The sequence below is a fragment of the Bordetella genomosp. 8 genome, from assembly GCF_002119685.1.
Classification (GTDB): domain Bacteria; phylum Pseudomonadota; class Gammaproteobacteria; order Burkholderiales; family Burkholderiaceae_B; genus Bordetella_C.
On sequence record NZ_CP021108.1, the window covers coordinates 3,984,342 to 4,040,546 of the forward strand.

At 66.7% G+C, this 56,205-nt stretch carries 55 protein-coding genes (2 of these 55 running past the window's edge); 28 read left to right on the forward strand and 27 right to left on the reverse strand.

Translation table 11 applies throughout. The features are described from left to right. Positions 1–483: the 3' portion of an amidohydrolase family protein gene (locus CAL12_RS18140; protein WP_086065906.1), read on the forward strand. The gene continues 465 nt to the left of window position 1, outside the view; 483 of the gene's 948 nt are visible here — the last part of the coding sequence; the start codon falls outside the window, past its left edge; the stop codon is at positions 481–483. 99 nt (positions 484–582) lie between these two features. On the opposite strand, the gene CAL12_RS18145 is transcribed toward CAL12_RS18140, so the two are convergent. Genes CAL12_RS18145 through CAL12_RS18170 form a run of 6 tightly spaced genes read right to left on the reverse strand, consistent with a single transcriptional unit; the run spans position 583 to position 8,302 of the window. After that, on the reverse strand, positions 583–1,545 hold the full coding sequence (locus tag CAL12_RS18145) for a LysR family transcriptional regulator (RefSeq protein WP_086065907.1): 963 nt from the start codon (positions 1,543–1,545) through the stop codon (positions 583–585). A 39-nt stretch (positions 1,546–1,584) separates the two neighbouring features. Beyond that, positions 1,585–2,556: a tripartite tricarboxylate transporter substrate binding protein gene (locus CAL12_RS18150; RefSeq protein WP_086065908.1), complete on the reverse strand. Its 972-nt coding sequence runs from the start codon at positions 2,554–2,556 to the stop codon at positions 1,585–1,587. A 53-nt stretch (positions 2,557–2,609) separates the two neighbouring features. Beyond that, positions 2,610–4,994 (reverse strand): acyl-CoA dehydrogenase, encoded by a 2,385-nt coding sequence (locus CAL12_RS18155; protein WP_086065909.1) that lies wholly within the window; start codon positions 4,992–4,994, stop codon positions 2,610–2,612. Beyond that, on the reverse strand, positions 4,991–6,223 hold the full coding sequence (locus CAL12_RS18160) for a CaiB/BaiF CoA transferase family protein (RefSeq protein ID WP_086065910.1): 1,233 nt from the start codon (positions 6,221–6,223) through the stop codon (positions 4,991–4,993). Before CAL12_RS18160 ends, CAL12_RS18155 begins: the two co-directional genes overlap by 4 nt. 18 nt (positions 6,224–6,241) lie before the next feature. Continuing rightward, positions 6,242–7,039: an enoyl-CoA hydratase/isomerase family protein gene (locus CAL12_RS18165; protein WP_420042728.1), complete on the reverse strand. Its 798-nt coding sequence runs from the start codon at positions 7,037–7,039 to the stop codon at positions 6,242–6,244. Between the two features lie 42 nt (positions 7,040–7,081). Then, complete coding sequence (locus CAL12_RS18170; protein ID WP_086065911.1) at positions 7,082–8,302, reverse strand: CaiB/BaiF CoA transferase family protein; 1,221 nt, start codon at positions 8,300–8,302, stop codon at positions 7,082–7,084. A 162-nt stretch (positions 8,303–8,464) separates the two neighbouring features. Here CAL12_RS18170 and CAL12_RS18175 point away from each other — a divergent pair, with 162 nt between their 5' ends. Beyond that, positions 8,465–9,442 carry a Bug family tripartite tricarboxylate transporter substrate binding protein gene (locus CAL12_RS18175; protein WP_157793027.1) on the forward strand — a complete coding sequence of 326 codons (978 nt, stop codon included), beginning with the start codon at positions 8,465–8,467 and terminating at the stop codon, positions 9,440–9,442. A 12-nt stretch (positions 9,443–9,454) separates the two neighbouring features. Here the strand turns inward: CAL12_RS18175 and alr are convergent, their stop codons facing one another. Continuing rightward, complete coding sequence (gene alr / locus CAL12_RS18180) at positions 9,455–10,600, reverse strand: alanine racemase (RefSeq protein WP_086065913.1); 1,146 nt, start codon at positions 10,598–10,600, stop codon at positions 9,455–9,457. A 154-nt stretch (positions 10,601–10,754) separates the two neighbouring features. On the opposite strand from alr, the gene hpnC reads away from it, so the two are divergent. Genes hpnC through hpnE form a run of 3 tightly spaced genes read left to right on the forward strand, consistent with a single transcriptional unit; the run spans position 10,755 to position 13,843 of the window. Further along, entirely contained in the window at positions 10,755–11,585 is an 831-nt protein-coding gene (gene hpnC / locus CAL12_RS18185; protein ID WP_086065914.1) for a squalene synthase HpnC, read from the forward strand. Between the two features lies 1 nt (position 11,586). Further along, a complete protein-coding gene (gene hpnD, locus CAL12_RS18190; protein ID WP_086065915.1) occupies positions 11,587–12,450 on the forward strand; it encodes a presqualene diphosphate synthase HpnD in 864 nt (287 codons plus the stop codon). A gap of 19 nt (positions 12,451–12,469) precedes the next feature. Continuing rightward, on the forward strand, positions 12,470–13,843 hold the full coding sequence (gene hpnE, locus CAL12_RS18195; protein WP_086065916.1) for a hydroxysqualene dehydroxylase HpnE: 1,374 nt from the start codon (positions 12,470–12,472) through the stop codon (positions 13,841–13,843). A gap of 48 nt (positions 13,844–13,891) precedes the next feature. On the opposite strand, the gene crcB is transcribed toward hpnE, so the two are convergent. Beyond that, positions 13,892–14,269, reverse strand: coding sequence for a fluoride efflux transporter CrcB (crcB, locus tag CAL12_RS18200; RefSeq protein ID WP_086067970.1), 378 nt, complete (start codon positions 14,267–14,269; stop codon positions 13,892–13,894). Between the two features lie 284 nt (positions 14,270–14,553). Between crcB and CAL12_RS18205 the strand changes: the two genes are divergently transcribed. Beyond that, the gene (locus CAL12_RS18205) at positions 14,554–15,528 is read left to right on the forward strand and encodes a D-2-hydroxyacid dehydrogenase family protein (protein ID WP_086065917.1); all 975 of its coding nucleotides are present in this window, start codon (positions 14,554–14,556) and stop codon (positions 15,526–15,528) included. 50 nt (positions 15,529–15,578) lie between these two features. Beyond that, entirely contained in the window at positions 15,579–16,481 is a 903-nt protein-coding gene (locus CAL12_RS18210; RefSeq protein WP_157793028.1) for a LysR family transcriptional regulator, read from the forward strand. A gap of 81 nt (positions 16,482–16,562) precedes the next feature. On the opposite strand, the gene CAL12_RS18215 is transcribed toward CAL12_RS18210, so the two are convergent. The 4 genes from CAL12_RS18215 to alaC form a co-directional block, all read right to left on the reverse strand. Then, a complete protein-coding gene (locus CAL12_RS18215; RefSeq protein ID WP_086065919.1) occupies positions 16,563–17,036 on the reverse strand; it encodes an NUDIX domain-containing protein in 474 nt (157 codons plus the stop codon). A gap of 87 nt (positions 17,037–17,123) precedes the next feature. Then, entirely contained in the window at positions 17,124–18,533 is a 1,410-nt protein-coding gene (thrC, locus tag CAL12_RS18220) for a threonine synthase (RefSeq protein ID WP_086065920.1), read from the reverse strand. After that, positions 18,530–19,834 (reverse strand): homoserine dehydrogenase, encoded by a 1,305-nt coding sequence (locus CAL12_RS18225; RefSeq protein ID WP_086065921.1) that lies wholly within the window; start codon positions 19,832–19,834, stop codon positions 18,530–18,532. The genes thrC and CAL12_RS18225 overlap by 4 nt, the downstream gene beginning before the upstream one ends. Positions 19,835–19,970: 136 nt before the next feature. Beyond that, complete coding sequence (gene alaC, locus CAL12_RS18230; RefSeq protein ID WP_086065922.1) at positions 19,971–21,158, reverse strand: alanine transaminase; 1,188 nt, start codon at positions 21,156–21,158, stop codon at positions 19,971–19,973. Positions 21,159–21,325: 167 nt separating this feature from the next. Here alaC and CAL12_RS18235 point away from each other — a divergent pair, with 167 nt between their 5' ends. The 6 genes from CAL12_RS18235 (at position 21,326) to CAL12_RS18260 (ending at position 27,773) form a co-directional block, all read left to right on the forward strand. Beyond that, a complete protein-coding gene (locus CAL12_RS18235; protein ID WP_086067971.1) occupies positions 21,326–21,781 on the forward strand; it encodes an Mth938-like domain-containing protein in 456 nt (151 codons plus the stop codon). Next, positions 21,778–22,242, forward strand: a complete 465-nt coding sequence (locus CAL12_RS18240) for a peroxiredoxin (RefSeq protein ID WP_086065923.1) — start codon at positions 21,778–21,780, stop codon at positions 22,240–22,242. The genes CAL12_RS18235 and CAL12_RS18240 overlap by 4 nt, the downstream gene beginning before the upstream one ends. Positions 22,243–22,323: 81 nt before the next feature. Then, entirely contained in the window at positions 22,324–24,030 is a 1,707-nt protein-coding gene (locus tag CAL12_RS18245; RefSeq protein WP_086065924.1) for a PhoH family protein, read from the forward strand. A 9-nt stretch (positions 24,031–24,039) separates the two neighbouring features. Next, positions 24,040–25,104, forward strand: coding sequence for a 4-hydroxythreonine-4-phosphate dehydrogenase PdxA (gene pdxA / locus CAL12_RS18250; RefSeq protein WP_086065925.1), 1,065 nt, complete (start codon positions 24,040–24,042; stop codon positions 25,102–25,104). Positions 25,105–25,208: 104 nt separating this feature from the next. Continuing rightward, positions 25,209–26,207 (forward strand): bile acid:sodium symporter family protein, encoded by a 999-nt coding sequence (locus CAL12_RS18255; RefSeq protein WP_086065926.1) that lies wholly within the window; start codon positions 25,209–25,211, stop codon positions 26,205–26,207. 132 nt (positions 26,208–26,339) lie between these two features. Next, positions 26,340–27,773 carry a 3-deoxy-D-manno-octulosonic acid transferase gene (locus CAL12_RS18260; protein ID WP_086065927.1) on the forward strand — a complete coding sequence of 478 codons (1,434 nt, stop codon included), beginning with the start codon at positions 26,340–26,342 and terminating at the stop codon, positions 27,771–27,773. A gap of 6 nt (positions 27,774–27,779) precedes the next feature. Here CAL12_RS18260 and CAL12_RS18265 read toward each other — a convergent pair whose 3' ends face one another. From CAL12_RS18265 to CAL12_RS28765, 10 genes are all read right to left on the reverse strand, one after another. Beyond that, entirely contained in the window at positions 27,780–29,168 is a 1,389-nt protein-coding gene (locus tag CAL12_RS18265; protein ID WP_086065928.1) for a replicative DNA helicase, read from the reverse strand. After that, complete coding sequence (locus tag CAL12_RS18270) at positions 29,165–29,986, reverse strand: hypothetical protein (RefSeq protein WP_086065929.1); 822 nt, start codon at positions 29,984–29,986, stop codon at positions 29,165–29,167. Before CAL12_RS18270 ends, CAL12_RS18265 begins: the two co-directional genes overlap by 4 nt. 187 nt (positions 29,987–30,173) lie before the next feature. After that, on the reverse strand, positions 30,174–30,629 hold the full coding sequence (gene rplI, locus CAL12_RS18275) for a 50S ribosomal protein L9 (protein WP_086065930.1): 456 nt from the start codon (positions 30,627–30,629) through the stop codon (positions 30,174–30,176). A 13-nt stretch (positions 30,630–30,642) separates the two neighbouring features. After that, a complete protein-coding gene (rpsR, locus tag CAL12_RS18280) occupies positions 30,643–30,915 on the reverse strand; it encodes a 30S ribosomal protein S18 (RefSeq protein WP_066352664.1) in 273 nt (90 codons plus the stop codon). A 104-nt stretch (positions 30,916–31,019) separates the two neighbouring features. After that, positions 31,020–31,337, reverse strand: coding sequence for a primosomal replication protein N (gene priB, locus CAL12_RS18285; protein ID WP_086065931.1), 318 nt, complete (start codon positions 31,335–31,337; stop codon positions 31,020–31,022). A 66-nt stretch (positions 31,338–31,403) separates the two neighbouring features. Further along, on the reverse strand, positions 31,404–31,778 hold the full coding sequence (gene rpsF, locus CAL12_RS18290; protein ID WP_086065932.1) for a 30S ribosomal protein S6: 375 nt from the start codon (positions 31,776–31,778) through the stop codon (positions 31,404–31,406). A gap of 272 nt (positions 31,779–32,050) precedes the next feature. Then, on the reverse strand, positions 32,051–32,866 hold the full coding sequence (gene folE2, locus CAL12_RS18295; protein WP_086065933.1) for a GTP cyclohydrolase FolE2: 816 nt from the start codon (positions 32,864–32,866) through the stop codon (positions 32,051–32,053). A gap of 155 nt (positions 32,867–33,021) precedes the next feature. Then, positions 33,022–34,911, reverse strand: a complete 1,890-nt coding sequence (dxs, locus tag CAL12_RS18300; RefSeq protein WP_086065934.1) for a 1-deoxy-D-xylulose-5-phosphate synthase — start codon at positions 34,909–34,911, stop codon at positions 33,022–33,024. 45 nt (positions 34,912–34,956) lie between these two features. After that, entirely contained in the window at positions 34,957–35,868 is a 912-nt protein-coding gene (locus CAL12_RS18305; protein WP_086065935.1) for a polyprenyl synthetase family protein, read from the reverse strand. After that, positions 35,865–36,146 (reverse strand): exodeoxyribonuclease VII small subunit, encoded by a 282-nt coding sequence (locus CAL12_RS28765; protein ID WP_086067972.1) that lies wholly within the window; start codon positions 36,144–36,146, stop codon positions 35,865–35,867. The genes CAL12_RS18305 and CAL12_RS28765 overlap by 4 nt, the downstream gene beginning before the upstream one ends. A gap of 382 nt (positions 36,147–36,528) precedes the next feature. Here CAL12_RS28765 and CAL12_RS18315 point away from each other — a divergent pair, with 382 nt between their 5' ends. The 3 genes from CAL12_RS18315 (at position 36,529) to CAL12_RS18325 (ending at position 39,188) form a co-directional block, all read left to right on the forward strand. Next, positions 36,529–37,683 (forward strand): aromatic ring-hydroxylating oxygenase subunit alpha, encoded by a 1,155-nt coding sequence (locus tag CAL12_RS18315; RefSeq protein WP_086065936.1) that lies wholly within the window; start codon positions 36,529–36,531, stop codon positions 37,681–37,683. A gap of 125 nt (positions 37,684–37,808) precedes the next feature. Beyond that, the gene (locus CAL12_RS18320; RefSeq protein WP_086065937.1) at positions 37,809–38,111 is read left to right on the forward strand and encodes an ArsR/SmtB family transcription factor; all 303 of its coding nucleotides are present in this window, start codon (positions 37,809–37,811) and stop codon (positions 38,109–38,111) included. Between the two features lie 102 nt (positions 38,112–38,213). Next, a complete protein-coding gene (locus CAL12_RS18325) occupies positions 38,214–39,188 on the forward strand; it encodes a zinc-dependent alcohol dehydrogenase family protein (protein ID WP_086065938.1) in 975 nt (324 codons plus the stop codon). A 9-nt stretch (positions 39,189–39,197) separates the two neighbouring features. Here the strand turns inward: CAL12_RS18325 and CAL12_RS18330 are convergent, their stop codons facing one another. Further along, a complete protein-coding gene (locus CAL12_RS18330; protein ID WP_086065939.1) occupies positions 39,198–40,049 on the reverse strand; it encodes a sulfurtransferase in 852 nt (283 codons plus the stop codon). After that, positions 40,046–40,927: a DMT family transporter gene (locus CAL12_RS18335; protein WP_086065940.1), complete on the reverse strand. Its 882-nt coding sequence runs from the start codon at positions 40,925–40,927 to the stop codon at positions 40,046–40,048. The genes CAL12_RS18330 and CAL12_RS18335 overlap by 4 nt, the downstream gene beginning before the upstream one ends. Before the next feature lie 191 nt (positions 40,928–41,118). On the opposite strand from CAL12_RS18335, the gene htpX reads away from it, so the two are divergent. Continuing rightward, positions 41,119–41,997, forward strand: a complete 879-nt coding sequence (gene htpX / locus CAL12_RS18340) for a protease HtpX (protein ID WP_086065941.1) — start codon at positions 41,119–41,121, stop codon at positions 41,995–41,997. A 230-nt stretch (positions 41,998–42,227) separates the two neighbouring features. After that, positions 42,228–43,889 (forward strand): Na/Pi cotransporter family protein, encoded by a 1,662-nt coding sequence (locus CAL12_RS18345; RefSeq protein ID WP_086065942.1) that lies wholly within the window; start codon positions 42,228–42,230, stop codon positions 43,887–43,889. 29 nt (positions 43,890–43,918) lie between these two features. On the opposite strand, the gene CAL12_RS18350 is transcribed toward CAL12_RS18345, so the two are convergent. Together CAL12_RS18350 and polA are read right to left on the reverse strand one after the other, a co-directional pair. Continuing rightward, a complete protein-coding gene (locus CAL12_RS18350; RefSeq protein ID WP_086065943.1) occupies positions 43,919–44,710 on the reverse strand; it encodes a dienelactone hydrolase family protein in 792 nt (263 codons plus the stop codon). A 195-nt stretch (positions 44,711–44,905) separates the two neighbouring features. Next, positions 44,906–47,623, reverse strand: coding sequence for a DNA polymerase I (gene polA / locus CAL12_RS18355; protein ID WP_086065944.1), 2,718 nt, complete (start codon positions 47,621–47,623; stop codon positions 44,906–44,908). Positions 47,624–47,678: 55 nt separating this feature from the next. Here polA and CAL12_RS18360 point away from each other — a divergent pair, with 55 nt between their 5' ends. The 10 genes from CAL12_RS18360 (at position 47,679) to CAL12_RS18405 (ending at position 55,338) form a co-directional block, all read left to right on the forward strand. Next, positions 47,679–48,305 (forward strand): TIGR00730 family Rossman fold protein, encoded by a 627-nt coding sequence (locus CAL12_RS18360; protein ID WP_086065945.1) that lies wholly within the window; start codon positions 47,679–47,681, stop codon positions 48,303–48,305. A gap of 248 nt (positions 48,306–48,553) precedes the next feature. Continuing rightward, positions 48,554–49,426, forward strand: coding sequence for an urease accessory protein UreD (locus CAL12_RS18365; protein WP_086065946.1), 873 nt, complete (start codon positions 48,554–48,556; stop codon positions 49,424–49,426). Between the two features lie 19 nt (positions 49,427–49,445). Continuing rightward, positions 49,446–49,748, forward strand: a complete 303-nt coding sequence (ureA, locus tag CAL12_RS18370; RefSeq protein ID WP_086065947.1) for an urease subunit gamma — start codon at positions 49,446–49,448, stop codon at positions 49,746–49,748. Between the two features lie 55 nt (positions 49,749–49,803). Next, the gene (locus CAL12_RS18375; protein ID WP_086065948.1) at positions 49,804–50,406 is read left to right on the forward strand and encodes a HupE/UreJ family protein; all 603 of its coding nucleotides are present in this window, start codon (positions 49,804–49,806) and stop codon (positions 50,404–50,406) included. Between the two features lie 37 nt (positions 50,407–50,443). Next, positions 50,444–50,749 carry an urease subunit beta gene (locus tag CAL12_RS18380; protein ID WP_086065949.1) on the forward strand — a complete coding sequence of 102 codons (306 nt, stop codon included), beginning with the start codon at positions 50,444–50,446 and terminating at the stop codon, positions 50,747–50,749. Between the two features lie 16 nt (positions 50,750–50,765). Next, positions 50,766–52,469: an urease subunit alpha gene (ureC, locus tag CAL12_RS18385; protein ID WP_086065950.1), complete on the forward strand. Its 1,704-nt coding sequence runs from the start codon at positions 50,766–50,768 to the stop codon at positions 52,467–52,469. Between the two features lie 30 nt (positions 52,470–52,499). Then, positions 52,500–53,252, forward strand: coding sequence for an urease accessory protein UreE (gene ureE / locus CAL12_RS18390; RefSeq protein ID WP_086065951.1), 753 nt, complete (start codon positions 52,500–52,502; stop codon positions 53,250–53,252). After that, positions 53,224–53,916: an urease accessory protein UreF gene (locus CAL12_RS18395; protein ID WP_086067973.1), complete on the forward strand. Its 693-nt coding sequence runs from the start codon at positions 53,224–53,226 to the stop codon at positions 53,914–53,916. Before ureE ends, CAL12_RS18395 begins: the two co-directional genes overlap by 29 nt. Before the next feature lie 48 nt (positions 53,917–53,964). Beyond that, complete coding sequence (gene ureG / locus CAL12_RS18400; protein WP_086065952.1) at positions 53,965–54,591, forward strand: urease accessory protein UreG; 627 nt, start codon at positions 53,965–53,967, stop codon at positions 54,589–54,591. A gap of 147 nt (positions 54,592–54,738) precedes the next feature. Beyond that, positions 54,739–55,338 (forward strand): nitroreductase family protein, encoded by a 600-nt coding sequence (locus tag CAL12_RS18405; protein ID WP_086065953.1) that lies wholly within the window; start codon positions 54,739–54,741, stop codon positions 55,336–55,338. 69 nt (positions 55,339–55,407) lie between these two features. Here the strand turns inward: CAL12_RS18405 and CAL12_RS18410 are convergent, their stop codons facing one another. Then, positions 55,408–56,205 carry the 3' portion of a Bug family tripartite tricarboxylate transporter substrate binding protein gene (locus CAL12_RS18410; protein ID WP_086065954.1) on the reverse strand. 192 nt of this gene lie beyond the right edge of the window, so the window shows 798 of its 990 coding nt (coding positions 193–990); its start codon lies beyond the right edge, outside the window; it ends in the stop codon at positions 55,408–55,410.

A 56,205-nucleotide genomic window follows, 5' to 3' on the forward strand; every position in this document is an offset into this window, starting at 1 on the left:
AGCGTCGGCTTCGACCAGATCGCCGCGCTGGCGCCGCGCATGAAGCAACACGGCCTGCACGCGCAGTTATGGGCACCATGCGACGTCTATACGCGGCATCTGCCGGCGCTGGCGGGATTGGGGCTGACGCTGGTGATCGACCATCTCGGCAGCCTGGTGCCGGGACGTGGCCCCCAGGATGCGGTGTTTCAATTGCTGCGCGGCCTGCTCGCCGACGGCGCCATCTGGATGAAGCTGACGCTGTGCCGCGTGGGCACGGCGCCGGATTATGCCGACGCCCGCTATCTGCACGACGCCTTCACCGCCGCCAATCCGGATCAGGTGCTGTGGGGGTCCGATTGGCCCTATGTGCGGATGGGCGACAAGGCGCCCGCGGCCGATGCCTTGCTGGACGTGGCATGGGATTGGCTGGGCAGCGATGCGCTGCGCCAGAAGGTGTGGGTGGATAACCCGGCGCGGTTGTACGGGTTTCCGAAGGGCTGAGGGCCTGAGGCGATGAGGACGCCGCAGCGGTTTGAAGGCCAAAGCGGTTCAAGGGCTGCGGTGGTTCAAGCGCTGCAGCGGCTGAGGGCTGCAGCGGTCTCACTCGCTGACGTGCCAGACCCCTTCCCCACCGATCTCGCGCGCCAGCGCCTCGATCTGCGCGGCGACTTCCATGACCGTGCGGCCCGGCCCCTTGCTGCGCGAATATGCCATTGAAATGATGCGCCCCAGCGCCGGGTCGCGCAGCGCGGCCACGCTCAGGCGGCCTTCGTGCACCTCCTGCCAGACAGCGTGCAGCGGCAGCACTGTATACATGTTTTCGTGTTCGACGATGGACTTCATCAGGGGCAGCGAATCGGCCTCGATCAGCGGCGCGATGGCGATCTTGCGGGCGCGCGCGAGCCCGTCCAGCGTATTGCGCAGCCCGTTGGGCGCGCCTGGCAGGATGAAAGGCAGCCCGTCCAGCGCATCGAAGCGGATATCCCCCGCGCTGGTGCGCGGGTCGCCGGCCGCGCCCACCAGATAGGACTCCACATAGGCCAGTGGCGTCTCGCCGGGCGGGCACTTTTCACCGTAGCGATACAGGATGGCGATATCCACGCGGCTGTCGGTCAGCCATTCCTCTATCTGGCCGCTCGATCCTTCGAAAATCCGCAGATGTACCTTGGGATAGTGTTCGCGCAGACGCGAGAACAGCCGCCGTATCAGCGGGTGGGCGGTGGACGGCAACAGGCCCAGCCGGACCTCGCCGGCCGGCTCGCGCGCCTGGCCGTTGACTTCCAGTTCCAGGCGCTCGGCGTCTTCGAGCAATACCCGCACCAGCGGGAACAGGCGTTCGCCGACTTCGGACAGGTGTACGCCGCGGCCAGTGCGGTTGAACAGCCGCGCGTTGCATTCGCGCTCCAGCGCGTTGATGCGGCGGCTGAGCACCGACTGGTCCTGGTCCAGATGCAGCGCGGCGCGCGTGATGCTGCCCAGCTCGGCGATGGCGACGAAGGCGCGCCATTTGTGCAGGTCGGCGGTCAGGTCCAGGCTGGGTCCCGCGGCTTTGGGCGTAGGCATGGTGGCTGTCGGTAGGAATAGGCGCACACACTATACGGCCTATTGCAGCCCCAGCTTGCCGCGCCGGATCACCTCCCCCCATTTGCGCGATTCGGCTTCCATCAGTTGGCGGTACTCGTCGGGGCTGGTGGCTTGCGGCACCGCGCCCTGCTCGATGATCCTGGCGCGCAGCGCCGGGTCCCGCAGCGACTCCCCGATGGCCTGGGCCATCCTGTCGACGATGGCGGCCGGGGTGCCGGTGGGCGCAATGACGCCATAGTTGGATTCGACCTCCACGCCGGCCAGGCCCAGCTCCCTGGTGGTCGGCACGTCCGGCAGCCCGACGAAGCGGTCGGCGCTGCCCACCGCCAGGGCGCGCACCTTGCCCGCCTTGATCAAGGCCAGCACAGCCGAGGCATCGGCGGGGAACATCTGCACTTCGTTGGAAAGCAGCGCGGTGACCGCCGGCGCCGCGCCCTTGTAGGGGACGTGCATGATCTGTATGCCCGTCTGTTGCTTGAGCAGTTCGCCAGCCAGGTGCGGGGTGGTGAGATTGCCGGCCGAGCCATAGTTGTACTTGCCGGGATCCTTGCGGGCGGCGGCGATGAAAGCGGGCAGGGTCGTTTCCGGTATCGCCGGGTTGACGACGAAGACCACCGGAATGCGCGCGACCAGGGACACGTAGCGGATCGCGCCGACGTCATAGGGCACTTTCATGGCGTGCGGCAAACCGGAAATGGCGCCTGGGACGCCGAAGCCGAAGGTGCTGCCGTCCGGCGTGGCCCGCACCGTCGCGTCCACGCCTATGGTTCCGGAAGCGCCGGCCTTGTTTTCCACGACCACGGGTTGCCCCAGCTTCTGGCCCAGCGTGGGCGCCAACAGCCGGGCCAGGTTGTCGACGGAACCGCCGGGCGGATACGGCACGATCAGGCGTATGGGCTGGCTGGGCCACGCATCGGCCGCACCGGCCGCGAATGCGTGGACCGCGGCCAGGGACAGCAAGGCGGCCAGCAAGGCGCGGCGTTTCTTCATGGACTCGTCTCCTCGTGCCCTGCGGGCTTATGGTGCTTATGGTGTTTATGGTTTCAGGCGCCATCCATGCCCAGCACGTGCTTGGCGTAGATGTTGCGTTGTATCTCGTTGGTGCCGCTGAAAATGGTGGCCGCCAGCGCATTGACGTAAGGCGCCAGCACATGGCTTTCGCCTGTGTCATCGTCCAGCGCGGCGCCGCCGTATTCATCGGCGGCCTGTATCAGCAGGGCCCCCAGGCGTTCGTGGGTTTCGGTGGCCCATATCTTCAGCAGCGACAATTGGGGCGGCAAGGGCAGCCCCGCGCGCGCCATGTCGGCATATCCCTCGTACATGGCGGTCAGGTCGGCCACGTCCAGCCGCAGCTCGGTCAGGCGGTCATGGAACGCCGGATCGGCCAGCAGGCCGCGCTGCCGCGCGCGGGCATGGATCTGCTGCAAGGCATGATGCGCATGCTTCGGGCTGCCGCTGAACAGGCGTTCGAAGCCCAGCAGTTCCTTGGCGATGCTCCAGCCGCCATTCAGCGCGCCCACCAGGTTGCCGCGCGGGACGCGTACCTGGTCGAAGAACACTTCGCAGAACTCCTCGTGGCCCGCCAGCGTGCGGATCGGCCTGCGGCTGACGCCCGGGCTGCGCAGGTCCACCAGCAGGAAGCTGATGCCCGCCTGCTTCTTGACGGTGGTGTCGGTCCTGACCAGCATGAACATATGGGTGGCGTCCTGCGCCAGCGTGGACCACGTCTTCTGGCCGGTGACGATCAAGGCGTCGCCATCGACGACGGCGGCGCAGCGCAGCGCCGCAAGGTCGGAGCCCGCGTCCGGTTCGGAATACCCTTGCGCCCATACGTCCTGGCCGGAAAGGATGCCGGGCAGGAAGCGTTCGCGCTGTTCCTGCGTACCATGGCGGAACAGGATGGGACCGAGCATGACCAGCCCCTGGTCGGGCGCGCGCGCCACGCCATGGCGTTCGGCCTCTTCGATGAAGGCGATCAGGCGGCCCGGCGCGAGGGCCATGCCGCCATGTTCGCGCGGCCACGACGGCGCGATCCAGCCCTGGCGCGCCAGGGTGAAATACCACTCCTTGATTTCTTCCCAGTGCAGGCGACGCGGCATATGGCGCAGGCGTTCCGGATAGTGCGCGCGGAAGAAGCGTCGCAGCATGGCGCGGAAATCGGCCTCGGGCATTTCATTCCAGTCGGCATCGCGCGGGAAGGCTTCCGGAGCTTCCGCTTCCCGCGGTCGCGCGGACATGTCCGGCGTCTCTTCGGGCAAGGCATCCGCCGGCGCGCCGCCGTCGCGTATGGGTGGCGCGAGCGCCCCGTAGCGCTGCCGGTGGGCGGTCGCGTTGCCCAGCCACGCGGCCTGGTGCAGCGCACCGCGCAGGTACAGGCTGACATCGCATTCATCGGTATAGCCGATGGCGCCGTGCAGTTGCACCGCCAGGCGGGCGGCTTCCAGGCCGGCGCGCGCGGCGCGCGCCTTCACGCGGCTGGCCGCCGCGCGTGCCATGGCTTTATCCGCGGACGGCAATTCCTTGAGCGCCGCCTGCAGGCTGGCGGCGGCCAGCTCCACCTGCATCGATGCGTCCACCACCCGATGCTGCAAGGCCTGGAAGGACGCCAGCGGCCGGCCGAACTGCTTCCGGGTGTTGAGGTACTCGACGGAGTCGGACAGCACCTGGCGCGCCGCGCCCACCATTTCCGCCGACTGCATCAGTCGCCCCAGGTCCAGCGCGGCATCGATGGCGTCCAGCACGCCGCGCCGGGCCAGCAAAGCGTCAGCCGGCAGCGCCACCGCCTCGAAGGACAGATGGCAGGCGTGCGTGCCGTCGGCGCGAACGTAGGGCCTGGCAATCACGCCTGGCGTATCCGCGGGCACGTAGAACAGCGCGGGCTCCTGTTCGCCATCGGCCGACACCAGCCAGCCGTCGACCCCGTCTCCCGGTATGACGTGGCGCTTTTCGCCGTTCAGGACGTAGGCGTCTTCCCGCCAGGTCACGCTGACGCCGAACGCGCCGGCGCCCTCGCCGGCCTCGAGCTGGCCGTCGGCCTCCTGCCACGCCAGCGACGTCACGCGCCTGCCGGCGCAAACGTCGGCCAGCAGCCGCTGGCAGGCCGACGCGCCATCGTGGTCTTGCGCCAGGCGCTGGAGCAGCGCGGCGGGCAGCACGGCGGCGGCGACCAGCGGCTCCGGCAACTGGACGCGCCCCGCTTCTTCCATGACGGCGGCCATCGCGGGCCAACCCAGGCCCAGTCCGCCGTGGTCCTCCGGCACGAACATGCCCAGCCAGCCGACGCCGGCGATCTCGGTCCAATAACGACGATCCAGCACGCCCGCCGCGCGCTTGCGTTGCCGCTGGTCGCGGCGACGCAGGAAGTCGCGCGCGCTGTCACGCACCTCTTCGATCAATGCGGCGTCGGCGGCATGGGTCTCGGCGGTCATACGACGCCCTCCGCCCGCAACGCGGCGATGTCGCTTGCGCTCAGGCCGAGTTCGCCGGCAAGCACGGCGTCCGTGTGTTCGCCCAGCATCGGCGGCGGCAAACCTTCCTGGATGGGCGTGCCGGAAAAATGAACAGGGTTGCGGATGTAAGGCATGCTGCCCAGGCCAGGGTGCGGCATGCGTCCCAGCACCCGCCTGTGCCGGACTTGCGGGTCTTCGAACACCTGCTCCATTGTGTAGATCGGGCCGCAGGGCACTTTGGCCCGCGCCAGCGTAGTGTTCCAGTCGGCGACCGTGCGCGCGCGCAGCGCCGGCTCGATTTGCGCGGACAGCTCCGCCTGCGCCATCGCGCGCAGCGGATTGGTGGCGAAGCGCGGATCATGCGCCAATTCGGGCAGGCCGATGGCGTCGCAGAAGGATTTGAACTGCGAGTCATTGCCCACCGCGACCATCAGGTGGCCGTCCTTGCAGGCGTAGGCGCGAAAAGGCGCGGTGATCGCCGAGGACGTTCCCGTGCGCGGCGGCTGCTGGCCGCTGGCCAGGTAATTCATGCCGATGTGGGACATCGCGGCGATCTGCGCGTCCAGCAGCGCCAGGTCGATATGCTGGCCCTGGCTGGATACCTGGTCGCGATGACGCAAGGCGGCCAGGATGGCGCACACCGCGTAGAAGCCGGCGGTCAGGTCCGAGACCGAATAGCCCACCTTGACCGGGCCCGCGCCGGGCTCGCCATCGGGAATGCCGGTCACGCTCATCAGCCCGCTCATGGACTGGAATATCGGGTCGTAGCCCGGCAGATGGCTGTAAGGGCCGTCCTGGCCGAACCCGGTGATGGAGCAATACACCAGCCGCGGATTCAGCGCCGACAGGGCCGAGTAATCCAGGCCGTAGCGCCGCAGGTCCCCGGCCTTGAAGTTCTCGATCAGCACGTCCGCCTCGAGCGCGAGGCGGCGCACCAATTCCTGGCCGCGCGGATGCGCGATGTCGATGGTCAATGAACGCTTGCCGCGGTTCATCGCCACGAAAGACGAGGTCTCGTGCGGCGGCGTGGTGGACGCGGGACCATCGACCGGCATCGGATAACCCTGGTGGCGCACGTCGTCGCCGCGCCCGGGCCGTTCGACCTTGATGACGTCGGCGCCAAAATCCGCCAGCATCTGGCCCGCCCAGGGGCCCGAGAACACGCGGCTGAGGTCCAGCACTTTCACGCCATCGAGCGGCCCTTTCATGATGTCTCCTTGTTGGTGTCAGCGGCCCTTGAACACCGGGGCACGCTTTTCCAGAAAAGCACGGCGCGCTTCCTGCGCGTCTTCGGTGCGGGCGATCGCCGCGGTCATATCCTGTTCGTAGCGGTAGCCATCGCGCAGGCTCATGTCCTCGATGGCGTTCAGCGTCTGCTTGGCCAATATCGACGCCAGCGGACTCTTGGACGCCAGTTCGCGCGCCAGGGCCATCGCCTCGTCCATCAGGGACTCCACCGGCACGGCGGCCTCGACCACGCCCAGGCGGTAGAGCTCGTCGCCATCGACGCGCAGGCCAGTCAGCATCATGCGTCGCAGGCGCGAATGGCCGAACAGGCGCATGCCGTGCCGCCCGCCGCCCAACAGGCCGACGTTGATTTCCGGCAAGCCGACCGTGGCGGTGGAGGCAGCGACCAGGATGTCGCAGGAGGCCACGATGGCCAGGCCCGCGCCCAGGGCCGCGCCGTTGATGGCGCACACCACCGGCTTGGCGCATTCGCGTATGGCATGGAAGCATTCACGGGTACGGCGCGAATGCCGTGGCAGGTCGCCGGGGCCCTGGATGGTGGTGGCGCGATTCTTCAGGTCGGCGCCCGCGCAGAAATTCCGGCCTTGGCCGGACAGCAACACCGCGCGAACCTCCGGTGTTTCGGAGATGCGGTCCAGCAGCCACGTCAGTTCGTCCATCATCTGCGTCGACAGCGCATTCACCGGCGGATTGGCCAGCAGGATGACCGCGACGCCGTCGTCGACGGTCACGTCCAGGGCGGTGTAGGGGCCGGTCAGGGCTTCGGGCATGCTCATAGTGGCGTATTCCTGCGGGGTGATGGGTCTTCGGCCAGCGCCTCAGATCACTTTGCGCGCACGCAGCGCCTGGATACGCGCGGCATCCAGGCCCAGTTCGTGCAGCACTTCGTCGGTGTGTTCGCCCAGCAGCGGCGGCGCGCGATCCACGCGCAGCTCCGCGCCGCCGAAGCGCAAGGGGTTCATGACCTGCGGCACGGTTCCCGCCACCGGATGCGGCAGGTGGCGCAGCATGCCGCGATGCACGACCTGGGGATCGTCGAAGACCTCCGGCACGGAATTGATGGAGCCCGCGGGCACGCCGGCCTTCTTGAGACTGTCCAGCCAGTCGGCGCGCGGCCGCTGCGCGAAGATGGCGTCCAGGATGGGATCCAGGCTCTCCTGGTTCCTGACGCGCTGTCCATTGGTCGCATAGCGTTCGTCACTCGCCAGCGCCGGCTGCCCGATCACGCCGCACAGCGCGACGAACTGCGCGTCGTTGCCGGCGACGACGACGATATCGCCGTCGGCGCAATGGAACGTCCGCTGCGGCTGGATATTGGGATGCGCGGTGCCGGTGCGGCGCGGCACGCGCTTGCCCAGCAGGAAATTCATCGCCTGGTTGGCCAGCAGGCCGACCTGCACGTCCAGCATGGCCACGTCCACGTATTCGCCCCGCCCGGTCTGTGTGCGGCGCAGCAGCGCGGCAACGATGCCCAGGGCCGCGTACACGCCGGTGCTCAGGTCGACGATGGGAACACCGACCTTCTGCGGCCCGCCACCGGGCTTGTCGTCGCGTTCGCCGGTCACGCTCATCAGGCCTCCCATGGCCTGGATCAGGAAGTCGTACGCCGGCTCCGCCGCGCGCGGGCCGGTCTGGCCGAAGCCCGTCACGGAGCAATACACCAGGCGCGGATTGATCCTGGACAAGGCCTCGTAATCCAGCCCCAGGCGCGCCAGGGTGCCGACCTTGTAGTTCTCCAGCACCACGTCCACGTCGGCGCACAAGGCCTTGACCAGGTCCTGGCCTTCGGGGGTCTGCAGGTCCAGGGTAATGGAGCGCTTGCCGCGGTTGGTCGCCACGAAATAGGCGCCGTCGGCGGTATCGTCGCCGGATGCGTCCTTGAGGAAAGGCGGTCCCCAGGAACGCGTGTCGTCGCCGCGGCCCGGCCGTTCGACCTTGATCACGTCCGCGCCCAGGTCCGCCAGGATCTGGCTGGCCCAGGGACCCGCCAGCACGCGGCTCAGGTCCAGCACCTTGATATTCGATAGAAGCGGCTGCAAGGCCTGTCCCCCGGGATCTCGATGAGGCGCCAGTCTAGGAAACCGGGCCCGTCCCGGGTACTGTCCGGTACCGCAAAGCTGTTATGTGCCCGGCGCTACAGCGCGCGGCGCCGCAAGCCGGTATCGTCGCTGCTGATGCCGCATCGAGATAAAGGAGACAACATGAAAAAACGGGCATTGCTGCGGACGGCCATGCTGGGCCTGGCGCTTTTCGGTGTGGCGGCCGCTGCCGGCGCGGCGTCGGACTACCCCAACCATCCCTTGCGGATGATCGTGCCGTTCACACCGGGCGGCGGCGCCGACCTGACCGCGCGCATGGTCGCCGAGCCCCTGGGCAAGGTATTGGGGCAACCGGTAGTCGTGGAAAACAAGCCGGGCGCCGGCGGGACGCTGGGCGCCACGCAGGTGGCGCGCGCCGCGCCCGACGGCTACACCATGCTCTACACCACCCCGGGGCCGCAGATCACCAACCCCTATCTGATGAAGAGCCTGCCCTACGATCCGCGCAAGGACCTTATGGCGGTGTCCAAGCTGGCCGTGGTGCCGGGCGTGCTCATCGTCGGCAAGCGCCTGCCCGTATCCACGGTCGACGAACTCGTCCGGTACGCCGCCGCGCATCCGCACGAGGTGCGCTTCGCCAGCGCCGGCATCGGGTCGAGCAGCCATCTGGCGGGCGAACTGTTCAAGGCCATGGCCGGCGTGGAGATCGACCATGTACCGTATGCTGGCACCAGCATCGCCTTGCGCGACATACTGGGCGGGACGGTGGAAATCGCGCTGGACAGCGTGGCGGTCTACCTGCCCTATATCCAGTCCGGCGCGGTGAAGGCGCTGGGCGTCACGACGCCGTTCGAACTGCCCATGTTGCCCGGCGTCCCGCCCATCGCCAAGGACCTGCCGGGCTTCGACGCCGCGCCGGTCAATTACCTGACGGTGCCCGCCGGCACGCCGCCGGCCGTCATCGCCAGGTTGAACGCCGCGGTGGTGGAGGTGCTGAAATCGCCGGAGGTGCGCAAGCGCATGATGGATATCGGCGTGCTGCCGGAAAGCAGTACGCCACAGGCCATGGCGGCATTGATCGATGCGGAAGCCGCGCGGTGGAAGAAGGTGATCGAAACGTCGGGCGCCCGGCTGGACTGAGCGCGGCTGGGATCAGGCGATGGTGCGCACGGGCACCCGCTGCGCCAACGCGCACAGCAGCTCGTAGCCGATGGTGCCAGCCGCCTGCGCCACTTCGTCCACCGACGGACCGTCCGCGCCCCACAATGAAACCGGCGCGCCGATGCCGGCCGCCGGCACGGGGGTCAGGTCCACCGCCAGCATATCCATGGAAACGCGGCCGAGCACGCGCGTGCGCGTACCGGCCACGACGACGGGCGTCCCCGTGCCCGCATGGCGCGGATAGCCGTCCGCATACCCGCATGCGACCACCCCGACACGCATGGGCGCATCCGCCGTGAACAGGGCGCTGTAGCCCACCGCGTCGCCGGCGCGCAGGTCCTGCGTGGCGATGATGCGGGAACGCAGCGACATGGCGGGCTGCAGGCCGAAGGATGCGGCATCGGCATCGGCGAAAGGCGAGGCGCCGTACAGGCAGATGCCGGGCCGCACCCAGCTTTCCTCGCCCGGCCGCGCCAGCGCGATCCGCGGATAGCGCAGCGTTGCTGCGGAGTTCGATACGCTGACGGGCCCGGGCAGGTCGCCCGCGACACGCTGGAAAACCGCCATGGGCGCCGCCACGCCCGCCGGCGCGTCGGCGCTGGCGAAGTGCGTCATGCGGCCGACGCCGCGCAGGATGCCTTGTTTGCGCAGATCGAGCGCGCGCGCATGGGCGGCGCGAAACGCGTCGGGCGCGAAACCCAGGCGATTCATGCCGCTGTTGAGCTTGACGTAGACGTCCAGGGGACGATCCGGGCGGGCATGCGCCAGCATGTCCAACTGTTCACGGCAATGCACCACGGACGACAGGCGGTAGCGATCGGCCAGGTCCAGATCCGCCGGTTCGAAAACGCCTTCCAGCAGCAGGATGGGACCCGCCCAGCCGGACTCGCGGCATTCGATCGCCTCCGCCAGGTCCAGCATGGCCAGACCGTCGGCCTGGGCGAAGCCCTGCACCCCCTGCGCCGTGCCGTGGCCATAGCCATGCGCCTTGATGACCGCCCAGATGGACGGCGCCACCCATTGGGTGCCGTCCGCGGCGGACGCCGCGGCGGCGGCCTGCCGCAGATGATCGCGGACCACGGCAAGATTGTGCGCGAGCGCGGAAACGGAGATGGTGACGGAAATCGGTCTTGGCATTGCGGCTATCCTGAGGCCAGACAAGTCTACCCGATAGGCCCGCCCGCACGTGCCGCGCAGCGTGGGTGCGGGCCACGTGTTCGCGGCGGGAATCAACGCCCCGGCCGAACGATAAAATGCGCGATTGCATGGACAGGGCCCACCATCCGCCGCTATGGCCGTCGATCACTACGAAAACTTCCCCGTCGCTTCGCTGCTGCTGCCGCGCCGCCTGCGCGCGCCGGTGCGCGACATCTACCGCTTCGCGCGCAGCGCCGACGACATCGCCGATGAAGGCAGCGCCGACGATGCGCAGCGCCTGGCGCGGCTGGCGGCCTATCGGGCGGAATTGCACCGCATCGCGCAGGGCAAGCCGGGCGCGCGTCCCGTCGCCGACCCCGGGCTGGACGCGATCTTCGATCCGCTGGCGGCGACCATCGCCAGCCACCAGTTGCCCATCACGCCGTTCTATGACCTGTTGTCCGCCTTCGAGCAGGACGTGCTGGTCAAGCGCTACGCCGACGAGCCCGCGCTGCTGGACTATTGCGCGCGCTCGGCCAATCCGGTGGGCCACCTGATGCTGCATCTGTACGGCGCCGCCGACGCGGCCAACGTGCGCGACGCCGATGCCATCTGCTCCGGATTGCAGCTGGTGAACTTCTGGCAGGACGTACACATCGACTGGCGCAAGGACAGGGTCTATCTGCCGCAGGACGCCCTGCGCCGCCATGGCGTGACCGAGCAGGACATCGCCACCTGCAAGCTGACGCCGGCCTGGGAATCGCTGATGCGCGACATGACGGAGCGCACGCGGGCGCTGTTACACTCCGGCGCTCCGCTGGCCCGCCGGCTGCCCGGCCGCATCGGCCTGGAGCTGCGCCTGGTCGTGCAGGGCGGACTGCGTATACTGGAACGCATCGAGCGCGCGCGCTACGACGTGTTCATGAATCGCCCTGAACTGGGCGCGAGGGATTGGGGCGTCATGATGTGGCGCGCTTTCAGCTGACATGACTCCCGACGAATATTGCCAGGACAAGGCCGCCAAGAGCGGCTCCAGCTTCTACTACGCCTTCCTGTTCCTGCCTCCCGAACGGCGGCGCGCGATCACGGCCCTCTATGCTTTCGGGCGCGAAGTCGACGACGTGGTGGATGAAGCCACCGACGCGTCGGTGGCACGCATCAAGCTGGCGTGGTGGCGCACCGAAATCGACCGCCTGTACGGCGGCGCGCCTGAACACCCGGTGACGCGCGCGCTGCAGCCGCATCTGCAGGCCTACGGCATACCGCGCGACCGCATGCTGGCGGTGGTCGACGGCATGGAGATGGACCTGGACCAGACTCGGTACCTGGACTGGCCGGGCTTGCGCAAGTACTGCTGGCATGTGGCCGGCGTCATCGGCGAAATGTCCGCGTCCATCTTCGGCTATACCGATCCATCCACGCTGGTCTATGCCGAACGGCTGGGGCTGGCCTTCCAGATGACCAACATCATCCGCGACGTCGGCGACGACGCGCGGCGCGGCCGCATCTACCTGCCCATCGACGACCTGCAGCGCTTCGAGGTCAAGGCGGCGGACATCCTGAACGGCCGCTATTCCCCCAACTTCAGCGCCTTGATGGCCTTCCAGGCCAAGCGCACGCGCGAGTTGTACAAGGAAGCCATGTCGGCGCTGCCCGAGGTCGACCGGCGCGAGCAGCGGCCCGGCCTGATGATGGCGGCGATCTATCATGCCCTGCTCGATGAAATCGAGCGGGACGACTGGCAGGTGCTGCACCAGCGCATATCGTTGACACCGCTGCGCAAGCTGCTGCTGGCGTGGCGCACCTGGGTGGGTGGCGGACGCGGACTGGTGCGCCGCCTGTCGCGATGAAGGCGGCGCGAGGCGCGCGATGAAGGCCGCCGTGGTCGGCGCGGGCTGGGCGGGCCTGGCGGCCGCGACGGCCATGCGCGAGGCCGGCTGCGACGTCACCGTCTACGAAAGCGGCCACACGCCCGGCGGCCGGGCGCGCCGCGTGCCGCATCCGCCGCACGAAGGCGCGGCCATCTTCGACGGGCCGCTGGACAACGGCCAGCACATCCTGCTCGGCGCCTATACCGATACGCTGGCGCTGATGCGCCGCCTGGGCCGCGACCCGGATACCTTGTTCCTGCGCCTGCCCTTGTGCCTGGCTTCCCTGGACGGCGGCTTCCGGCTGGCGGCGCCACGGCTGCCGGCGCCCTGGCACGCGGCCGTGGCGCTGTTGCGCGCGCGCGGACTGTCCTGGGGCGACCGGCTGGCCAGCCTGCGGCTGATGCGTGCGTTGCGCGCCGCGGGCTGGCGGGTGACGCCGGGCGAGACCGTCGGCGGCCTGATGCGGCGCCATGGGCAGCCGCGCGGGGCCGTGCGCCTGTTGTGGGAACCGCTATGCCTGGCCGCGCTCAACACGCCGGTATCGCAGGCGTGCGCGCAGCTCTATGCCCATGTCCTGCGCGACAGCCTGGGCGGGCCGCGAGCGGCGACCGACCTGCTGCTGCCGCGCGTGGACCTGTCGGCGCTCTGGCCGGACGCCGCCGCCGATCGCTGCCGGATGCGCTATGGGCATAGCGTGCGCGCGGTGACGCCCGGCGCCGGTGGGATCGACATCGATGGCGAACGCTATGACGCGGCGGTGGTCGCGGTGCCGCCACACTCGGCCGCGCGGCTGTTCGCGGGTGGGCCGGCGCGGGAACTGGCCATCGGCCTGGACGCCCTGCCGCATGCGCCCATCGCCACGCTCAATCTGAAGCTCGATGCGCCGTGGCGCCTGCCGCACCCCATGATGATGCTGGCCGACGCGCCGGCGCGCGGTCACCATGGGCAATGGATCTTCGATCGAACGGCGCTGTCGGGGCAGGCTGGCGCGGGCGTTCGCGGTGGCGTGCCGGCGCAAGGCGGCGCCGATATCACGATCGTCGTCAGCGCGGCCATGGCGCTTGCCGGACAGGACAGGAAGGTCGCCACGGACGCCTTGGTCGACCAGGTCCGGGAACATGCCGGCCGCGCGGGCCTGCCGCCGATGCCGGCTGTCGCGGGGTCCGCCCTGCTGATCGACAGGCGCGCCACCTTCCTGGCGGTTCCAGGCCTGCGGCGCCCCGCGCCGCGCACGCCGTGGCCGGGGCTGGCGCTGGCGGGCGACTGGACCGACACCGGCTATCCCGGGGTGCTCGAAGGCGCCATCCGCAGCGGCCTGGCCGCCGCGGCCGTCATCCTGGAACATCCACGCCGCCGAGGCGTGGCGCGATAGTGCCTGGCATCGACGGGTTCCGTGCGCCTGGGCCTGGGCGCCGTGCGATCAGGTCAGGCTGCGTACCGTGTACAAGCCCGCCGCCGTCAGCAGCAGCGAACCCGCCAGGCTGGAGCCGGCGTACAGCAGCGCGGTAGCGTAGGCGCCCCTTTCAACGAAACCCACGGTTTCGGCCGAGAACGTCGAAAACGTGGTCAGGCCGCCCAGGAAACCCGTGATGCAGATCAGGCGTATCCACGCGGGCCAGTCGGGATGCCCGGCGACCAGGGCCACCATCACGCCGATCAGATAGCCGCCCACCAGATTCGCCGCCATCGTTCCCCAGGGCCACGCCCCGGCGTTGAAGAACAGGCCCAGCACCCAGCGCAACCAGGCGCCCAGGGCGGCGCCGATGCCGACGGCAAGGATATTCCCGTAAGTGAACATGACGGCCACGCGCCCCTCGGGGCGTCCAGTACGAACCAGCGCGGATTATCGCAATAAATGCCGGCGTATCAAGGCCGCGGCGATTCGCGCCGTCACTCGCCTCCTATGACGGCCCAAGGGGCCGATCCGCCGGTGCGCGGCACGCCGCAATTCCACAGACTGGAAACAGCAGGCGTCGGAAAGGCGCGCCCTCCTCTACACTGCCTCCTACCACGAACGCCCGCCCGCTCGCCGGCACGCGGGACCGCCGGTGTTCGCCCCAGAAGGATGTGGAGACAGCCCCCATGCGTATTGCCATCCCCGACGACTACCAGGACTGCGTGCGCAGCCTCGATTGCTTTGCCCGGCTCGCCGGCCACGACGTCATCATCCACCACGACAACGTCAAGGACGTCGATGCGCTGGCCGAACGCTTTCGCGACGCCGAAGCCATCGTCCTGACGCGCGAGCGCACGCAGGTCGGCGCGGACCTGCTGCGCCGCCTGCCCAAGTTGCGCCTGATCAGCCAGATCGGCAAGGTCGCACCGCATCTGGACGTGGCGGCATGCACCGCGCATGGCGTGGCGGTCGCCGAAGGCTCCGGCTCCGGCGCGGCCACGGCCGAACTGGCCTGGGCGCTGATGCTGGCCAGCCGCCGGCATCTGGTCGCGGAAACGAATCGCCTGCGCGCCGGCTTGTGGCAGGGAACGCTGGGTCAGGAACTACGAGGCCAGCGCCTCGGCGTCTGGAGCTATGGCCGCATCGGCAAGCAAGTGGCCAATTACGGCCGGGCCTTCGGCATGAAGGTCTGGGTGTGGGGCGGCCCGGGCTCCACCGCCCAGGCGCGCCAGGACGGTATCGAGGTCGCGCCCAGCCGGGAAGCATTCTTCGCCGACAGCGATGTCCTGACCCTGCATCTGCGTCTGGGACCCTCGACGCAGGCCGCCATCGGCGCCGCCGATCTCGCGCGCATGAAGACCACGGCGCTGATCGTCAACACCAGCCGCGCCGAGCTGATCGAAGCCGGCGCGCTGGAAGCCGCGCTGCGCGCCGGCCGGCCAGGCTACGCCGCGGTCGACACCTTCGAATCGGAACCCATCCTGGGGGCGGACCATCCCCTGCTGCGCCTGCCCAACGCGCTTTGCACGCCGCACCTGGGCTTCGTCGAAAAGGACAACTACGAGGCCTACTTCGGCACGGCCTTCGACAACATCAACGCCTTCTGCGCGGGCACGCCCACGCATCTCGTGAACCCGGAAGTGCTGCGCACCGAAGGCTGAATCGGTTATAGATACGGTCCTGGCGCCCGGTGGCGCCGCGGACGGCGATCTTGCACTTTTCCCTGGTAGATATCGAGTATTTCCTGGCGGTGGTCAGGCACAACCACTTCGGCCGCGCCGCGACCGCCTGCAACGTCACGCAGCCTGCCATCACCAAGGCGCTGCGGCGGCTGGAAGATTCCGTGGGCGCCGTGCTGTTCGAGCGTGGCGCCCATGGCGCCCGCCTGACCGGCGAAGGCGAGGTCTTCCACGAATACGCGCGCCGTCTCAGCCTGCAGCACGAGGAACTGGCCAAGGTATCCGCAGACCTGCGCGCCCACCATTCGGGCCTGCTGCGGATCGGGCTGACCAATCCGGCCGGCGACAGCGACGTCGTACGCGCGCTGGCCGAAATGGTGCGCCGGCGGCCCGCGATGCGACTGCGCCTGGTCATCGGGAAGTCCGATGCGCTGAACATGGCGGTGGAGGCCGGCGAACTGGACGTCGCGGTCGTACCGGCCGCGCCCGGAACCACGTTCAGCTGCGAGGCCCTGACGCTGGGCCAGGACATCGTGCGCGTCGCCGCGCGCGTCGGCCACCCCGTCTTCCAGACCGTACAACCCGGCCTGGCCGCGCTGCAGCCGTATTCCTGGGTCATGCCGAGCCGCGAGAGCGCGGCACGCAAGGCCATTACGCACCTGCACGAAGAAGCGGGCCTGCCCGAGCCCACGGTGATGGTGGAAGCCGAATACATGTCCGACGCGGTACTTGGCATCGTGGCCAGCACGGACCTGGTCGCGCTGGCGCCCAGCAACAGCCTGCGTCCGTGGGCCGGGCTCATCATGCCCATACCGGTGGCCGGTTTGATGATCGCCCGCCGTACCGTGTTGCTGTCCCGGCCAGGCGGCCACTGGTCCGCGCTGATGGAACTGCTCCGGGACCTGCTTGGGACGGGCCGCGCGGAACATCCTTGAACGCGCACGCGTGCCTTCGCCGGCGCGCGCCGGGCCAGCATATTGCCGGCGATCGATCGCGCGGACGCGGCGTGCCTGGCTTCAGCCCTTCAACAATTGCGCCAGGCGGTCCAGCAACGGACGCTGGCTCTCCAGTATCTTTTCGTGCGCGCGCGGCAGGCTCAGCCACGCGGCGCGGTCGACTTCCGGAAAGACCTGCATGCGGCCGCTGCGCGGGGGCCATTCCATTTCGAAGGTATTGCTGCGCAGCGTCGCGGCGTCGAACTCGCCCGCCACGGCGTAGGCGATCACGCGCTTGCCGCCGCGCTGGACGATTTCACCCAAGGGGATGAGCGGCTCGCCGGGCGCGCTGCCCAGTTCTTCCTGGAACTCGCGGACAGCGGCGGCGCTGGGGTCTTCTCCCGGATCGATTTCCCCTTTGGGGATGGACCAGGCGCCGGCCTCGCGGGCGCGCCAGTAGGGTCCGCCGGGATGGACCAGCAGGACCGATACATCCGTTCCGGACACCGTCCGTGATACGCGATACATCAGGATGCCCGCACTTGCCTTCGCCATGGCTCACCTCGCGCCCATCGCGTACGCCAGACCGGCCGCACCTAGCCGGCCGCACCTGGCCGGCCACACCTGGCCGGCCGCACCGCACTACAGCAGCGCGTGCGCCTTCACATAAGCCTTCACGGCTTCCGCGTCGCATTCCATGACCTGGACCCGCTGGGGCAGCGACTCCAGGTCCGCCAGTCCCGCCGGCGGCGGCACCGGACGTCCCAGGGCTTCCTGGATCGTGTCGGAAAACTTGGCCGGCAGCGCCGTTTCCAGCACCAGCATGGGCACGCCAGGCTCGACGTAGTCGCGCGCCACCTTGACGCCATCGGCGGTGTGCGGATCGATCAGCACGCCGGCTTCGTCGTAGGTGGAACGGATGGTGGACAGGCGATCGGCATGCGTGCTGACGCCACCGACGAAACCATAGTCGGTTTCGAAGGACGGCTGCAGCGACGACAGGTCGAACTGGCCGGTTTCCGCCAGTTCGCGCCACAAGGCCTTGACGCGCGCCGCGTCGCCGCCCATCAGGTCGTAGACGAAGCGCTCGAAGTTCGATGCCCGCGAGATATCCATGGACGGGCTGGACGTCGCATAGGTGTCGACGGCGGACCGCGGCCGGTAGACGCCGGTGCGCAGGAATTCCTCCAGCACGTTGTTCTCGTTGGTGGCCAGCACCAGGCGCCGCACCGGCAGCCCCATGCGGCGGGCGATATGGCCCGCCAGGATGTTGCCGAAGTTGCCCGACGGCACGGCGAAGGACACCTGCTGGTCCGCGCGCGTGGTGGCGCGCAGCCATCCGTGGATGTAATAGACCACCTGCGCGGCGATGCGCGCCCAGTTGATCGAATTGACCGCGCCCAGGCGGCAGGCCGCCTTGAAATCCAGGTCGCCGGCCAGCAGCTTGACGATGTCCTGGCAATCGTCGAACACGCCGCGCACGGCGATATTGTGGATATTGGCGTCCTGCAGCGAATACATCTGCGCGCGCTGGAACGGGCTCATGCGGCCTTGCGGCGACAGCATGAACACCGCCACGCCCTTCTTGCCGCGCAGCGCATATTCCGCCGCCGACCCCGTATCGCCCGACGTCGCGCCCAGGATATTCAGCGTGGTGCCGCGCTTGGCCAGCACATATTCGAAGACCTGGCCCAGGAACTGCATGGCCATGTCCTTGAACGCCAGGGTCGGGCCATCGGACAGGCCCAGCAGGCTCATGCCTCCGGCCAGCGGCCGCACCGGCACGATATCTTCGCTGCCGAAAATCTTGTCGGTATAGGCGGCCCGCGTCAGGCGATGCAGATCGTCCGCCGGGATATCGTCGGCGAACAGGCGCAGCACCTCGAACGCCAGGTCGGCATAAGGCAGGCCGCGCCAGCCTTGCAGGGTCTCGGCGGACAGCCGCGGCAGCACTTGCGGTATGGCCAGCCCGCCGTCCGGCGCCAGGCCTTCGAGCAGGATGTCCGAGAAATCCAGCGGCGCCATGCCACCACGCGTGGATACGTACTTCATGACAGGGTCTCCATGCGGATGCGCGTGACGCGCGAGCGCACGAAGGGCAAGCCTTCGATGCGGCCGATGGCGGTATTGACCGCGCCTTCCACGGCCTGATGCGTCAGGAAAATGATGTCCGCGCCGCCGATATGCGAAGGCTGCTGGATCATGGAGCCGATCGAGATCTTGTGCTCGGCGAGCACGCGGGCGATGTCCGCCAGCACGCCGGGCTGGTCGTCCACGCGCAGCCGCAGGTAATACGACGTCGACACCTGGTCGATCGACAGTATGGGCGTGTCCGCCATCGCATCCGGCTGGAAAGCCAGGTGCGGAACGCGGTTGCCCGGATCCGCGGTGTGCAGCCGCGTGACGTCCACCAGGTCGGCCACCACGGCGGACGCCGTGGGTTCTTCGCCGGCCCCCTGCCCGTAGTAAAGCGTGGGGCCGACGGCGTCGCCGCGCACCAGCACCGCGTTCATCGGGCCTTCCACGTTGGCCAGCAGGCGTTCGGCGGGGATCAGCGCGGGATGCACGCGCAGCTCGATGCCATCCGGCCGGCGGCGCGTCATGCCCAGCAGCTTGATCCGATAACCGAGGCGTTCGGCGTGCGCGATGTCTTCCTGCGCCAGCGCGGAAATGCCTTCCACATAGGCCTTGTCGAACTGGACCGGCACGCCGAAGGCCAGCGAGGCCAGCAGCGTCAGCTTGTGGGCGGCGTCGACGCCTTCGATGTCGAAAGTGGGATCGGCTTCCGCATAGCCCAGGCGTTGCGCTTCGGCCAGGACTTCGGCGAAAGGCTGGCCGCGGGTGCGCATTTCCGACAGGATGAAGTTGGTGGTGCCGTTGATGATGCCCGCCACCCATTCGATGCGGTTGGCGGTCAGGCCTTCGCGGATCGCCTTGATGATGGGGATCCCGCCCGCGACCGCTGCTTCGAAGGCCACCATCACGCCACGCGCCAAGGCCGCGGCGAAGATTTCATTGCCATGCTTGGCCAGCAGCGCCTTGTTCGCCGTGACCACGTGCTTGCCCTGCGCGATGGCTTCCAGCACCAGTTCGCGCGCCAGGGTATCGCCGCCGATCAGCTCGACGACGATCTCGATTTCCGGATTGCGCACCACCTGGTAAGGATCGGTGGTGATCGCCGCCGCGTCCCCCACGCGGCTGACCGCCTTGGCGGCATCGCGCACGGCGATGTGGCTGACTTCGATACGACGGCCCGCGCGCCGTGCGATTTCTTCGGCGTTGCGCGACAGCACCGTGAAGGTACCCCCGCCCACCACGCCCAGGCCCAAAAGGCCCACCTTCATGGGATTCATTTTCAGTTATCCATCAACTCTTACGTCATCCGCCGCATAAAACGGTCTTCGCTCCCCTGGACGCCGCGGATCCGGGTCCCCCGGTCCGCTGGCGTCGCCCCCTTGAGGGGGAAGCGCGCAGCGCTTCGGGGGTGGGTTACTTCAGCAATCCGTCCTTGCGGAACATCTCTTTAATGCCGCGCACCGCTTGGCGCGTGCGCTGCTCGTTTTCGATGAGCGCGAAGCGCACATAGTCGTCGCCGTATTCGCCGAAACCGATCCCCGGCGAGACGGCGACCTTGGCATCGGCCAGCAGGCGCTTGGAAAATTCCAGCGAACCCTGGGCCTTGTAAGGCTCCGGAATCTGCGCCCAGATGTACATGGAAGCCTTGGGGATTTCCACGTTCCACCCGGCCTCATGCAAGCCACGGGCCAGCACGTCGCGGCGGCTGCGGTATTGCTCCACGACCTGCTTCACGCATTCCTGCGGGCCATCCAGCGCCGCGATCGACGCCACCTGGATGGGCGTGAACGTACCGTAGTCGTGATAGCTCTTGATGCGCGCCAGCGCATGCACCAGTTCGCGGTTGCCGACCATGAAGCCGATCCGCCAGCCGGCCATGTTGTAGCTCTTGCTCATGGTGAAGAACTCGACCGCCACGTCGCGCGCGCCGGGCACCTGCATGATGGACGGCGCGACATAGCCGTCGAAGCAGATATCCGCGTAGGCCAGATCGTGCACCACCAGGATGTCGTGCTCCTTGGCCAGCGCGACGACGCGCTCGAAAAAGCCCAGGTCCACGCATTGCGCGGTCGGATTGCTGGGGAAGCCCAGCACCATCATCTTGGGCTTGGGAATGGATTCGCGCACCGCGCGCTCCAGTTCCTCGAAGAAATCCACGCCAGGCGTCATGCGCACCGAGCGGATATTGGCGCCGGCGATGACCGCGCCATAGATATGGATGGGATAGCTTGGGTTGGGCACCAGCACGGTATCGCCGCGATCCAGGGTGGCCAGCATCAGGTGGGCCAGGCCTTCCTTCGAACCGATGGTGACGATGGCCTCGCTGTCCGGATCGATATCCACGGCGTAGCGGCGCTGGTACCAGTCGGAAATCGCCTTGCGCAGCCGCGGAATACCCTTGGAAACCGAATAGCCATGGGTATCGGGCCGGTTGGCGGCCTCGACCAGCTTGTCGACGATATGCCGGGGCGTGGCGCCATCGGGATTGCCCATGGACATGTCGATGATGTCCTCTCCGCGGCGTCGTGCTGCCATTTTCAATTCGGCCGTGATATTGAAAACGTAAGGCGGCAGGCGCTCGATGCGCGAGAAGTTCCTCATGACGGGAATCCTTGATGCGGGAAGGGAATTAGGGGCTAACCCGATAATCTAGCCGATGGAGGGCAAGCCGGCAAATGGCGACAAAAAAGCCCTTTTCCCCCGTGTTGAGCGCGCAACATGCGCCCATTGCGATGCGCTATCATCCGCACAACAAGCCGGAGTCCTTATTGAAGCTGCATACTGAGCCTGCGTCGGCACTGAATACCGTGACCGCCTACGGTCCCGGGTATATCGAAGTCAACCTGGTACGTTTTTCCCACGCGGTCTCCTTCGGACCCGAAGGTGCCGTCGCCGAATGGCCGGTCAAGGCCGCAGACCAGATCACTTCCGCGCTTTTGCGCCAGGCCGCGGGCCTGCCCGAACCGGTCAGCGATCCGCTCGCGTTCCTGGACGAGCCCGATACCGCCCCCGCGCTACCACCCAACGCCCCCGAAGTCCTTCTCATCGGCACCGGCGCCCGCCAGCGCTTCCTGCGGCCGGACGTCCTGCGTCCCCTGCTGAAGGCGGGCATCGGCATCGAGACCATGGACACCCAGGCAGCCGCACGAACCTACAACATATTGATGTCGGAGGGACGGCGCGTCGTCGTCGCCCTGATTCCGACCGGAGAATCCGAAGAATGAAGCCGATCATAGGCAAACCGGCCCCGCTTTTCACCGCTGAAAGCACCATCGGCTCCATCAGCCTGGAACAATGCCGCGGCCGCGCCGTGGTGCTCTACTTCTATCCCAAGGACAACACGCCCGGCTGCACCACGGAAAGCCAGGATTTCCGCGACATGCACGCCGACTTCCTCGCCGCGGGCTGCGTCGTGGTGGGCATTTCCCGCGACTCCCTCAAATCCCACGAAAACTTCCGCTGCAAGTACGAATTGCCCTTCCCATTGATCGCCGACCCCGACGAAACCGTGTGCAACCTGTTCGGGGTCATCAAGCAGAAAAACATGTATGGCAAACAGGTGCGCGGTATCGAGCGCAGCACCTTCCTGATCGATGCCTACGGCGTACTGGTGCAGGAATGGCGCGGAGTCAAGGTTCCGGGCCATGCCAAAGAGGTCCTGCAAGCCGCCAAGAGCATCGGTTGACCGATTTCACGCAGTCCGGGGCCCGTCCGCGGGCCCTGCTTAGTCAGGCGATATTGCCGGCCCCCAAAGGAGAGTGACTCCATGCCGCTTCCCAAGTTGCCCACCCGTCCCGCCGCCATCCTGACCTTCCCCTCGGGCGAAACCGCCCGCAATACGCCGGCCGCCCGTGCGGTCAAACCGCAGGACGACGAGCCGGAAGGCGAAATCGTCCAGCCCCAGCTGGCTGGCATCGCCGCGCCCCAACCGCAGGCCCTGGCGCCCCGCAAGTCCCCCGCGCGCAAGGAAGCGGGCCGCAAGGCCGTGACCGCGCAACCCCAGCCGGCCCCCGCCGCCGCGCCGGTGCTGCGTGCCGCGCCCACCCCGGCGACCGGGCCGTCCCGCAAGACCCGGGTGCGCACCGAAACCGGCGTCCGCAAGCTGTTCGTGCTGGACACCAATGTGCTGCTGCACGATCCGACGTCCCTGTTCCGCTTCGAAGAGCACGATATCTTCCTGCCGATGATGACGCTGGAAGAGCTGGACCACCAGAAGAAAGGCATGTCCGAAGTGGCGCGCAATGCCCGTCAGGTCAGCCGCTCGCTGGATGCGCTGGTCAGCGACACCGTCAAGCTGGACGAAGGGCTGGCGCTGAACGCGCTGGGCAACAAGGACGCCGCCGGCCGCCTGCTGCTGCAGACCACGGCCATCCACAGCACCCTGCCGTCCGACCTGCCCATGGGCAAGGCGGACAACCAGATCCTGGGCGTCGTGCGTGCCCTGCAGGAAAAGTACACTGATCGTGAAGTCGTGCTGGTGTCCAAGGACATCAACATGCGCCTGAAGGCGCGTGCGCTGGGCATGGCGGCCGAGGACTATTTCAACGACCACGTCCTCGAGGATTCCGACCTGCTCTACACCGGCGTGATGCAGCTGCCGGAGGACTTCTGGAACAAGCACGGCAAGGACGTCGAATCCTGGCAACAGGGCGGCACCACCTTCTACCGCATCAGCGGGCCGCTGTGCGCGCAGTTCGTGGTCAACCAGTTCGTCTATTTCGAAGGCCAGATGCCGCTGTACGCGCAGGTGCGCGAAGTCAGCGGCAAGACGGCGGTGCTGGCCACGCTGCGCGACTACACGCATGGCAAGAACAATGTGTGGGGCATCACCGCGCGCAACCGCGAACAGAACTTCGCGCTGAACCTGCTCATGAATCCCGAGTGCGACTTCATTTCGCTGCTGGGACAGGCGGGTACCGGCAAGACCCTGCTGGCGCTCGCGGCGGGCCTGACGCAGGTGCTGGAAACCAAGCGCTATACCGAAATCATCATGACCCGCGTCACCGTCCCCGTGGGCGAGGACATCGGCTTCCTGCCGGGAACCGAAGAAGAAAAGATGCTGCCGTGGATGGGCGCGCTGGAAGACAACCTGGACGTGCTCAACATGGGTGACGGCGACGGCAACGGCGACTGGGGCCGGGCCGCCACCATGGACCTCATCCGCTCGCGCATCAAGGTGAAATCGCTGAACTTCATGCGCGGCCGCACCTTCCTCAACAAGTACCTGATCATCGACGAAGCGCAGAACCTGACGCCCAAGCAGATGAAGACGCTGGTCACCCGGGCGGGCCCCGGCACCAAGGTCATCTGCCTGGGCAACATCGCGCAGATCGATACGCCGTACCTGACGGAAGGCAGCTCCGGCCTGACCTATGTGGTCGACCGCTTCAAGGGTTGGCCGCACTCCGGCCACGTCACCCTGCAGCGCGGCGAACGCTCCAGGCTGGCCGACTATGCCGGCGACGTGCTCTAGCAGGCGGGCATGAAACAGCCCCTGCCGGTCGGCATCACCATGGGCGACGCGGCCGGCATCGGGCCGGAGATCGTCGTCCAGGCCTACGCAAAGGGCCTGGCCGCGCCGGCGATCGTCTACGGCGATGCCGGCGCCCTGCGGCGCGCGGTGGAGCTGCTGGGCGCGCGGCTGGAAGTCGAGGAAATCCCGGACGCGGGGCATGCCGTCCAGGCCGGCTGTCCCACCGCTGCCAGCGACGGCAACGACGGCAGCGATGCCGGGCACGCCAGCCCGCCCGGGCCCGCCGCGCCGCGTGCGGGCGTCATCCAGGTCGTGGCCTGCCATCCCCCCCTGCCCGCCGACCTGCCACCCGGCCAGGTCGACGCGCGGGCCGGACGCGCCGCCTACGAGTACGTATGCGCCGCCATCGACGACGCGCTGGCCGGCCGCATCCGCGCCATCGTCACCGCGCCGCTGAACAAGGCGTCCATGCATGCGGGCGGCGTCGACTATCCGGGACACACGGAAATCCTGGCCGAACGCAGCGGCACGCAGGACTTCGCCATGATGCTGGCCAACCGCGAGCTGCGCGTGCTGCTGGTCACCATCCACGTGGCGCTGGCCGACGTGTTCGCGCGCATTACGCTGGCATCCGAACTGCGCGCCATCCGCCTGGCCCATACGGCCTGCCGGCAGATGGGGATCGCGCGGCCGCGCGTGGCCGTGGCCGGCCTGAATCCGCATGCCGGCGAAAGCGGCAAATTCGGTCGCGAGGAAATCGACGTCATCGGGCCGGCCATCCAGGCCGCGCGCCAGGAAGGCATCGATGCCAGCGGCCCCTGGCCCGGCGACACGATATTCATGCGCGCCCGGCGCGGTGATTTCGACATCGTCGTCGCGCAATACCACGACCAGGGCCTCATCCCGGTCAAGTACCTGGGCGTGGAAGAAGGTGTCAACGTCACCGTCGGCCTGCCTTTCGTGCGGACCAGCGTCGATCACGGCACCGCCTTCGACATCGCATGGCAGGGCGTCGCCGATCCGACCTCGCTGGTCGTTGCATTCGACCTGGCGCTGGCCATGACAGGGCACTGAAAGAATCACGGATCGGTCCGGTCTACAATAAGCGCCGTCTGATTTTTCCATCCCGGCCGGCTGGCGCGGTTCGCGCATGGCATGACCGTTCAACGTCGCAGCTCATGAACCGCTTCACTCGCTTTTTGCCGGACCGCTTCCTGCTGTTCCTGGTCACCACCGTCGTCCTCGCCAGCTTCTTCCCCGCGCACGGCCGCGGCGTGCCGATCTTCAACAACATCACCAATATCGCGGTCGGCCTGCTGTTCTTCCTGCATGGCGCCCGCCTGTCGCGCGAGGCCATCGTCGCCGGCATCACGCATTGGCGCCTGCACACGCTGATCTTCACGACCACCTTCATCCTGTTCCCGCTGATCGGCCTGCTGCTCAAGCCGGTGCTGATGCCGCTGGTCACGCCGGAGCTCTATCTGGGCATCATGTTCCTGTGCTGCCTGCCCGCCACCGTGCAGTCGGCCATCGCGTTCACGTCGATGGCGCGCGGCAACGTGCCGGCCGCGGTATGCAGCGCATCGGCGTCCAGCCTGCTGGGCATCTTCATCACTCCCCTGGCGGTCGGCCTGGTGGTGGTCAACGCCGGCAATGCCCCGGTGTCCTTCGACGCGGTCGGCAAGATCATGCTGCAGCTGCTGCTGCCCTTCGTGCTGGGCCAGATGCTGCGGCGCTGGATCGGCGCCTGGGTGCACAAGCGCAAGTCGCTGCTGAAGATCGTCGACCAGGGCTCCATCCTGCTGGTCGTCTACACGGCATTCTCGGAAGCCGTGAATGAAGGCCTGTGGCACAACACCCCCATCGACGCGTTGCTGGGCCTGATCGTCGCCTGCGGTGTGATCCTGGCCGTGGCGCTGCTGATCACGGCGGTGGCCGGCCGTGTGATGGGCTTCAGCTTGCCGGATCGCATCACGCTGATGTTCTGCGGCTCGAAGAAAAGCCTGGCCAGCGGCATTCCCATGGCGCAGGTGCTGTTCGCCGGCCACGCGGTGGGCGCCATCGTGCTGCCGCTGATGATGTTCCACCAGATCCAGCTGATGGTCTGCGCCATGCTGGCCGGCCGCTTCGCCAAGCGTCCCCCCGACGGCGACGGCCATGGCCATGGTGACGACTGACACGCGCGCCACGCTGTAACGATCCGGACACACGGCTGTAAAGTGGCTGACATGCCGCTGTAAACCGCCGGAAATGCACGCGGCGCATGCTGGACCCCGCTCATCCCATGAGGGCAATCCGGGGCCGCCAGCATGAACCGCACCACTTACGCCTGTATCATGCGCGCCTGCGCGCCCGCCCTTGCCGCCCGCGCGCTGGCCAAGGGCCGATCAGATTCCCTGTACGCCACCGCCCTGTGGGAGCGCTTCGGCTTCGGCTATGCCCTGCCGACCAGCGGCGTGGCGCCGGTCTGGATACACGCGGTCAGCCTGGGTGAAACGCGCGCCGCGCAGCCCCTGGTGCAGGAACTGCTGAAACGCCGCTGGCCCGTGGTCCTGACGCATACCACCGCCACGGGCCGACGCGAAGGCGCCCACCTGTACGGCGCCGCCATCGACGCGGGCCAGCTGCGCCAGGCCTGGCTACCCTACGATACCCCGGGCGCCTGCCGGCGCTTTCTGGAAGAAGTGGCGCCGTCCTGCGGGATCCTGCTGGAACGCGAAGTGTGGCCCAACATGATCCATGAAGCGAACGCGCGCGGCGTCCCCATGGTGTTGGCCAGCGCGCGGCTGTCGGAACGCGCCGCCAGGCGGGGCCGCTATGCCGGCCGCGTCCTGCGCGACGCCTACGCCGGGCTCGATCGCGTGCTGGCGCAGACCGAGCAGGACGCGGCGAGCCTGCGTTCATGCGGCGCTCGCAATGTGCAGGTGTGCGGCAACATCAAGTTCGATATCGCGGCTTCCGGCGACCAGATCGCCCTGGGGCGTGCGTGGCGCCGCACGTGGGGCCGGCGCGTGGTGGTGATCGCCAGCACCCACGAAGGCGAAGAAGCCGCATTCCTGCGGGCCTATGCGGGCCAGCTCGGGAACGCCGGGTCTACCGGAGATGCGTGGGATGCCGGGGATGGCAGCTGGACCGGACAGGCCGGGCAGGTGGGCGCCGAGACCGGCCAGCCCAGCGAAACGCCCCTGCTGGTCATCGTGCCCCGCCACCCTGCCCGCTTCGATGCCGTGGCCACGCAATTGGCGCACAGCGGCCTGCGTTGGGTGCGCCGCAGCGCCGTGGACCTGTTGCAGCCCTTGCCCGCCGGCACGCAGGTCGTGCTGGGCGACAGCACGGGCGAATTGTTCACCTACTATGCCGCCAGCGACGTCGCCATTGTCGCGGGCGGCTTCAGCGCCGCGGGCGGACAGAACCTGATGGAACCCTGCATGGCTGGCACCCCCGTGGTGGTCGGACCGCATGCCAGGAATTTCTCCCAGGCGACGCAGGACGCGCTGTCCAGCGGCGCTGTGCTGCGTGCCACGAACGCCGTCAGTGCCTTGAACACCGCCATCGCCCTGCTGGACAACGCCCCGGCCCGCGACGACATGATCGTCGCGGGCAGGACGTATGTGGCCTCCCATATGGGCGCGACCGAACGCATCCTGGGCGCGGTGTCGCAACTGATGGTCGAGCGCGGCCTGATACCTGGCAAGGTGGGCGCGGTCTCGCACAGCATCCCGGCCCTGCAGTTCCTGATCTAGCCGGTCTCAGTACTGCGGCCCAGCCGTGAAATTCAGGAAGCGCGTGCTCATGCCCTGGAAGGTCAGCCGCACCGTGCCGATCGGCCCGTTACGCTGCTTGCCGATGATGATCTCGGCCGTGCCCTTGTCCGGCGAATCGGGGTTGTACACCTCGTCCCGGTAGATGAACAGGATGACGTCCGCGTCCTGCTCGATAGCGCCGGATTCCCGCAGATCGCTCATCACCGGACGCTTGTTGGGCCGCTGTTCCAGGCTGCGGTTCAACTGCGACAAACCGATCAAGGGGCAGTTCAGTTCCTTGGCCAGGCCCTTGAGCGAACGGCTGATTTCCGAGATCTCGGTGGCCCGGTTTTCGCCACTGCCGTTACCGGACATCAGCTGGATATAGTCGATGATGATCAAGCCCAGCTGGCCGCATTGCCGCGCCAGCCGGCGTGCCCGCGCACGCACTTCCATCGGGCTCAGCGCCGGGGTTTCATCGATGTAGACCTGGGCATCCTGCATCAGCTGCACGGCGTGCGTGACGCGCGGCCAGTCCTCGGCGATGAGCTTGCCGGTACGCATGCGGTGCTGGTCCAGCATCCCGACCGAGCCCAGCATACGCATCGCCAGCTGCACCGCGCCCATTTCCATGGAGAACACCGCCACCGGCAAGCCTTGCTCGATGGCGACATGTTCGCCGATGTTCATGGAGAACGACGTCTTGCCCATGGACGGCCGCCCCGCGACGATGACCAGATCGCCAGGCTGCAGCCCCGACGTCATCTTGTCCAGGTCGGTGAAGCCGGTCGGCACGCCGGTGACATCGGATTCGGTATCACGGTGATAGAGCTCGTCGATGCGCTCCACCACCTGGGTCAGCAGGGGTTGGATCTCCTGGAAGCCGGCGGCGCCGCGCGCGCCTTCCTGGGCGATCTTGAACACCTTGGACTCGGCTTCATCCAGGATCTGGCGCGCTTCCTTGCCCTGCGGGTTCAAGGCGGCCGAGGAGATTTCGTCGGCGATGGTGACCAGCTTGCGCAGCGTCGCACGCTCGCGCACGATTTCCGCATAGCGGCGGATATTGGCCGCCGACGGCGTATTGTGGGCCAGCGAGTTCAGGTAGGCGATGCCGCCGACGTCTTCGGACTTGCCGGCGCTGACCAGCGATTCGTGCACCGTGATGACGTCGGCGGGCCGGGCAAGGCCGATCAGGCGGGCGATGTGCTGCCAGATCAGGCGGTGATCGTGCCGATAGAAATCTTCCTCGATCAATACGTCGGCGATGCGGTCCCACGCCGCGTTGTCCAGCAGCAGGCCACCGAGCACGGATTGCTCCGCCTCGATGGAGTGCGGCGGGACACGCAGGTAGTCCAGCGTGTTGTCGGCGGCTTGGGGATTCAAAGGTTCATTCATGGTCGCAACGCATCCGCAACGCGGAAAAAGCCCTGGACGTCGCGCGACCGCAGCACTCCCAGCAACGGTCGCAACGGCCAGGCAACCCCGCGCAGGAAACGGCCCAGCCGCAGCAGGCGGGCACGCACTTCGGGATCTGGATTGACTTCAAAGTAGGACTTCAGCATAACCTGCCCCAGGGTTGGCATGATCGCCGCGGGCAGTTTGCGCATCGAGACCACCGACGCCACCATCTGGAAAAGATCGTAGGCCTGCCCCAGCGGGCGGGACAGAGCTTCGCCGATGTTTTCCTCGAAATCGATGCGCCACATCTCATCGCCGCGCACGGTCAGGTTGCGGATCTGGGCGCCGCCGTGGCAAAAGCCCCGCCGGTGGAATTCCGCCAGGTCGCGGCCAGCCCAGGCGGCGAGCGCCACGCGGGACTCATCGCTGCCATGGCGTATCAGGTCGTTCAGGTCGGTGCCGACGTGCTCGAGCACCAGCAGGCCGGGCTCGTGCCACCAGATGTCGGGGACGCGGCAATCCGCGGCGCGCAGCTGGCGCAGGCGTTCGGCCTCGTAATCGACGCCATTCCGCAAAAGCACCCGCGGGCTGGGGAATTCGCCCAGCACCACCTTGCAGCCGGCCGCCAGCATCGCCGCGCGCGCGTAGCGCAACGCGTAGCTGACCATGCCGCGCACGCTGGGGCGGCGATACTTGACCACGAACTGGACACCGTCGACGGTGGCTTCGTCCACCGACGGCAGCGGTGCCTGCCTGGCTCGCGCCAGCCAGTCGTGAAGACCCGGCGGAGGGGATACGTGTTCGGGCAAGGTCACGCGGGCTCGGTAGAGGAAGATAAAAAAAGCCGGCGCGGAGCCGGCTTCTCTTTTGCCGCCGGGCCGTCCCTAGGCAAAAGGGCCCCCCTGGGGGGCAGCGAGCCGGTCTTGACCGGCGCTGCGTGGGGGCACGTCACGTCGTAGGGCGGTCACTGGGCAAAAGCCGTAGCCGCCGGCCCGGCAACCATCAGGACATTTCGCCTTCGACCACGACGGTGACTTCCACCACCACGTCGGCATGCAGCCCGATTTGCACGGGATACTCGCCGATGGCCTTCAGCGGGCCGGCGGGCAGGCGGACATTGGACTTTTCCACCGTATCGTAGCCGGCCTTGTGCAGGGCGGCGGTGATGTCGGCGCTGGTCACGGAACCGAACAGGCGGCCGTCGACGCCGGCCTTCTGCTGGATCTTGATCTGCTGGCCGTTCAGACGGTCAGCAACGCCTTGGGCGGCCGCCAGCTTTTCAGCCTGGACCTTTTCGAGTTCGGCGCGACGCGCTTCGAACGCTTCCAGGACCTTGGGCGTGACGCGCTGGGCCTTCTTCTGCGGGATCAGCCAGTTGCGGGCGAAGCCGTCGCGAACGCGGACTTTATCGCCCAGGTTGCCCTTGCCGGGCACTTTTTCGAGCAGGATCACTTCCATCGCGATCTCCGGATCAATTGTGGTTGTCGGTGTAGGGCAACAGCGCCAGGAAGCGCGCGCGCTTGATGGCGGTGTCGAGCTGGCGCTGGTAGTGCGCCTTCGTACCGGTCAGGCGAGCCGGAATGATCTTGCCGTTTTCCTGGATGAAGTCACGCAGCGTGTCCAGATCCTTGTAGTCGATCTCTTCCACGCCCGCGGCCGTGAAGCGGCAGAACTTGCGGCGCTTGAACAGCGGGTTCTGCTGCGTGAATTTGCGTTTTTCCTTGCGCTTACCGAAGAAAGCCATGATGTGCCTCTTTATTCGTGTGGGTCATCGACCCTTGATCTTTACCTGAGCGGAGCGGTGACCGCTCCATCGTTCCCGTACCGCGACCGCTATACCACCCGGCATCAACCCACCAGCGGATCCTGCCCCGCCGCCACCCGCGTCACGCGCTGGAGATGCAGCTTCAGCTTGACCGCTCCCTGGCGTACCGGAGCCAGGAAGCCTTGCACCTGCAGCGGATCGCCGAGCTGGACATCGGCCAGCATCAAGGCCAGATCCCCCAACGCCACTGCCTGTATCGTCAGTTCGACGCGGCGCGGATGGCCTGCCTCGATCACTTCCGACGCATGTTCCAGCAGCATTTCCAGCACGGGGATGCCGGCCGGGGTGTGGCGCAACGGTTCCCTTTCGAGTACCTGCGCGCTTAATGCCGTTTCATTCATCGCTTGCCGGCCGGGTTGCCGGTATGGCGGGCCGCCAGGCCTGCCGTCTATACCGTTCGAGCGGTTTTACTCAGCCTGGGTAGCAGCCGCTTCCGCGGACGCCTTGCGGGCTTCTTCACGCTCGACCGACTTCATCATGATCGAGGCGCCGGTCTGGGCCTTCTTGGTCTTGATGACCAGGTGGCGCAGGACAGCGTCGTTGTAGCGGAAGGAATGCTCCAGCTCGTCCAGCGTGGACTGGCTGCATTCGATGTTCAGGCACACATAGTGGGCCTTGACCAGCTTCTGGATCGGGTAGGCCAGTTGGCGGCGGCCCCAGTCTTCCAGACGGTGGACGGTACCGCCCTGGCCGGTGACCAGCGACTGGTAACGTTCGACCATGGCAGGCACTTGCTCGCTCTGGTCGGGATGGACAATGAACACTACTTCGTAGTGACGCATGGGTAAAACTCCTGGTGGATGTCCCGGCGCGGATCCAAGGATCCCGATCCCTGAGTAGGCAAACCCAGTAGGCAAGCCCAATAGGTAAACCCAGTAGGCAAACCCGTAAGCAAACCTGGGATCAACCGGGGGACAGCCCGCCGCCCGAAAATGAAAACAAGAACGGACGGTCGAGCAGGAAAGCCGTCGATTATCGCCCGAATCTGACGATTGTGCAAGCGCACACGGGCGCGTCGCGCCCGTGCAACGGCGGCAGCCAGGCGCCGTGGCGCTCAGAGGCCGGCCGGCCCCGCTCCTTCCACGACCGCATAGGCGGAGTGGTTGTGGATGGACTCGAAATTCTCGGCCTCGACCCGGTAGGCGCCGACGCCGGTGCGCACCGACAACCGCGCCGCCACGTCGCGGACCAGGTCCTCGACGAACTTGGGGTTATCGTAGGCGCGCTCGGTGACGAACTTCTCGTCCGGGCGCTTGAGCAGTCCCCAGACTTCGCAGGAACCTTCATCCTCGATCAGGCGGATGATTTCCTCCACGCCGACGTCGTCGCCGATGCGGGCGGACACCGTCACGTGGGAGCGCTGGTTATGCGCGCCGTATTCCGAAATCGCCTTGGAACAGGGGCACAGGCTGGTCAGCGGCACCTGCACGATGAGTTCGAACTCGACCTGTTCCCCGGCGGCCCGCGCAACCCACTGGATCTCGTAATCCATCAGGCTCTGGACCCCCGACACGGGCGCCGACTTATTGATGAAATAGGGGAACGCAGCCGTGATGTCGCCACGCTCGGCATGCAGCAGCGGCAACATTTCGCGCGCCATGGCGCGGAAGGATGCCGGCGTCATGGGGGTGCTGCGATATTTTTCCAGCAGCGCCACGAAGCGGGACATGTGCGTGCCCTTTTCTTCCGCCGGCAAGGCCACCGTCAGCGTCCAGTTGGCCACCGTGGCCATGGCGCTGCCATCCGCGGCCTGGACCAGCATCGGATGGCGCACGCCACGTATGCCCACCCGCTGGATGGGAATGTGCCGCGTATCGGCCGAACTTTGGACGTCCGGCATGACGAGGGCGGAATCGATCGGGGAATTCATAGATCTGGCCTGTGACAAACGGTCTGCCTGAGCGCCGTCAAAAATGTCGATGGACGTGCATTATCGCCCAACGCAACGTTAGCGTCCGGGAAAACCCTTTTCCCTTACGGGTGTCAAGGAATCCCGCGCCGCCTGCTACCTGCCCGCCCGCGCACTCAGCCCCGGTTCACCTTGGCCAGCGGCCGCGCCAGCAGGTCGGCGAAACGCGCGCGCACCGCGGCCTCGATGCCGGGGGCATCCAATCCCACGCCGGCCAGCAGCGCCTGCTGTTCGCCGTGATCGATGAAACGATCCGGCAATCCCAGCTGCAGCACCGGCAGGTTGATCCCCGCGGCGTTCAAGGCTTCGCATACCGCGCTGCCGGCCCCACCCATGATGGCGCCCTCTTCCACCGTCACCAGCGCATCATGGCCGGTGGCCAGTTCGTGCACCAGGGCTTCGTCCAGCGGCTTGACGAAGCGCATGTCCGCAACCGTGGCGCCCAGCGCTTCGGCGGCTTTCTCCACCGCGGGCAGCAGCGTGCCGAAACACAGGAAGGCGATGGTTGCGCCGTTCCGGCGCACCACGCCCTTGCCCAGCGGCACTTCTTCCAGCGTCGCCGGGACCGCGGCGCCACGGCCGCCTCCACGCGGATAGCGCACCGACGCCGGGCCCGCATGGCGGTAACAGGTGGTCAGCAGCAGGCGCGCCTCGGCCTCATCGGAAGGCGTGGCCACGACCATGTTCGGTATGCAGCGCAGGAAGGCGATGTCGTAGTTGCCGGCGTGCGTGGCGCCATCGGCGCCCACCAGGCCGGCACGGTCCAGCGCGAAGGTCACATCCAGGTTCTGCAGCGCCACGTCGTGGATCAGTTGATCGTAGCCGCGCTGCAGGAAGGTCGAGTAGATCGCCACCACCGGCTTCTGCCGCTCGCACGCCAGGCCGGCGGCGAAGGTGACGGCATGCTGTTCGGCGATGCCGACGTCGAAATAACGCGACGGAAAACGCCGCTCGAATTCCACCAGCCCGCTGCCTTCGCGCATCGCCGGCGTGATGCCGACCAGCTTTTCATCCTGGTCGGCCATATCGCACAGCCATTGCCCGAAGACCTGCGTGAACGTCAGCTTGGACGGCGCCTTGGCCGGCACGATGCCGACTTCCGGATCGAACTTGCCCGGGCCGTGATACAGCACGGGGTCGGCCTCGGCCAGCTTGTAGCCCTGGCCCTTGCGCGTCACCACGTGCAGGAACTGCAGCCCCTGCAAGGCCTTCAGGTTCTGCAGCGTGGGCAGCAGCGCGTCCAGGTCGTGGCCATCGATGGGCCCGACATAGTTGAAGCCGAATTCCTCGAACAGCGTGGCGGGCGTCACCATGCCCTTGGCATGCTCCTCGAATCGGCGCGCCAGTTCGAGCACAGGCGGCACGTGCTGCAGCACCGCCTTGCCGACATTCTTCGCGGCCGCGTAGAAGCGGCCCGACATCAACCTGGCCAGGTAGCGATTCAAGGCCCCCACCGGCGGCGAGATCGACATGTCGTTGTCGTTCAGGATCACCAGCAGGTTGATGCCCGGCGTGACGCCTGCATTGTTCATGGCTTCGAACGCCATCCCGGCCGACATGGCCCCGTCGCCGATCACGGCGATGTGCTGGCGCGCGATGCCCGCATTGCGTGACGCCACGGCCATGCCCAGGGCGGCCGAAATCGACGTCGACGAATGCGCCGTGCCGAAAGCGTCGTACTCCGATTCGCAGCGGCGCGGAAACCCCGAAATGCCGTCCGCCTGCCGCAGCTTGGCCATGCCTTCGCGGCGACCCGTCAGGATTTTGTGCGGATACGATTGATGGCCGACGTCCCAGACGATGCGATCATGCGGCGTATCGAATACGTAATGCAGGGCCAGCGTGAGTTCGACCGTACCCAGGTTGGACGACAGATGGCCGCCGGTGCGGGAAACCGACGTCAGGATGAAGGCGCGCAGTTCATCGGCCAGCGTCTTCAGCGAGCGCCGGTCCAGCCGCCTCACGTCCGACGGGCTATCGATGGCTTCCAGGAATTCAGTGGTCATGCTTTTCGCAACCAAGGTCGTGGACCGCGCGCGCCGCCAGGCGCCTCAACGGTCCCGCAATACGATGAAATCGGCCAGTTCCGCCAGCCGGGCACGCCCTTCGCCCAACGGCACCAGGGCCTGCAGGGCAGCCTCGCGCAGGTCCTGCGCGAAAGCGCGCGCCTGCTCCAGGCCCATCAGCGAAACATAGGTCGGCTTGTTGTCGGCGGCATCCTTGCCCGCCGTCTTGCCCAGTCTGGCCGAGTCCGCCGTCACGTCCAGAATATCGTCCACTACCTGGAATGCCAGGCCGATGGCCTGTGCGTAGTCATCCAGGGCCTGCCGCGCGCTGGAACTGGCGCCCGACACGATACCGCCCAGGGCCACGCTGACCGCCAGCATGGCGCCCGTCTTCATGCCATGCATGGTCTGCAGCGCTTCACGGTCCAGTTGCCGCCCCACGCTTTCCAGATCGATCGCCTGCCCGCCCGCCATGCCCAGGCTGCCCGACGCGCGCGCCAGCGCCCGCGTCGCCTGCACCACCAGCGCGGGCGCGATCGGCATCTCCGCCAGCAATTCGAAGGCCAGGGGCTGCAAGGCGTCGCCGACCAGCATGGCCGTGGCTTCGTCGTACTGCACGTGCGTGGTCGGGCGGCCACGGCGCAGCGTGTCGTCGTCCATGCATGGCAGGTCGTCATGCACCAGCGAGTATGCGTGGATCAGTTCGACCGCCGCAGCGGCGCGGTCCAGCGAGGCTTCCACGGCCATGGCATGGCCGCTGATCGGGCAGGCCTGGCCGGCGGCGTACACCAACGCCGCGCGCACCCGCTTGCCGCCCCCGAGGACTGCGTAGCGCATCGCGTCATGCAGGCGCGTGGGCACGGCGTCGGCCGGCGGCAGCAATTCGTCCAGCGTCCGTTCGATGTGCTCGGCGCGTCCGGCCAGCCATTCCTGGAAAGCGAGATGGGAGTACTTCATCCGTTCGATTCGTCATCCAGCGCGCCCGGATCCAGCGGACGCAGAAGGTCGCCTTCCAGCACGCGGACTTGCTGTTCCGCCTGGGCCAGTCTTTCCTGGCAGATGCGCGTCAGCTCCACGCCGCGCCGATAGGCCGCGAGCGACTCTTCCAGCGGCAAGGAACCGTCCTCCATGGCCGCGACCAGGGATTCAAGTTGCGCCAGGGCTGTTTCGAAGTCCTGGGGCAAGGCGGACGCGGCCCGGCCTGGCGCGGCCTGTCCGGTCGTCGTGGAAGAAATGTCGTGCGGATCGGCTTGCGAGGGGGCCAAGCGTGTCTCCGAATAAAACTGCTGTGAATAATCCTGGAATTGTACGAGATCGGGAACCACGGGGTCGGGAGCCCTCCCCGCAGACCTGGCTGCCTGAACACCTCCCCATCCGGACGCCCGATAGCGAACGGGCCACGGCCGTGCGGGGTGGGTCCGCGGCATGACCATGCAGGGGCGTCACGCAATAAGTCATGAAACATGGAAGGGCAAGGTTCCATCCAAATGGCTCGCGGGCACGCTTGTAGCGGCTGGGGTACAATGGTCAATCAAATTTCGATCGGCCAGCCCGATTTTTCTTCGCGCCAGAACGGATTCGTGCCGTCCTGGCTTTTTTATCCGAGCGGAGGGAATCATGACCGACATTGGTCGGATGGCGCAATTCGTGCCAGCTCGAACCCAGCTACCCGTCAGCGCCTATTTTGACGAAGCCCGTTTGCAGCGCGAGAAGGAAATCATTTTCCAGCAATCCGCGTTGTACGTCGGCCATCGCAAAATGGTTCCCGAAGTTGGCGATTGGCGTACGCTGGTCCAGGAAAAAGGTGGACGTGCTCTTGTCCACACACCGCAGGGTATAGAACTTATCTCAAATGTCTGCCGCCACCGCCAGGCCTTGATGCTTGGTGGTGTGGCGGGCAATGTCACGGGCGCCGATACGGCGGGCAATCTGCGGGCGACGGGGGGCAACATCGTCTGCCCCCTGCATCGCTGGACCTATAGCGCCCAGGGCGAGCTGCTGGGCGCGCCTCAGTTCGACAGTACGCCCTGCGCCAAGCTGGACCGTTTTCGCCTGCGTGATTGCCACGGGCTGCTGTTCGAAGGCCCGCGCGATCCTCTGCAGGACATCGGCGGGCTGTTCGGGCGTCCCGAATTCGACTTCGGCGACTACGTGCTCGATCGCGTGCAGATCCACCAATGCAACTACAACTGGAAGACCTTCATCGAGGTCTACCTGGAGGACTACCACGTCGGGCCCTTCCACCCCGGCCTGGGGCGTTTCGTCACCTGCGACGACCTGGCCTGGGAATTCGGTTCCTGGCACAGCGTGCAGCGCGTCGGCGTGCACCAGGCGCTGGCCCATCCAGGGTCGGACGTCTACCGCGCCTGGCATGACCGCGTGCTGGACTTCCGGCAAGGCGCGACGCCCGATTTCGGCGCCGTCTGGGCGACCTACTTCCCGACCCACATGATCGAGGTCTATCCGCACGTGCTGGTGCTATCCACGCTGCACCCGCGCGGGCCGCAGGACACGCTGAACGTGGTGGAGTTCTACTACCCGGAGGAAATCGTCGCCTTCGAACGCGAATTCGTCGAGGCGCAACAGGCCGCCTATATGGAAACCGCGGTGGAAGACGACGAGATCGCCGAACGGATGGACGCCGGCCGCAAGGCCTTGATGGAGCGCGGCATTTCCGAGGCCGGCCCCTACCAATCCCCAATGGAAGACGGCATGCAACACTTCCATGAATGGTATCGGCGCATCATGGCGGAAACCGACCCGCATCCGTGATGCAGGCATCTCCATGGAAAACGCCGGGGCTCCCCGGCGTTTTTCTTTTCGGTCGGCCAGACGCAAAACGCTGCGCAATGGCGCCCCCGTATTGACATATCGGGGAATTCCGATATGATGGCGACATGGATTTGCTCGAAATATTCAAAGCCCTCTCGAACCGTACACGCCTTGCCATCTTGCAAGGGCTGAAAGATCCCGCGAAGAACTTTCCGCCGCAGGACGAGGGTGATGTCCATACGGTGGGAGTCTGCGTCAGCAGTATTCAGGAAGGCGTCGGCCTGTCGCAGTCCACGGTGTCTGATTACCTTGCCACGCTGCAGCGAGCGGGCCTGGTGGAAGTACGGCGCATCGGCCAATGGACGTACTACAAACGGAACGAGGCAGCCATCCGTGCGCTCGCCGAAGTCATAGGAAAATCGCTGTAATTGGATCGCGCCTTAAATGTCGATCCGGTCATTTTTCACCCTTTTTTTAACCCAACATATCGTCAATTCCCGATATCCCTTTTTTTAGAAACGAGGATAGCAATGAAAGCGATAGTGCTCACATCATTTGGCGGCCCGGAATCGTTCGAACTGCGCGACGTGCCCAAGCCGGCCCCGCAGGCGGGCCAGGTTCTGGTCCGCGTACACGCCAGTTCCATCAATCCATTGGATTACCAGGTGCGACGTGGCGACTATCCCGATCTGGTGCGGCTGCCCGCCATTACCGGGCACGACGTATCAGGCGTGGTCGAAGCAGTCGGGCCGGGCGTGAAGACCTTCTCCCCCGGAGACGAAGTCTGGTATACCCCGCAGATCTTCGATGGGCCTGGCAGTTACGCCGAATACCATGTCGCGGCCGCGAGCATCGTCGGGAAAAAGCCTGCTTCGCTGAGCCATCTGGAAGCGGCGAGCCTGACGCTGGTGGGCGGGACGGCGTGGGAAGCACTGATCGTACGCGCGGCGCTAAGAGTAGGCGAGACCATCCTCGTCCACGGCGGCGCCGGAGGCGTCGGCCATGTGGCGATCCAGCTCGCAAAAGCCGTGGGCGCAAGGGTGCTCACCACCGTGCGCCGGGCAAACTTCGAGTTCGCCCGAAGCCTGGGGGCCGACGTGATGATTGACTACGAAAACGAGGATTATGTCGACACCGTCATGCGCGAGACCGCGGGCCGGGGCGTCGACGTCATATTCGACACCATAGGCGGCAACACGTTGGCCCGCAGCCCCGACGCGCTGGCGCAACTGGGCCGCGTCGTCTCGATCGTGGACATCGCGCAGCCGCAAAACCTGATTCAGGCCTGGGCCAGGAACGCGAGCTACCACTTCGTCTTCACGAGACAAAACCGCGGCAAGCTCGATGAACTGAGTACGTTGGTAGAACGCGGCCAACTGCGGCCACACGTAGGCGCCGTCCATACGCTTGCCGATATTCCGCTCGCCCACGCCCGACTGGAGAGTCCGAACAATGGTTTGCGGGGGAAGATCGCGATTGCGATCGGCCCCGATCTCGCCCCATAAAGTCGCGGGTCAGCCCTTTTCCCGCGGCCGGGACGGGTCGCTGATCCACTCGCTCCAGGAGCCCGGATACAGACGCGACCCGGGCAATCCGGCGACTTCCATCGCGAACAGATTGGCCGACGCCGTGATCCCGGAGCCGCACTGGTGGACGATGGACCGCGGCGGGCGATCGCCGAGCACCGCCAGGAACTCGTGGCGCAGTTGCGCGGGCGACTTGAAGCGGCCATCGGCGTCCAGATTGTCGGTGTAAGGACGATTCAGGGCGCCCGGTATGCGTCCGGCCTCCGGGTCGATGGGCTCGACTTCGCCGCGATAGCGCGGCGCCGCGCGCGCATCCACCACGGTAAACGAAGGGTTGCGCAGATTGGCCAGCACGGCGTCGGCATCCACCGCGTCGACCAGCGCAGCGCGTGGCGCCGCACCGGCAGCCGGGGCCGGAGCTGGCGCCGCGCCGCTTGCCACCGGCAGGCCCGCCGCATTCCAGGCCTGCCAGCCGCCGTCCAGCACGGCGGCGCGGTCGTGGCCGATCCATCGCAGCAGCCACCACAGGTGCGCCGCATACTGTCCCCCGCTGGCGTCGTAGGCCACCACCAGGGTTTGCGGTCCCACGCCATGGGCGGCCATCAGCCCGGCCAGCGCGGCGGGGTCCGGCAAGGGATGGCGGCCGTTGCGCCCGGTATGTTCGCCGGCCAGGTCCTTTTCGTTGTCCAGGAAGCGCGCGCCGGCGATGTGCGACGCCTCGAACTGGCGCCGCCCCGCCGAGAAATCGCCCAGGTCATGCCGTACGTCGAAGACACGCACGTCGGCGTCGTCCAGGCGGCCCGCCAGTTCGGAAACGGACATCAGGTGGGTCGAGGTCATGCTTTTTTCTCCCGTATGGCCGCGGCCATGGTCCGCGACTCGCGCATCGTCCGCCATATCGACAACAGTCCGGCGGCGATGATCAAACCCATGCCTATCCAGGCGATGTCGTCCAGGTTCTCTTGCCAGAACGCCATGCCCAGAACGGCGGCGAAGATGATGGTGGTGTACTGCAGCGCCGCCGTCAACAAGGCGGACCCGAGCCCGAAGGCGCGCGTCACGGCCAGTTGCCCGAGCAGTCCCGACAGGCCGATGCCCGTCAAGGCGGTGTAGCCCCGCAGATCGGTGTCTCCCCAGCCCTCGGCACTGAGGCCGGCGACACTGGTGATGCACACTCCGCAGGAAAAGAACAGCACGGTGCGCCATTCGGGCTCGCCGATGCGGCCCAGTTCGCGGATCTGCATCATGGCCACGGCGGACGTGCCGCCCGCCGTCAGGCCGAGCAGCGCGGCCAACCATTGGTCGTGGCCGATGCTGGGACGCAGGACGGCGATCACGCCCAGGAAACCGAGCGCCACCGACAGTATGCGCACCATATCCCGCTGCGCCCCGCCCCAGCCGAGCATCCAGGCGGCGATGAACAGCGGCGAGGTATACGACAGGCTCGTGGCGGTGGCCAGCGGCAGGTGCGCCAGCGCGTAGAAACCCAGCCACATGGAGCTGACGCCGGCCAGATTGCGCCACAGGTGGGGCTTCCAGCGGGTGGGGAGGATGGAGTGGCGCCCTGCCCGGGCCCAGGCCAGCAGCAGGACGACCGACGGCAAGCCGCGAAACAGCACGACCTGCGACAGGGAGGCTTCGTGCTCGGTGGCCAGCTTCACGCAGGACCCCATGATGGCGAACATGAGAGACGCCAACAGCATCCAGAGAGCCTGCATGGAATGGAACCGGGACCGTCGGGTTGCAAGGAAGCGCTACTATACTCCGCCGTGGCCTCGGCGCCGGCCTGCCCCGCGGCGCCGCGATGCCGCACGGCCCTGGTCCGACCGCGGTATGCTCGCGCGCCGCGGAACCTGGACGCCCCGGGACCGTCCAAGCTACATCGCTCGCAAAGGGATCATAAAAAACCATGAAACGTATCGTTCTATTCGTGCTGACCAACCTGGCCGTCATGGTGGTGCTGTCGGCCACGCTTCGCATCCTGGGGGTCGACCGCTTCCTGACGTCGAATGGGCTGAACATCAATGCCCTGCTGGTGTTCTCGTTGGTCGTGGGCTTTACCGGCGCCATCATTTCGCTGCTGATGAGCAAGACCATGGCCAAGTGGAGCACGGGCGCGCACGTCATCGACCCGAACGCGCCGCGCAGCCAGAACGAAGCCTGGCTGCTGGAAACCGTGCACCAGTTGGCGGACCGCGCCGGCATCGGCCGGCCCGAAGTCGCGATCTACGAAGGCGCGCCCAACGCATTCGCCACGGGCGCGTTCAAGAACGACTCGCTGGTGGCCGTCAGCACGGGCCTGCTGGAAAGCATGACCGAAGAGGAAGTCACCGCCGTCCTGGGCCACGAAGTCGCCCACATCGCCAATGGCGACATGGTCACGCTGACCCTGATCCAGGGCGTGGTCAATACCTTCGTGGTGTTCCTGGCCCGCGTGGTCGGCTACTTCATCGACAAGGCGGTCTTCCGCAACGAGCGCGGCGTGGGGCCGGGCTATTTCGTGACCGTGATCGTCTGTGAAATCCTGTTCGGCATCCTGGCGTCCATCATCGTGGCGTGGTTCTCGCGCCAGCGCGAATACCGGGCGGACGCGGGTTCCGCGCACCTGCTCAGTTCACGCGACCCCATGATCCGTGCGCTGGCGCGCCTCGGCGGCCTGGAGGCGGGCGCGCTGCCCAAGACCTTCGAGGCGTCCGGCATCACTGGCGGCGGCGCCATCAGCGCGCTGTTCGCCACGCACCCGCCCATCCAGCAACGCATCGCGGCGCTGCAGCGCGTGCCGCTGTAATCCGGCGACGCCGCGGTCGCCCGCCGGCCAGGCCGGTGGCCGCGGCGGCGAGTTCATCGCGCATCATCGGCAGCGGCAGCACGCACATGCCGGCGCCACCGCCGGACGGCCTGCGCGCCGAATGAGAACGTTTTCATCGTCTGTGTCCCCATGACGTGGAACCATGCGATCATTGGGGCTGGCCCGTGCTGCCCAGCCGGTCATTCAACCGTTATCCCCTGCGCAGACGTATGTCCGGAATCCTTACCCTGCTCGACTTCGCTGGCTATGTGGCCCTGCTCCTGTGGGGTGTCCATATGGTCCAGACAGGCGTGCAGCGGGCTTTCGGCGCGGCCCTGGGCGCGGTGCTGGGCCGTGCGCTGGGCACGCGCCTGCGGGCGTTCGCGGCCGGACTGGGCATCACGGCCGCCCTGCAAAGCAGCACGGCCACGGGCCTGATGATCACCGGCTTCGCGGCCGGCGGCGTGGTGGGCCTGGTGCCGGCGCTGTCGGCCATGCTGGGCGCCAACGTGGGCACCACGCTGATCGTCCAGCTGCTGTCCTTCGACCTGACGGCGCTGGCGCCCATCCTGATCCTGTTCGGCGTGTGGATGTTCCGCCGCTACCCGCCCGGCCGCACGCGCGACCTGGGGCGCGTGTTCATCGGCCTCGGGCTGCTGCTGATCTCGCTGCATTCGCTGGTGGATCTGTTCGCGCCCTTCCAGAACGCGCCGCTGCTGCGCATCCTGCTTCAAGCCCTGGCCAGCCAGCCCGTGGCCGCCATGCTGGTGGCCGCCGTCCTGACCTGGGCGGCGCATTCCAGCGTCGCGGTGGTGGTGCTGCTCATGTCCATGGCTTCCCATCACCTGGTCAGCCCGGAAGCCGCCTACGCCATGGTGTTGGGTGCCAACCTGGGCACCGCCGTCAATCCGATGATCGAAGGCGTCACGGGCGATGATCCGGCGGCGCGCCGCCTGCCGCTGGGGAACATGCTGACCCGCGTGGCCGGCGTGGTGGTCGGCCTGATCCTGTTGCCCTGGGTCAGCAGCTGGATGAACGCCATGACGGATGACCCGGCGCGTGCCGTGGCCAATTTCCACACGCTGTTCAACGGGATCGTCGCGCTGGTCTTCCTGCCGCTGCTGGTGCCGTATGCCGCCTTGTTGACGCGCTGGCTGCCCAAGCGCATCGATCCGGACGACCCCGCCCGCCCGCAATACCTGGACGAGTCGGCGCACGATATCCCGGCGGTGGCGCTCGGCAGCGCGTCGCGCGAGGCCTTGCGCATGGCCGATATGCTGCAGACGCTGCTGGTGCTGGCGCGGGCGGGCTTCAAACGCGACAACCGGCACCGCCTGCCCCAGGCCAAGCAGCTGGACGCCGCCATGGACAAGCTGGAAACGGCGATCACGCTCTACCTGGCGACGCTGGATCGCGAAAGCATGACCAAGGAAGACCTCCAGCGCATGGAAGAAATCGTGGCCTTCGCAAGCAATGTCGGCCATGCCGCCGACATCGTCTACAGCGGCCTGTTGAACCATGCCACGCGCCTGCGCAAGCAGGGCTGGAAGCTGGCGCCGGACCAGAGCGAACAACTGGACGAATCGTTGGGGCAGCTGTTGAACAACGAACGGCGCACCGCGGCGCTGTTCGTCAACGCGGACCTGCGCCAGGCGCGCGCCCTGGCCGGCGAAAAGGAAAGCTTCCGCGCGCTGGAAGCCCAGGCGGCGGAAGCGCATCTGCAGAAGATCAAATCAGGCCAGGTCGAACAAGCCGAAATCGGCCAGATGTACCTGGATATCCTGCGCGACGTGAAAGGCGTGAATTCGTATCTGGTCGGCGCCGCCGCCTATCCCGTGCTGGCCAAGGAAGGCGAGCTGCTCCCCAGCCGCCTGCGCGAAGCGTCGAACTGAGTTCGACGCGCCGGCGGCCGGCACCGCGATTACTTCAGATATTGCGCGAACCAATCGCGCATTCTTTGCCAGCCATCCTGCGCATCCTGTTCGTTATAGCTGGGACGATAGTCGGCCAGGAACGCGTGCCCTGAATCGGGGTAGACCACGAACCTGGACGCCTTGGCGTTGTCATTGCCTTCGGCCAGCCGCTGCTTCATGGTTTCCACATCCTCCAGCGGAATGCTGGTGTCCTTGGCGCCGTACAGGCCCAGCACCGGGCCGTGCAGTTCCTTGGTGACGTCGACCGCATTGCGCTTGATCAACGGACCATGGCCCTGCGTGAGCTTGCCGTACCAGGCCACGCCGGCCTTCACCTTGGCACTGTAGGCCGTGTACATCCAGGTGATGCGGCCACCCCAGCAGAAGCCGGTGATGCCCACGCGTTCGGCGTCGCCCCCCTGCTGCGCGGCCCAGGCCACGCTGGCGTCCAGGTCGGCCATGACCTGCTCGTCCGGCACCTTGGAAACGATGTCCTGGATCAGCTTGGGGATATCGGTGTAGGTTGACGCGTCGCCCTGGCGCTCGTACAGGTTGACGGCGATGGCGAAATAGCCTTCCTTGGCCAGGCGCCGGCAGACGTCCTGGATGTGTTCATGTATGCCGAAGATTTCCTGCACGACGCAGATGATGGGCACATCGGTCTTGCCTTCCGGCACGGCGTAGTAGGCGGGGACCGTGCCGTCCTTGACGGGCAGGTCGATCAGGCCGTGCGTCAGGCCTTGCGGGCTGGTGTGGATCGCGGTGCTCTGCACGGCGCCCGCGGCGGGCGAAAAACTCATGGCGGTATCCTCTGGCTTTTGGGGTTGGGCACATGGTGCGTCACGGCGGGGCGCGCCGCCCAGGCGCCGTCCCGCCGATTATGCCGCGCATTGCCTTAATGCGTGCTGGAACGCGCCTGCCCGCCAGAACCTGCCCGCTGGACCCGGCGCCCGCGCCGGCCCAGGCCCGGGCCCAGATCCCGAACCGAACCCGGGCTAGTGCGCCTGTTCCCAGTTCTTGCCGACGCCCACTTCGGCCACCAGCGGCACGCGCAGCTGCGCCACGTTGCACATCAGGCCGGGCAGTTCGGCGCGCACCTGGTCGACTTCCTGGTCGGGGACTTCCAGCACCAGTTCGTCATGCACCTGCATGATCATGCGCGACAGCAGGCCTTCGCGCGCGATCCACTCCTGGACCGCCACCATGGCCTTCTTGATCAGGTCCGCCGCGGTGCCCTGCATGGGCGCATTGATGGCGGCGCGTTCGGCGGCCTGCCGGCGCGGTCCCGAGCCGCCGCGGATTTCCGGCAGCCACAGCCGCCGGCCGAAGACCGTTTCCACGTAGCCCTGCTCGCGCGCCAGCACGCGCGTCGATTCCATATACTGCGCCACGCCCGGATAGCGCGCGAAATAGCGATCGATATACGCCTGCGCGGCATCTCGGGTGATGCCCAGGTTGGACGCCAGGCCGAACACGCCCATGCCATAGATCAGGCCGAAATTGATGGCCTTGGCGGCACGCCGCTGCTCTCCCGCGACGGACTCCAACGGAACGCCGAACACCTCGGACGCCGTGGCGCGGTGGATGTCCTCGCCCGCGGCGAACGCCCGCTGAAGGTTCTCGTCGTCCGATACATGCGCCATGATGCGCAGCTCGATCTGCGAGTAGTCGGCCGACATCAACACGCCGCGTTCGGCGATGAAGGCTTCCCGCACGCGGCGGCCCGCCGGCGTGCGTACCGGGATGTTCTGCAGGTTCGGCTCGGAAGAGGCCAGCCGCCCGGTGATGACGGCGGCCTGCGCGTAATGGGTGTGCACCCGGCCGGTGGCGGGGTTGATCATGCGCGGCAGCTTGTCGGTATACGTGGACTTCAGCTTGGACAGGCCCCGGTATTCCAGCAGGACCTGGGGCAGCGGATAGTCCTGGGCCAGCTTGCTCAGGACTTCCTCGTCCGTGGACGGCGCGCCGCTGGCCGTCTTGCGGACCACGGGCAGCTGCATGCGGCCGAACAGGATCTCGCCCAGCTGCTTGGGAGAATTCAGGTTGAAGGGCTGGCCGGCAAGCTCGTAGGCGCGTTGCTCCAAGGTCAGCATTTCCTGCCCCAGCGCCGTGCTTTGCCGCATCAGCTCGTCGGCGTCGACGCGCACGCCCGTGCGCTCGATTTCGGTCAGGACTTCGGAAACCTGCAGTTCCAGCTTGTAGATGTGTTCCAGGCCGGCATCGGCGCTGACGCGCGGACGCAGCAGATGATGCATCTGGATCGTGAAGTCGGCGTCTTCGGCGGCATAGTGGCCGGCCCGCTCGACCGGGACTTCGTCGAAGCAGATCTGGCTGGCGCCCTTGCCGCACAATTGTTCGTAGGTGATGCCGCTGCGGCCCAGCCATCGCTGCGCCAGCTCCGCCAGGCTGACGCTTCGATGGGACTCCAGCACATACGCCTGCAGCATCGTGTCTTCGGCGATCCCCGCCAGCCGTATGCCTTCGTTGCGCAGCACGTGGGCGTCGTACTTGGCGTTGTGCAGCAACTTGGGCACGGCCGGGTCTTCCAGCCACGCGCGCAGCCGCGCCAGCACCTCGTCCTTGGGCAACTGGTCGCCGGCTTCGGGCCCGCGATGCGCGACCGGGATATAGCAGGCCACGCCAGGCTCGATCGAGAACGACATTCCCACCAGGCGCGCCTGCATTTCGTCCAGCGACGTGGTCTCCGTATCGAAGGCGGCCAGCGGCGCCCCGCGCAGCTTTTCCATCCATGCATCGAAGGCGGCCCAGTCGGTGATGATCTGGTAATCCACCTGTTCGGGCGCGGCGGGACGTTCGGGCGCGACGCGCGAATCGCCGGTCGGGACGCGTTCTGTTTCGCCGCTGACCTCGCGCAGCCAGGTCCGGAAACCATAGCGCTCGTAGAGCTCCAGCAGCGCTTCCTTGTCTTCTTCCTGCGCGATCAGCGCTTCCGGTCCGGACATGGTGCCGCTCAGATCGCAATCGCGCCGCACGGACAGCAGCTTGCGCGTCAGCGGGAAATTCGTCGCGGCCAGGCGCAGGTTGTTGCCCGCGACGCCCTTGATGGCATCCGCTGCTTCCAGCAGCTTGTCGACCGAACCGTATTCGGTCAGCCATTTGACGGCCGTCTTCGGTCCGACCTTGTCCACGCCCGGCACATTGTCCACCGCGTCGCCGATCAGCATCAGGTAATCGACGATGCGTTCGGGCGGCACGCCGAACTTCTTGACCACGCCGGCGGGATCCAGGGTCTCACCCGTCATGGTGTTGACCAGCGTGACGTGGTCATCCACCAATTGGGCCAGGTCCTTGTCGCCCGTCGACACGATCGTGTCGATACCGTGTTCGGTGGCGATGCGCGCCAGCGTGCCGATGACGTCGTCGGCTTCCACGCCTTCGATGGCGAAAACCGGCCATCCCAGCGCACGCACCACATTGTGTATGGGCTCTATCTGGACCGCGAGGTCCTCGGGCATGGGCGGACGGTGCGACTTGTAATCGGGATACAGGTCGTCACGGAAGGTCTTGCCACGGGCATCGAAAATGCAAGCCGCATATTGCGCGTCGTAATCCTGCTTCAGTTTACGAAGCATATTGACGACGCCGTACAACGCCCCCGTCGGCTCCCCCTGCGCGTTACGCAAGTCAGGCATGGCATGATAGGCGCGGTACAAATAGCTAGAACCGTCAACCAGCAACAGGGTTTTATTCATGGTCAAAAAGGAAGATGGCAGGGAGACTCCCGCCGGCAGACAAATACCGGTGATTATGTCAGAGATACTGACCGCGGCTGATGCGCTGCGGGATCTGGGTCCGGCCGTCAGCGTTTTCGGCAGCGCACGCATCAGCCGCGAATCGCCGTACTACAAACAGGCGGAAGCATTGGCGGCGGCCCTGAGCCGGGCCGGCTTCGCGGTGATCGCCGGCGGCGGGCCCGGCATCATGGAAGCGGCCAATAAAGGCGCATTCGAAACCGGCGGCACCAGCGTCGGCCTGAATATCGTCCTTCCGCACGAAGCGAACAATAATGCCTACCAGACCATCAGCCTGATGTTCGAGTATTTCTATGCGCGCAAGGCGACGTTCTTCATGCACAGCTTTGCCTATGTCGCCTTGCCCGGCGGCTTCGGCACGCTGGACGAGCTGTTCGAAGCGCTGACCCTGGTGCAGACCGGCAAGGTCCCGCCGGCCCCCATCGTGCTGATGGGCAAGGACTATTGGCACGGTATCGTGGACTGGCTGGCCAAGACCGTGTTGAGCAACGGCATGATAGGCGCCCACGACCTGGAGCTGTTCATCGTGGAGGATGACCCGCAGATCGTCGTGAGCCGCATCGTCGACTTCCACGCCCGTTACCTGTCTCCCGAGCAGTACGCCCCTTCCCTGCCTGCGTAGGCCCGCGCGCGGCGCACCGAAGGATGGCGTTCGCCACCGCGATTGGGTTATTTTGGTGCATAAATGCTGCAATATAGTGCGCTAATATGCGTCGAATTGGTGCGTTTTCCAGCCCGACGAGGCGAACCCACGGCGCCTGATATGGCACGGGTTTTGCATTCTGTTGCGCGAATGCCACTGGCGCCGGTGACCATGTCCGAGGCGCCAGCGCCCTGGAACCCGCCTTGCCATCCAAGATCCGCCCTGACATGGACGCCCTCAGCCCCCTCGTGGAGGCCCCGCATACGGGGGGCTGGCTGGCGACCCTGGGCCTGGGGCTCGCGCGCCGCCACGACCGCACCGTGCTCGCCCGGCGCCGGCACGTCGGCCCGCTGACCGTCCAGAAACCCCTTTATCCGGAGCCGGATGCCGGCATCTGCCACCTGACGCTGCTGCACCCGCCGGGCGGCCTGGCCAGCGGCGACACCCTGCGCCTGGACATCGAACTGGACGCCGATGCGCACGCGGTCATCACCACGCCCGGCGCGACCAAGTGGTACAAGGCCCACCCCACCCATCCGTCGCGGCAGGAATTGACCATCCGCGTCGCCGATGGCGCGCGCCTGGACTGGTTGCCGCTGGAGAACATCTACTTCGACCATAGCCAGGCGCACCAGCGCATGGACGTCAGCGTCGGGGCCGGAGCCAGCGTGCTGGGCTGGGACGCCGCCCTGCTGGGGCGGCAGGCGTCGGGCGAGACCTGGTCCGCCGGCCACGTGCGCAACGATTTCCGCCTGCTGGACGGGGCTGGCCGCCTGCTGTGGACGGAACGCCAGCGCCTTTCGGCGCGCGCATCCCTGCGCGCCGCGCCGCAGGGCCTGGCCGGCATGCCCGCCTATGGCACGCTGTGGGCCGTAGGCGCCGCTTGCGATGCCACCCTGGCGGAAGCGTTGGCGCCAGCCCTGCCCTTCGACAGCGGCCTGCGTGCCGGCGCCACCAGCCCCGTACCGGGCGTGCTGCTCGTACGCGCCGTGGCCACGCATATCGAACCGCTGCGCCATCTGTTCGCCGCCCTCTGGCTGCGCCTGCGGCCGCTGGTGCACGGTGTGCCCGGCCGCCCCCTGCGCCTCTGGGCCACCTGAAATATTCCCTGGACCCGCCATGAAGCTGACGCCCCGCGAAAAAGACAAGCTGCTGATATTCACCGCCGCGCTGCTGGCCGAAAGGCGCAAGGCGCGCGGCCTGAAGCTGAACTACCCCGAAGCCGTTGCCTATATCAGCGCCGCGCTGATGGAAGGCGCGCGCGATGGCCGCACCGTGGCCGAACTGATGGATTACGGCACCACCCTGCTGACCCGCGAAGACGTCATGGAAGGCGTGCCCGAAATGATCCCCGACGTGCAGATCGAGGCGACCTTTCCCGATGGCACCAAGCTCGTCACGGTACACAACCCCATAGTCTGAGCGTGCCGGCCTGCGCGCCGCCCAGCTCCCCATAGCCGATGGAGAACACAAAGAGATGAACCACCCGTCACGTATCGCGGCGATCGCCGCATGGCCCGCCCTGCTGCTGGCCGGAGCCGCCACCGCCCATCCGCTGCAGGAGCATATCGCCGAGGCGGCCGGCATGGCGTCCAGCGCCATGGCCGGCATGCTGCACCCCTTGAGCGGCGCCGACCACCTGTGCGCCATGATCGCGGTCGGCATGTGGAGCGCCATGACGGCGCGCCGTGTCTGGGTCGCGCCGCTGTCCTTCGCAGCGGTGCTGCTGCTGGGCGCGCTGTTCGGCCTGGCGCGCGTGCCCATGCCCGCGGTGGAACCGATGATCGCCGCGTCGCTGCTGGTCCTCGGCCTGCTGGTGGCGGCGCGCGCGCGCCTGCCTGAATGGGCCGGCGCCGCCATCGCGGCGCTGTTCGCATTCTTCCACGGGCATGCCCATGGCTACGAGCTACCCGAGACGGCCAGCGCGGCCGCTTATATCGCCGGCTTCATGGCCGCCACGGTAGGGCTGCATTGCGCCGGCATCGGCGCGGGGATGGCGCTGCGCCGCGCGCATGCGTGGCTGCCGCGCATCGCGGGCCTGGGCGTGGCGCTGTACGGCGTCGTGCTGCTGGCCGCCTGAGCCACGCTGATCCACGCTTGATCCAAGGAGCGCGAAGATGATTCCCGGCGAACTGCTGGTGGACGACGGCGAGATCGAACTCAATGCCGGCCGGCCCACCATTACCGTCACGGTAGCCAACACCGGCGACCGGCCCATCCAGGTCGGCTCGCACTTCCACTTCCACGAAGTCAACGACGCCCTGCAGTTCGACCGGGCGGCAGCGCGCGGCTTTCGCCTGAACATCACGGCCGGTACCGCGGTCCGCTTCGAGCCCGGGCAGACTCGCACGGTCGAACTGGTCGCGCTTGCGGGCGAACGCGCGGTGTACGGCTTCGCCGGCCGCGTCATGGGCAAGCTGTAAGGACGGGAGCATACGCATGAGCGTGAAAATCGGCCGCCGCGCCTACGCGGAGATGTTCGGCCCCACCACCGGCGATCGCCTGCGGCTGGCGGATACCGAACTGTTGATCGAGATCGAGCGCGACTACACCGTCTATGGCGAAGAGGTGAAGTTCGGCGGCGGCAAGGTGATCCGCGATGGCATGGGCCAGTCGCAACGCATCGGCGCCGATGTCGCCGACACCGTCATCACCAACGCCGTGATCCTGGACCATTGGGGCATCGTCAAGGCCGACATCGCCTTGAAGAACGGCCGCATCCAGGCCATCGGCAAGGCCGGCAATCCGGACATCCAGCCTGGCGTCACCATCGTCATCGGGCCGGGCACGGAAATCATCGCGGGCGAAGGCAAGATCGTCACGGCCGGCGGGATCGATGCGCACGTCCATTTCATCTGCCCGCAATTGATAGACGAGGCCTTGTCGTCGGGCCTGACCACCCTGCTGGGCGGGGGCACCGGACCGGCCACGGGCACCGCCGCGACCACCTGCACGCCGGGCGCCTGGCACATCGAGAACATGCTGGCCGCCGCCGACGGCTGGCCCATCAACATCGGGTTGCTGGGCAAGGGCAACGCCAGCCAGCCCGCGCCGCTCCTGGAGCAGATCGACGCCGGCGCCATCGGCCTGAAGCTGCATGAAGACTGGGGCACCACGCCGGCCGCCATCGATTGCTGCCTGGACGTGGCGGAACGCACCGACACCCAGGTTGCCATCCACACCGACACACTGAACGAAAGCGGCTTCGTGGAAAGCACCGTGGCGGCGTTCAAGCATCGCACCATCCACACGTACCACACGGAGGGCGCCGGCGGCGGCCATGCGCCCGATATCCTGAAGGTGGCGGGCCTGCCGAATGTGCTGCCCTCTTCCACCAATCCTACCCGGCCGTACACCGTCAATACCGTCGACGAGCATCTGGACATGCTGATGGTGTGCCATCACCTGGATGCCGCCATCGCCGAGGACGTCGCCTTCGCGGAGTCGCGCATCCGCCGCGAAACCATCGCCGCGGAAGACATCCTGCAGGACCTGGGCGCGATATCGATGATCTCCAGCGATTCGCAGGCCATGGGCCGCATCGGCGAAGTGATCATGCGCACGTGGCAGACGGCGCACAAGATGAAAGTGCAGCGCGGCGCCCTGCCCGGCGATGGTCGCGCCGACAACGCGCGCGCCAAGCGCTACATCGCGAAGTACACGATCAATCCCGCCATCACGCACGGCATGGCGCACGAGATCGGCTCCGTCGAGCCGGGCAAGTGGGCGGACCTGGTGGTGTGGGATCCGGCCTTCTTCGGCGTCAAGCCGGACATGGTGCTCAAGGGCGGCATCATCACGACCGCGCTGATGGGCGATCCCAACGCGTCCATCCCCACGCCGCAGCCGGTACACTACCGGGAGATGTTCGGCACGCGTGCCGGCGCGCTGGCGCGGGGTTCCCTGACCTTTGTATCGCAATCGGCCTACCAGGCCGGCATCGCCGCCAGGTATGGATTGTCCAAGCGCGTGGTGCCCGTCCATGGCATCCGGGGCGTACGCAAATCGCACATGGTGCACAACGACTGGCAGCCGCACATCGAAGTCGATCCCGAAACCTATCGCGTCCTTGCCGATGGGCAGGAGTTGATTTGCGAGCCCGCCCGGGTGCTGCCCATGGCGCAACGCTATTTCCTGTTCTGATCCTGGGGCGCGTCCTATGTGCAGATTCGCATGAGACGTATAGAAAAAGTCGTGGGCCGCGGACAGGCTGTCGCCAAGGCCTTGTTGCGGCGCGCGCCCACGCTGACGCTGCCCTTCGAGTCGCGCAGCCGCAGCCGGCTCGCCGCCACGCTGGACAACGGCGATGAAGTCGCGCTGTTCCTGCCGCGCGGCACCGTGCTTCGCGACGGCGACGCGCTGGTGGCCGAGGATGGCGGGCTGGTCCGCGTGGTCGCGGCGCCGCAGCCGGTGCTGCGCGCAACCTGCGTGGATCCGCACGTGCTGTTGCGGGCGGCCTACCACCTGGGCAACCGGCATACGCCGGTGGAAGTGGGACCGGATTATCTGCAGCTGGAACATGATCCCGTATTGAAGGACCTGCTGCTGCGCCTGGGGCTGAACGTGGTGGCCATCGAGGCGCCGTTCGAGCCGGAAGCCGGCGCGTATGGCGGCGGGCACAAGCACGGGCACGACGAGACCTTCGAGGAAGATTACGCGCTGGCGCAGCAGGCTTACCAGGACCGGCACGGGCATTCGCATGATCATGGCCACGAGCATGGCCACGAGCATGGGCACGGACATGATCACGGGCACGAACATGGCCACGATCATGAACACGGCCACAAGCATGCGCACGGTCACGATCACGGCCACGAGCACGGCCACAAGCATGTGCACGACCACGGCCACGACCACGATCATGACCACGATCACGGGCACAAGCATGCCCACGACCATGAACACAAGCACCGGCACAAGCACTGAACTCATCGCCCTGTTGCACCTGGCGTCGCCGGCCTTGCCCATCGGCGCCTTCAGCTACTCGCAGGGGCTGGAAGCGGCCATCGAAGCCGGCGTGATCGCCAACGCCGATGACGCGGGCCGCTGGATCGCCCACGGCCTGGACATCGTCGCCGAAGGCGAAACCGCCTTGCTCGGCCAGCAATTCCGCAACTGGGCCGCAAACGACATCCAGGCCGTCGCCGACCTGAACGCATGGCTGCTGGCCATGCGCGAATCCGCCGAACTGCGCCAGGAAACCGAGCAGATGGGCTGGTCGCTTGCCCGCCTGCTGGAAGAACTGGAATGGGGCGACGCGGCAAGCCGAGCCGCGCTGCGCGACATGCAGCCGCTGAGCCTGCCCACGGCCTACGCCTACGCGGCGCAGCGCGCGGGCGCGGCGCTGGAAGACTGCCTGACCGCGTGGCTGTTCGCCTGGGCGGAAAACCAGGTGGCCGCCGCGCTGAAGGCCGTGCCGCTCGGCCAGGTCGCCGGCCAGCGCATCCTGTTCGGCCTGCACGGCGCCATCCAGGCCGCCGCGCGGCGCGCCGCGGTCACAAACGAGGACGACGCCTCGACCTTCTCACCGCTGCTCGGCATCCTGTCGGCACGCCACGAAACCCAATACTCGCGCCTGTTCCGCTCGTAAGGACAGGCGGGCAACACGCTACGGAATAGCACACCAGGATCGCACCCCATGAACCAGCGCACCAAGAAGAATCCCCCCTTGCGGGTAGGCATAGGCGGCCCCGTCGGATCCGGCAAGACCACCTTGACCGAAATGCTGTGCAAGGCCATGCGCGACACGTATGACCTGGTCGTCATCACCAACGACATCTACACCAAGGAAGACCAGCGCCTGCTCACGGTCGCCGGCGCCCTGCCCGCCGAGCGCATCATGGGCGTCGAAACCGGCGGCTGCCCGCACACCGCCATCCGCGAGGACGCGTCCATCAACCTGGAAGCCGTTGATCGCATGCTGGGACGCTTCCCCGACGCCGACATCGTCTTCATCGAGTCGGGCGGCGATAACCTCGCAGCCACCTTCAGCCCTGAGCTATCGGACCTGACGATCTACGTCATCGACGTGGCCGGCGGCGAGAAAATCCCCCGCAAGGGCGGCCCCGGCATCACCAAGTCCGATCTGCTCGTCATCAACAAGACCGACCTCGCCCCGATGGTCGGCGCTTCGCTGACGATCATGGAAGAAGACACCCGCCGCATGCGCGGCGCCCGCCCTTACGTCATGAGCGACATGAAAGCCGGCGCCGGGCTGGGCGATATCGTCAAGTTCATCGAAAAGCAAGGCTTGCTGGCAGCCTGAACCGGCTTCGAACAGCCCAGGAACAGGCAAATCTGCTGACACCTATCTGAAAACCCTACTGACTTACAGGATGAGCTTTACCTGCTTGCCAGGGATGGGATCATGCGCACATGCGATTCGTCGCACTCTTCATAAGGAATTTTTGCCATGGATAACGCCTTCCTCGAGGCCCTGAAACGTCGCCGCACCCAGTACGCGCTGGGCCGCAACCTGCCGGTCTCGCATGAAGCGGTCACGACGCTGATCCAGGAAGCCATCAAGCACACGCCGTCGTCCTTCAACTCGCAGAGCTCGCGCGCGGTCATCCTGTTCGGCGCCCAGAGCGTCAAACTGTGGGATATCGCCAAGGATACCCTGCGCAAGATCGTACCGGCCGACGCCTTCGCCGCCACCGAAAAGAAACTCAACAGCTTCGCCGCCGGCGCGGGCACCGTCCTGTTCTTCGAAGATCAGGACGTCGTCAAGGGCCTCCAGGAAAAGTTTGCCCTGTACGCCGACAACTTCCCCGTATGGTCCGAGCAGGCGGGCGGCATGGCTCAATTGTCGGTCTGGTCGACCCTGGCAAACGCCGGCATCGGCGCCAGCCTGCAGCACTACAACCCGCTGATCGACGAAGCCGTGGCCAAGGAATGGAATATTCCCGCCAGCTGGAAGCTGCGCGCACAAATGCCCTTCGGTTCCAACGAAGCGCCCTTCAACGAAAAAGCCTTCATGGACGACGCACAGCGCTTCCGCGTGCATCATTGATATCGGAAAGAGCCCGGCATTCCGCCGGGCTCTTTCACGCGTGCGCTGTCTAGAACGTTTTCGAGCCACTCAGCTTGGCTTGATATTTCGCTCTCGGACAATCTTTGTCCAGAGCCGAATCTCCTGCGACACCAGAAATCCGAACGTATCCGGTGTATTCGGTTGAAGCGGCGCTACGTAGCCTTGTTCCGTGAACGCCTGCTGTAATGCAGGGTTCAATAGAACTGCGTTGATGGAATCGTTCAGGCGCTTTGCTACGTGCGGCGGCGTTCCCGCCGGCGCCATAAGGCCGAACCATGTATCCAGGTTCAGTCCTAATACCCCGGTCTCTTCCACTGTTGGAACATCAGGGATCGCCAATGAGCGTTGCCGCGACATAACGGCGACGGGACGGACAGCCTTGGCCTGTATTTGCGGCAGCGCGGCCGGCAATACCCCAAAAAGCAGATCCACGCGGCCACCGATAAGGTCGACGAAGCCCGGTGCGCTGCCGCGATAGGCTACATGCAGCATGCTGGTTCCGGTTTCGCGTTGGAATAGTTCACACAACAAATGACCAGTCGACCCCACGCCGGAAGATGCGCAGGTTACCGTCGATGGATATGTCTTCGCCAGCTCTACGATGTCCCTCACATGCTTGATGGGCGTGCGCTCCCCGGTGACGATAACGTTGGGCACAGTGGCGAGGAGCCCGATAGGGACCAGGTCCGTGCTTAGATCGAACTTAAGGTGCTCGTACATGGTTTTATGCACCGTATTCGAACGGGTACTTAGGTAAAGCGTGTAGCCATCCGGAGTCGCGCGCGCCACGTGTTCCGCCGCCACATTGCTCGCAGCACCAGGACGATTTTCAACGAGCACCCTCTG

Bases quoted from the DNA above. Each gene is read 5' to 3' on its own strand.
- CAL12_RS18315 (WP_086065936.1), top strand. From the start codon at position 36,529: ATGACCGACATTGGTCGGATGGCGCAATTCGTGCCAGCTCGAACCCAG.
- ureA (WP_086065947.1), top strand. From the start codon at position 49,446: ATGAAGCTGACGCCCCGCGAAAAAGACAAGCTGCTGATATTCACCGCC.
- CAL12_RS18225 (WP_086065921.1), bottom strand. From the start codon at position 19,834: ATGAATCCCATGAAGGTGGGCCTTTTGGGCCTGGGCGTGGTGGGCGGG.
- CAL12_RS18360 (WP_086065945.1), top strand. From the start codon at position 47,679: ATGTCAGAGATACTGACCGCGGCTGATGCGCTGCGGGATCTGGGTCCG.
- CAL12_RS18245 (WP_086065924.1), top strand. From the start codon at position 22,324: ATGCCGCTTCCCAAGTTGCCCACCCGTCCCGCCGCCATCCTGACCTTC.
- CAL12_RS18365 (WP_086065946.1), top strand. From the start codon at position 48,554: ATGGACGCCCTCAGCCCCCTCGTGGAGGCCCCGCATACGGGGGGCTGG.
- polA (WP_086065944.1), bottom strand. From the start codon at position 47,623: ATGAATAAAACCCTGTTGCTGGTTGACGGTTCTAGCTATTTGTACCGC.
- CAL12_RS18375 (WP_086065948.1), top strand. From the start codon at position 49,804: ATGAACCACCCGTCACGTATCGCGGCGATCGCCGCATGGCCCGCCCTG.
- CAL12_RS18325 (WP_086065938.1), top strand. From the start codon at position 38,214: ATGAAAGCGATAGTGCTCACATCATTTGGCGGCCCGGAATCGTTCGAA.
- alr (WP_086065913.1), bottom strand. From the start codon at position 10,600: ATGCCAAGACCGATTTCCGTCACCATCTCCGTTTCCGCGCTCGCGCAC.
- rplI (WP_086065930.1), bottom strand. From the start codon at position 30,629: ATGGAAGTGATCCTGCTCGAAAAAGTGCCCGGCAAGGGCAACCTGGGC.
- crcB (WP_086067970.1), bottom strand. From the start codon at position 14,269: ATGTTCACTTACGGGAATATCCTTGCCGTCGGCATCGGCGCCGCCCTG.
- CAL12_RS18155 (WP_086065909.1), bottom strand. From the start codon at position 4,994: ATGACCGCCGAGACCCATGCCGCCGACGCCGCATTGATCGAAGAGGTG.
- rpsR (WP_066352664.1), bottom strand. From the start codon at position 30,915: ATGGCTTTCTTCGGTAAGCGCAAGGAAAAACGCAAATTCACGCAGCAG.
- CAL12_RS18215 (WP_086065919.1), bottom strand. From the start codon at position 17,036: ATGGCGAAGGCAAGTGCGGGCATCCTGATGTATCGCGTATCACGGACG.
- ureG (WP_086065952.1), top strand. From the start codon at position 53,965: ATGAACCAGCGCACCAAGAAGAATCCCCCCTTGCGGGTAGGCATAGGC.
- CAL12_RS18240 (WP_086065923.1), top strand. From the start codon at position 21,778: ATGAAGCCGATCATAGGCAAACCGGCCCCGCTTTTCACCGCTGAAAGC.
- CAL12_RS18145 (WP_086065907.1), bottom strand. From the start codon at position 1,545: ATGCCTACGCCCAAAGCCGCGGGACCCAGCCTGGACCTGACCGCCGAC.
- CAL12_RS18345 (WP_086065942.1), top strand. From the start codon at position 42,228: ATGTCCGGAATCCTTACCCTGCTCGACTTCGCTGGCTATGTGGCCCTG.
- thrC (WP_086065920.1), bottom strand. From the start codon at position 18,533: ATGAAGTACGTATCCACGCGTGGTGGCATGGCGCCGCTGGATTTCTCG.
- hpnE (WP_086065916.1), top strand. From the start codon at position 12,470: ATGAAGGCCGCCGTGGTCGGCGCGGGCTGGGCGGGCCTGGCGGCCGCG.
- CAL12_RS18255 (WP_086065926.1), top strand. From the start codon at position 25,209: ATGAACCGCTTCACTCGCTTTTTGCCGGACCGCTTCCTGCTGTTCCTG.
- CAL12_RS18320 (WP_086065937.1), top strand. From the start codon at position 37,809: ATGGATTTGCTCGAAATATTCAAAGCCCTCTCGAACCGTACACGCCTT.
- CAL12_RS18330 (WP_086065939.1), bottom strand. From the start codon at position 40,049: ATGACCTCGACCCACCTGATGTCCGTTTCCGAACTGGCGGGCCGCCTG.
- dxs (WP_086065934.1), bottom strand. From the start codon at position 34,911: ATGACCACTGAATTCCTGGAAGCCATCGATAGCCCGTCGGACGTGAGG.
- CAL12_RS18265 (WP_086065928.1), bottom strand. From the start codon at position 29,168: ATGAATGAACCTTTGAATCCCCAAGCCGCCGACAACACGCTGGACTAC.
- CAL12_RS18260 (WP_086065927.1), top strand. From the start codon at position 26,340: ATGAACCGCACCACTTACGCCTGTATCATGCGCGCCTGCGCGCCCGCC.
- ureE (WP_086065951.1), top strand. From the start codon at position 52,500: ATGAGACGTATAGAAAAAGTCGTGGGCCGCGGACAGGCTGTCGCCAAG.
- CAL12_RS18380 (WP_086065949.1), top strand. From the start codon at position 50,444: ATGATTCCCGGCGAACTGCTGGTGGACGACGGCGAGATCGAACTCAAT.
- CAL12_RS18405 (WP_086065953.1), top strand. From the start codon at position 54,739: ATGGATAACGCCTTCCTCGAGGCCCTGAAACGTCGCCGCACCCAGTAC.
- CAL12_RS18150 (WP_086065908.1), bottom strand. From the start codon at position 2,556: ATGAAGAAACGCCGCGCCTTGCTGGCCGCCTTGCTGTCCCTGGCCGCG.
- htpX (WP_086065941.1), top strand. From the start codon at position 41,119: ATGAAACGTATCGTTCTATTCGTGCTGACCAACCTGGCCGTCATGGTG.
- CAL12_RS18205 (WP_086065917.1), top strand. From the start codon at position 14,554: ATGCGTATTGCCATCCCCGACGACTACCAGGACTGCGTGCGCAGCCTC.
- ureC (WP_086065950.1), top strand. From the start codon at position 50,766: ATGAGCGTGAAAATCGGCCGCCGCGCCTACGCGGAGATGTTCGGCCCC.
- priB (WP_086065931.1), bottom strand. From the start codon at position 31,337: ATGAATGAAACGGCATTAAGCGCGCAGGTACTCGAAAGGGAACCGTTG.
- CAL12_RS18160 (WP_086065910.1), bottom strand. From the start codon at position 6,223: ATGAAAGGGCCGCTCGATGGCGTGAAAGTGCTGGACCTCAGCCGCGTG.
- hpnD (WP_086065915.1), top strand. From the start codon at position 11,587: ATGACTCCCGACGAATATTGCCAGGACAAGGCCGCCAAGAGCGGCTCC.
- pdxA (WP_086065925.1), top strand. From the start codon at position 24,040: ATGAAACAGCCCCTGCCGGTCGGCATCACCATGGGCGACGCGGCCGGC.
- rpsF (WP_086065932.1), bottom strand. From the start codon at position 31,778: ATGCGTCACTACGAAGTAGTGTTCATTGTCCATCCCGACCAGAGCGAG.
- CAL12_RS18335 (WP_086065940.1), bottom strand. From the start codon at position 40,927: ATGCAGGCTCTCTGGATGCTGTTGGCGTCTCTCATGTTCGCCATCATG.
- hpnC (WP_086065914.1), top strand. From the start codon at position 10,755: ATGGCCGTCGATCACTACGAAAACTTCCCCGTCGCTTCGCTGCTGCTG.
- CAL12_RS18350 (WP_086065943.1), bottom strand. From the start codon at position 44,710: ATGAGTTTTTCGCCCGCCGCGGGCGCCGTGCAGAGCACCGCGATCCAC.
- CAL12_RS18395 (WP_086067973.1), top strand. From the start codon at position 53,224: ATGAACACAAGCACCGGCACAAGCACTGAACTCATCGCCCTGTTGCAC.
- alaC (WP_086065922.1), bottom strand. From the start codon at position 21,158: ATGAGGAACTTCTCGCGCATCGAGCGCCTGCCGCCTTACGTTTTCAAT.
- CAL12_RS18305 (WP_086065935.1), bottom strand. From the start codon at position 35,868: ATGAAGTACTCCCATCTCGCTTTCCAGGAATGGCTGGCCGGACGCGCC.
- CAL12_RS18175 (WP_157793027.1), top strand. From the start codon at position 8,465: ATGAAAAAACGGGCATTGCTGCGGACGGCCATGCTGGGCCTGGCGCTT.
- CAL12_RS18165 (WP_420042728.1), bottom strand. From the start codon at position 7,039: ATGAGCATGCCCGAAGCCCTGACCGGCCCCTACACCGCCCTGGACGTG.
- folE2 (WP_086065933.1), bottom strand. From the start codon at position 32,866: ATGAATTCCCCGATCGATTCCGCCCTCGTCATGCCGGACGTCCAAAGT.